The organism is Specibacter sp. NPDC057265 (assembly GCF_042668835.1).
In the GTDB taxonomy this organism is placed as follows: domain Bacteria; phylum Actinomycetota; class Actinomycetes; order Actinomycetales; family Micrococcaceae; genus Specibacter.
This window is the reverse complement of sequence record NZ_JBHUYE010000012.1, coordinates 1-57,671: the sequence shown is the minus strand read 5'-3', so window position 1 is coordinate 57,671 and position 57,671 is coordinate 1. Positions and strand designations below refer to the sequence as shown.

The 57,671-nt window shown below is 63.1% G+C and carries 42 protein-coding genes (1 of these 42 running past the window's edge); 24 read left to right on the top strand and 18 right to left on the bottom strand.

What is annotated here, in order from left to right:
* Positions 1-989 carry the 3' portion of a sulfatase gene (locus ACFUCV_RS10255; RefSeq protein WP_380815230.1) on the top strand. 598 nt of this gene lie to the left of the window's left edge, so 989 of the gene's 1,587 nt are visible here — the last part of the coding sequence; its start codon lies beyond the left edge, outside the window; its stop codon occupies positions 987-989.
* 85 nt (positions 990-1,074) lie between these two features.
* Here ACFUCV_RS10255 and ACFUCV_RS10250 read toward each other — a convergent pair whose 3' ends face one another.
* The 4 genes from ACFUCV_RS10250 to ACFUCV_RS10235 all read right to left on the bottom strand — a co-directional run bounded on the left by ACFUCV_RS10250 (position 1,075) and on the right by ACFUCV_RS10235 (position 11,457).
* Positions 1,075-4,110, bottom strand: coding sequence for a glycoside hydrolase family 2 TIM barrel-domain containing protein (locus ACFUCV_RS10250; protein ID WP_380815229.1), 3,036 nt, complete (start codon positions 4,108-4,110; stop codon positions 1,075-1,077).
* 36 nt (positions 4,111-4,146) lie between these two features.
* Positions 4,147-4,947: a hypothetical protein gene (locus ACFUCV_RS10245; protein ID WP_380815228.1), complete on the bottom strand. Its 801-nt coding sequence runs from the start codon at positions 4,945-4,947 to the stop codon at positions 4,147-4,149.
* Positions 4,947-8,855 (bottom strand): right-handed parallel beta-helix repeat-containing protein, encoded by a 3,909-nt coding sequence (locus ACFUCV_RS10240; RefSeq protein WP_380815227.1) that lies wholly within the window; start codon positions 8,853-8,855, stop codon positions 4,947-4,949. Before ACFUCV_RS10240 ends, ACFUCV_RS10245 begins: the two co-directional genes overlap by 1 nt.
* 754 nt (positions 8,856-9,609) lie before the next feature.
* Complete coding sequence (locus ACFUCV_RS10235) at positions 9,610-11,457, bottom strand: thiamine pyrophosphate-requiring protein (protein WP_380815225.1); 1,848 nt, start codon at positions 11,455-11,457, stop codon at positions 9,610-9,612.
* Positions 11,458-11,747: 290 nt separating this feature from the next.
* On the opposite strand from ACFUCV_RS10235, the gene ACFUCV_RS10230 reads away from it, so the two are divergent.
* Positions 11,748-13,526 carry an ABC transporter ATP-binding protein gene (locus tag ACFUCV_RS10230; protein WP_380815223.1) on the top strand — a complete coding sequence of 593 codons (1,779 nt, stop codon included), beginning with the start codon at positions 11,748-11,750 and terminating at the stop codon, positions 13,524-13,526.
* A 207-nt stretch (positions 13,527-13,733) separates the two neighbouring features.
* Here the strand turns inward: ACFUCV_RS10230 and ACFUCV_RS10225 are convergent, their stop codons facing one another.
* The 3 genes from ACFUCV_RS10225 to ACFUCV_RS10215 form a co-directional block, all read right to left on the bottom strand.
* Complete coding sequence (locus tag ACFUCV_RS10225; RefSeq protein ID WP_380815222.1) at positions 13,734-14,543, bottom strand: IclR family transcriptional regulator; 810 nt, start codon at positions 14,541-14,543, stop codon at positions 13,734-13,736.
* Between the two features lie 70 nt (positions 14,544-14,613).
* On the bottom strand, positions 14,614-15,870 hold the full coding sequence (locus ACFUCV_RS10220) for an aminopeptidase P family protein (RefSeq protein ID WP_380815220.1): 1,257 nt from the start codon (positions 15,868-15,870) through the stop codon (positions 14,614-14,616).
* Positions 15,871-15,936: 66 nt separating this feature from the next.
* Positions 15,937-17,271: an MFS transporter gene (locus ACFUCV_RS10215; protein WP_380815277.1), complete on the bottom strand. Its 1,335-nt coding sequence runs from the start codon at positions 17,269-17,271 to the stop codon at positions 15,937-15,939.
* A 271-nt stretch (positions 17,272-17,542) separates the two neighbouring features.
* Here ACFUCV_RS10215 and glyA point away from each other — a divergent pair, with 271 nt between their 5' ends.
* Genes glyA through purU form a run of 7 tightly spaced genes read left to right on the top strand, consistent with a single transcriptional unit; the run spans position 17,543 to position 26,339 of the window.
* The gene (gene glyA, locus ACFUCV_RS10210) at positions 17,543-18,868 is read left to right on the top strand and encodes a serine hydroxymethyltransferase (protein WP_380815219.1); all 1,326 of its coding nucleotides are present in this window, start codon (positions 17,543-17,545) and stop codon (positions 18,866-18,868) included.
* Positions 18,865-20,085 (top strand): sarcosine oxidase subunit beta family protein, encoded by a 1,221-nt coding sequence (locus tag ACFUCV_RS10205; RefSeq protein ID WP_380815217.1) that lies wholly within the window; start codon positions 18,865-18,867, stop codon positions 20,083-20,085. The genes glyA and ACFUCV_RS10205 overlap by 4 nt, the downstream gene beginning before the upstream one ends.
* Positions 20,086-20,117: 32 nt before the next feature.
* Positions 20,118-20,477: a sarcosine oxidase subunit delta gene (locus ACFUCV_RS10200; RefSeq protein ID WP_380815216.1), complete on the top strand. Its 360-nt coding sequence runs from the start codon at positions 20,118-20,120 to the stop codon at positions 20,475-20,477.
* A gap of 2 nt (positions 20,478-20,479) precedes the next feature.
* The gene (locus ACFUCV_RS10195; RefSeq protein WP_380815214.1) at positions 20,480-23,422 is read left to right on the top strand and encodes a 2Fe-2S iron-sulfur cluster-binding protein; all 2,943 of its coding nucleotides are present in this window, start codon (positions 20,480-20,482) and stop codon (positions 23,420-23,422) included.
* 4 nt (positions 23,423-23,426) lie between these two features.
* The gene (locus ACFUCV_RS10190; protein ID WP_380815212.1) at positions 23,427-24,062 is read left to right on the top strand and encodes a sarcosine oxidase subunit gamma; all 636 of its coding nucleotides are present in this window, start codon (positions 23,427-23,429) and stop codon (positions 24,060-24,062) included.
* Positions 24,053-25,426, top strand: a complete 1,374-nt coding sequence (locus tag ACFUCV_RS10185) for an L-serine ammonia-lyase (RefSeq protein WP_380815210.1) — start codon at positions 24,053-24,055, stop codon at positions 25,424-25,426. Before ACFUCV_RS10190 ends, ACFUCV_RS10185 begins: the two co-directional genes overlap by 10 nt.
* Before the next feature lies 1 nt (position 25,427).
* Entirely contained in the window at positions 25,428-26,339 is a 912-nt protein-coding gene (purU, locus tag ACFUCV_RS10180; protein WP_380815209.1) for a formyltetrahydrofolate deformylase, read from the top strand.
* 109 nt (positions 26,340-26,448) lie between these two features.
* Here the strand turns inward: purU and ACFUCV_RS10175 are convergent, their stop codons facing one another.
* Both ACFUCV_RS10175 and ACFUCV_RS10170 read right to left on the bottom strand, forming a co-directional pair.
* Entirely contained in the window at positions 26,449-27,168 is a 720-nt protein-coding gene (locus ACFUCV_RS10175) for an ankyrin repeat domain-containing protein (protein ID WP_380815207.1), read from the bottom strand.
* Positions 27,169-27,175: 7 nt separating this feature from the next.
* Positions 27,176-27,742 carry a heme-binding protein gene (locus ACFUCV_RS10170; RefSeq protein WP_380815205.1) on the bottom strand — a complete coding sequence of 189 codons (567 nt, stop codon included), beginning with the start codon at positions 27,740-27,742 and terminating at the stop codon, positions 27,176-27,178.
* Positions 27,743-27,958: 216 nt separating this feature from the next.
* Here ACFUCV_RS10170 and ACFUCV_RS10165 point away from each other — a divergent pair, with 216 nt between their 5' ends.
* The 3 genes from ACFUCV_RS10165 to ACFUCV_RS10155 all read left to right on the top strand — a co-directional run bounded on the left by ACFUCV_RS10165 (position 27,959) and on the right by ACFUCV_RS10155 (position 30,512).
* Complete coding sequence (locus ACFUCV_RS10165; RefSeq protein WP_380815275.1) at positions 27,959-29,167, top strand: sensor histidine kinase; 1,209 nt, start codon at positions 27,959-27,961, stop codon at positions 29,165-29,167.
* Positions 29,164-29,790 carry a response regulator gene (locus tag ACFUCV_RS10160; RefSeq protein ID WP_380815204.1) on the top strand — a complete coding sequence of 209 codons (627 nt, stop codon included), beginning with the start codon at positions 29,164-29,166 and terminating at the stop codon, positions 29,788-29,790. The genes ACFUCV_RS10165 and ACFUCV_RS10160 overlap by 4 nt, the downstream gene beginning before the upstream one ends.
* Positions 29,791-30,005: 215 nt before the next feature.
* Positions 30,006-30,512, top strand: a complete 507-nt coding sequence (locus ACFUCV_RS10155; protein ID WP_380815202.1) for an alpha-galactosidase — start codon at positions 30,006-30,008, stop codon at positions 30,510-30,512.
* On the opposite strand, the gene ACFUCV_RS10150 is transcribed toward ACFUCV_RS10155, so the two are convergent.
* Entirely contained in the window at positions 30,457-31,479 is a 1,023-nt protein-coding gene (locus ACFUCV_RS10150) for a LacI family DNA-binding transcriptional regulator (protein WP_380815200.1), read from the bottom strand. The two genes, ACFUCV_RS10155 and ACFUCV_RS10150, sit on opposite strands and share 56 nt — an antisense overlap.
* Positions 31,480-31,671: 192 nt before the next feature.
* Here ACFUCV_RS10150 and ACFUCV_RS10145 point away from each other — a divergent pair, with 192 nt between their 5' ends.
* From ACFUCV_RS10145 to ACFUCV_RS10130, 4 genes are read left to right on the top strand one after another with little or no spacing between them, the layout of a single operon-like run.
* Complete coding sequence (locus ACFUCV_RS10145) at positions 31,672-33,699, top strand: beta-galactosidase (RefSeq protein ID WP_380815198.1); 2,028 nt, start codon at positions 31,672-31,674, stop codon at positions 33,697-33,699.
* Positions 33,700-33,710: 11 nt separating this feature from the next.
* Positions 33,711-34,613: a carbohydrate ABC transporter permease gene (locus tag ACFUCV_RS10140; RefSeq protein ID WP_380815273.1), complete on the top strand. Its 903-nt coding sequence runs from the start codon at positions 33,711-33,713 to the stop codon at positions 34,611-34,613.
* A 2-nt stretch (positions 34,614-34,615) separates the two neighbouring features.
* Complete coding sequence (locus ACFUCV_RS10135) at positions 34,616-35,536, top strand: carbohydrate ABC transporter permease (RefSeq protein WP_380815196.1); 921 nt, start codon at positions 34,616-34,618, stop codon at positions 35,534-35,536.
* 52 nt (positions 35,537-35,588) lie between these two features.
* Positions 35,589-36,923 carry an ABC transporter substrate-binding protein gene (locus ACFUCV_RS10130; protein WP_380815194.1) on the top strand — a complete coding sequence of 445 codons (1,335 nt, stop codon included), beginning with the start codon at positions 35,589-35,591 and terminating at the stop codon, positions 36,921-36,923.
* Positions 36,924-37,046: 123 nt separating this feature from the next.
* Here the strand turns inward: ACFUCV_RS10130 and ACFUCV_RS10125 are convergent, their stop codons facing one another.
* The 5 genes from ACFUCV_RS10125 to ACFUCV_RS10105 form a co-directional block, all read right to left on the bottom strand.
* On the bottom strand, positions 37,047-37,385 hold the full coding sequence (locus tag ACFUCV_RS10125) for a transcriptional regulator (RefSeq protein ID WP_380815193.1): 339 nt from the start codon (positions 37,383-37,385) through the stop codon (positions 37,047-37,049).
* Positions 37,378-37,821 (bottom strand): hypothetical protein, encoded by a 444-nt coding sequence (locus ACFUCV_RS10120; RefSeq protein ID WP_380815192.1) that lies wholly within the window; start codon positions 37,819-37,821, stop codon positions 37,378-37,380. Before ACFUCV_RS10120 ends, ACFUCV_RS10125 begins: the two co-directional genes overlap by 8 nt.
* A 304-nt stretch (positions 37,822-38,125) precedes the next feature.
* Complete coding sequence (nhaA, locus tag ACFUCV_RS10115) at positions 38,126-39,403, bottom strand: Na+/H+ antiporter NhaA (RefSeq protein ID WP_380815191.1); 1,278 nt, start codon at positions 39,401-39,403, stop codon at positions 38,126-38,128.
* Positions 39,404-39,969: 566 nt separating this feature from the next.
* On the bottom strand, positions 39,970-40,947 hold the full coding sequence (locus tag ACFUCV_RS10110) for an NAD(P)/FAD-dependent oxidoreductase (protein ID WP_380815189.1): 978 nt from the start codon (positions 40,945-40,947) through the stop codon (positions 39,970-39,972).
* A 120-nt stretch (positions 40,948-41,067) separates the two neighbouring features.
* Entirely contained in the window at positions 41,068-41,931 is an 864-nt protein-coding gene (locus ACFUCV_RS10105) for a class I SAM-dependent methyltransferase (protein ID WP_380815187.1), read from the bottom strand.
* A 47-nt stretch (positions 41,932-41,978) separates the two neighbouring features.
* Here ACFUCV_RS10105 and ACFUCV_RS10100 point away from each other — a divergent pair, with 47 nt between their 5' ends.
* Positions 41,979-42,563 carry a helix-turn-helix domain-containing protein gene (locus ACFUCV_RS10100; protein WP_380815185.1) on the top strand — a complete coding sequence of 195 codons (585 nt, stop codon included), beginning with the start codon at positions 41,979-41,981 and terminating at the stop codon, positions 42,561-42,563.
* Between the two features lie 105 nt (positions 42,564-42,668).
* Here the strand turns inward: ACFUCV_RS10100 and ACFUCV_RS10095 are convergent, their stop codons facing one another.
* Positions 42,669-43,763 (bottom strand): nitronate monooxygenase, encoded by a 1,095-nt coding sequence (locus tag ACFUCV_RS10095; protein ID WP_380815183.1) that lies wholly within the window; start codon positions 43,761-43,763, stop codon positions 42,669-42,671.
* Positions 43,764-43,958: 195 nt separating this feature from the next.
* Here ACFUCV_RS10095 and ACFUCV_RS10090 point away from each other — a divergent pair, with 195 nt between their 5' ends.
* Positions 43,959-45,209, top strand: a complete 1,251-nt coding sequence (locus ACFUCV_RS10090; protein WP_380815180.1) for a D-arabinono-1,4-lactone oxidase — start codon at positions 43,959-43,961, stop codon at positions 45,207-45,209.
* Positions 45,210-45,321: 112 nt separating this feature from the next.
* Here the strand turns inward: ACFUCV_RS10090 and ACFUCV_RS10085 are convergent, their stop codons facing one another.
* Both ACFUCV_RS10085 and ACFUCV_RS10080 read right to left on the bottom strand, forming a co-directional pair.
* A complete protein-coding gene (locus ACFUCV_RS10085; RefSeq protein WP_380815177.1) occupies positions 45,322-46,347 on the bottom strand; it encodes a LacI family DNA-binding transcriptional regulator in 1,026 nt (341 codons plus the stop codon).
* A gap of 182 nt (positions 46,348-46,529) precedes the next feature.
* Positions 46,530-49,940 carry a glycoside hydrolase family 9 protein gene (locus ACFUCV_RS10080; protein ID WP_380815175.1) on the bottom strand — a complete coding sequence of 1,137 codons (3,411 nt, stop codon included), beginning with the start codon at positions 49,938-49,940 and terminating at the stop codon, positions 46,530-46,532.
* A 428-nt stretch (positions 49,941-50,368) separates the two neighbouring features.
* On the opposite strand from ACFUCV_RS10080, the gene ACFUCV_RS10075 reads away from it, so the two are divergent.
* From ACFUCV_RS10075 to ACFUCV_RS10050, 6 genes are all read left to right on the top strand, one after another.
* Positions 50,369-51,325 (top strand): glycoside hydrolase family 6 protein, encoded by a 957-nt coding sequence (locus ACFUCV_RS10075; protein WP_380815173.1) that lies wholly within the window; start codon positions 50,369-50,371, stop codon positions 51,323-51,325.
* A gap of 313 nt (positions 51,326-51,638) precedes the next feature.
* Positions 51,639-52,943: an extracellular solute-binding protein gene (locus tag ACFUCV_RS10070; protein ID WP_380815171.1), complete on the top strand. Its 1,305-nt coding sequence runs from the start codon at positions 51,639-51,641 to the stop codon at positions 52,941-52,943.
* A gap of 116 nt (positions 52,944-53,059) precedes the next feature.
* On the top strand, positions 53,060-54,082 hold the full coding sequence (locus tag ACFUCV_RS10065; RefSeq protein ID WP_380815271.1) for a carbohydrate ABC transporter permease: 1,023 nt from the start codon (positions 53,060-53,062) through the stop codon (positions 54,080-54,082).
* Entirely contained in the window at positions 54,079-54,990 is a 912-nt protein-coding gene (locus ACFUCV_RS10060; RefSeq protein ID WP_380815169.1) for a carbohydrate ABC transporter permease, read from the top strand. The genes ACFUCV_RS10065 and ACFUCV_RS10060 overlap by 4 nt, the downstream gene beginning before the upstream one ends.
* Complete coding sequence (locus tag ACFUCV_RS10055) at positions 54,987-56,489, top strand: GH1 family beta-glucosidase (RefSeq protein ID WP_380815167.1); 1,503 nt, start codon at positions 54,987-54,989, stop codon at positions 56,487-56,489. Before ACFUCV_RS10060 ends, ACFUCV_RS10055 begins: the two co-directional genes overlap by 4 nt.
* A 52-nt stretch (positions 56,490-56,541) precedes the next feature.
* Positions 56,542-57,627, top strand: a complete 1,086-nt coding sequence (locus ACFUCV_RS10050; protein WP_380815165.1) for a LacI family DNA-binding transcriptional regulator — start codon at positions 56,542-56,544, stop codon at positions 57,625-57,627.
* Positions 57,628-57,671: the final 44 nt, after the last annotated feature.

Here is a 57,671-nt window from a genome sequence, read left to right as displayed (position 1 = left end):
AAATCTATGGACCCCGCTCGGCCCTTGACTTCATGTACTCCGACGGCTTGTTCGAACGCCGCGTGCCGTACAACTTCCCGCAGGAAATCCGCACCCGCGCCGACTACGAACAACTCATTAACGGCTATGACGGCGCCATCCATTTCTGGGACAGTGAATTTGGGCGGCTGCTGGACGGGCTCAAGGCCCTTGGCATTGCCGACGACGTGGCCATTGTGGTCAGCGCCGACCACGGCGAGGCGTTCGGGGAACAGGGCTCTTACGCCGAGCATGGCCTGGCGAGCGAACCGACGCACCACCTGCCCATGCTGGTGAAATGGCCGGGGCTGACCGAAGGCGCGGGCGCCCGGCCCGGCTGTGATGCCCTGCTGTACAACATTGATTACGCACCCACCCTCTGTGACTTGCTGGGCCTGCCCATCCCGGAAAAGTGGCAGGGCGAATCCTTCGCCGATGCGCTCCGCGGCCTTCCCCTGGAATCCCGCGATCATCTGGTATTGGGCCACGGGGCGCACACCTATCAACGCGCCGTGCGCACCCGCGACCACCTCTATATACGCACCTATCATCCGGGGGCTTTTCGCGCAGAGTGGGAATCCTTGTTCAATGTCACCCAAGATCCGTATTTGACCCGGAACCTGCTGGCGGAAGAACCGGCGCTGGTGGACCAGATGCGTTCCAAGCTCATGGTGTGGTGGAACACGTATGCCGGCATGCCCGGGTCATTGCCGGACCCCATGCAAACCACGCTACAAAACGGGCCGGCGCTGTACAACGACCCCCAGTTGTACATGGAGCATCTACGGCGTACGGGCCGCGCCCACCTGGCCGAGGATCTGTACCAGCGACTAAATCCCCGCACCGGCGCGGTCGCCGTGTCGTGGCAGGCGCCCGTGGCACCTGACAATTCCGGAAGGACCAATGGACCCGACATTGGCGCCGTTTACCCCGGGACCAGGACGGAGCTTTTCACCGGCACTCACGGTTGACTGCGCCGCGCGCCCCTGCAGCCGTTTCCGGCGGCAGGGGCGGGTTGTTTTCGCGGTCTAGGACACGCGGTCTAGGACACGCGGTCTATGACATGAGCACGGTAAATTCCAACTCCTGAGGAGTGAGCTGGTACTGCGGCAGCACTCCGGGTCCGCACGACGCCGTCCCCAGACCATGCACCGCTGCATCCAAGGTCAGGTGGATCATGCCGTCGGCCACCAAATCCGGCACGTGCGTGGCTGCCGCCAAAGCATGTTGGGACCACGGCCGTGCGGTGAAGCTGAACCCGCCTCCCGAGGCGCCGTCAACTGCACCCACCTCAGCTGCGGCGTCAAAGGTGATGCTGTGCCTGTTTTCTGGGGAAGCTGTCAACGTCAAGGAGGCAACGGCTGCCCGGGCACCGTTTTCCTGTGGCCGCACGTACGGCACCTGCAGTTCCTCCACCGTTGCGTTGAACCAGCCCCACCGCTGTGCCATCCCCGTGTCGGGATATTTTTGCCCGGGTCCCAATCCGGCCCAGGCCACGTTGTGCAACCCACCTGGCAGTTTGAAGTCAAAGCCCACCCGCGGCCAGGTCAGGCCCCAACCCGGCCCAGGCACCACACGCGCTGAGAGTTCCAGCCGGTCACCGTCGGACTTCCAGCGATAACTTACATCCACGTGTTGCCTGTCGATCGGGACACCATAATGCACCTGCACCGTCAAGGCGCCGGGCTCCTCTGTCATGGACACCAGCCGACCCTCCAGCAGGGGAAGACCTTCGGTCGCCCAGCGCTCGGCGTGGCGCGGGGTGCCGGGCAGCGCCCGGTCCTTGCCCCCGTCATTGTCCGTGGGCGCGCGCCACAGGTTCAGCCGCGGCCCATTGACCGGCAAACCCTTGAACGTCGTCAGCTCCCCCGTTGCCAAGCTAAAGGCCGCTGGCCCGAACGCCACGGATTTTTCCTTCAACACCGGCTTGATCATGGCTGCCACAGGGGCATGGGCGGCCACAACCGAACCGTGCTGCGCCCAGGCGAGCTCGTGCCCCGCCGGCGCCCACGGTTGTGGATGGGCCAGGGCAGCCGTCACAGTCAAAACGCGCTGGGTTCCCCGTTCGGCGCTCGCCTCCGCGGGAAGTTCGACGCCGGTTCGTGCACCCGCCGTCGTAATTGGCACCTCCAGCGCACCCGCCGCCGTCTCACCACCGGGTCCCTCGACCCGCCAACTGAAGGCCAAATGGGATACGTCGATGAAGTCATGTTTGTTGTGGATCTCCACCGCTGTCCAGGCATCATTGATGGACAGGCTCACGGGCTCAATGACCTTCTTGTAATCCAGCAGGGCCGGGCGTGGTTCCAAGTCGGCGGAGACCATGCCGTCAATGACAAAATTGCCGTCGTGGACGCGTTCCTGGAAGTCCCCGCCGTAGGCAAAATACGCCTCGCCGTCCGGGGTGCGCTGGCGGATGCCGTGCTCCATCCACTCCCAAACAAAGCCGCCCTGCAGCCGCGGATAAGTGTCGAACAAATCCTGGTACTCCTGCATTCCGCCGGGGCCGTTGCCCATGGCGTGCACGTACTCGCACAAGATGAACGGCAGGCTGCGGCGGCGGGCGTCCAATACCGGGTCCTCCAGCGGGGCTTCCCCGCCGCGGCCAATCGCCTCCAGTTCGCGCAGGCTCAGGTACATGCGCGAGTAGACATCCACATAGGGGCACTTGTCGTCCCCTTCATAGTGGACCAGCCGTTCCGGGTCGCGGGTCTTCGTCCAGGCAGCCATGGCGGCCAGGTTTTCACCCGTTCCGGATTCATTGCCCAAGGACCACATAATGACGCAGGGATGGTTCTTGTCGCGCTCCACCAGCCGCTGCATGCGGTCCAGGAGCGCGGCGCGGTACTGCGGTTCGGCGCTGGGGTTCCCTGCCCAGTCGGCAATCTCAAAACCATGGGTTTCATAGTCGCACTCGTTGATCAAATAAAAGCCCAGCTCATCGGCCAGATGCAACAGATCGGGATGCGGGGCGTAGTGCGCGGTACGGATGGCGTTGATGTTGTGGGCTTTCATTAGATGCAGCTCGCGCACCAACCGCTCCCGAGGCACCACCCGGCCCAGGTCCGGGTGGTGTTCGTGCCGGTTGACCCCGCGGAAAAGCACCGGCACGCCATTGACGTGGATCTGTGCATCCTCCACGGTGATGGTACGGAAACCGGTACGCAGACTCAACGTTTGGGCCGGCGTCGTAATGCCCACCTCATAGAGGGTGGGCGACTCGGCATTCCACCCATCCACCGCCCCGACGGTGGTGGGCGGAAGGGTCCCGTCGCTAAGTTCGGCGGTGAAGTTCAAGGCTGGGATGTGGACGTGGGCGCCGGGCTGAGGGGGGGCAAGTTCAATCCGCAGAACACCCTGGCCGTCGGCGGTGTAACCGGCATGAATGAAGACGTCGCGAACCGTGCCGGCGGGGCTTGCTTCCAGGCGCACGTCACGGAAGATGCCCGGCAACCACCACGCGTCCTGGTCCTCCAAGTAACTTGCCGCGGAAAACTGTGAAACCCGGACCACTAAAACGTTGCCGGTGGCGCGCAGGCCTGCCGTCACGTCAAACTCGTGGGGCAGTTTGGCTCCCCGAGTGGTCCCCAGCAGTGTGCCATTGAGCCAAATGGTGCCGGCGCTGTCGATCCCATTGAAACGAAGGATGGCCCCGTTCAGGAACTCCTCCGGGACGTCGAAGGTCAGGCGGTGGTCACCCACGGGATTGGCATCGGGAGTGAATGGCGGATCCAGCGGAAACGGAAACTGCACATTTGTGTAGGCAGGGCGGCCGTATCCGTGAAAGTTCCAGCTTGACGGGACCGCAATGGTGTCCCAGCCGGAATCGTCAAAGTCCTCCGCCTCGATGCCGAGGGGTGCCGCGGCCAGCGTGCCGGCGTAATGGAAGCGCCACATGCCGTTGAGCGTAAGCGTCGGCTGCCCGGCGTCCACGTGGGCCCGTGGGGGAAGGCCGCCCCTGCCCGGACCCGGGTTGTTCAGGTCCATGACCGATTCATAGGGGTGGGCAGCGAGGTTCGCGCCCGGGCGCGGGGTGCCCCCGAAGGTGGTCCTTGGTGCGGCGCGGTTCCTGGGCGGATGCGGGGTGTCCATGCGGTGCGTGTCCTCGTTTGGAAGTCTTTGTTGTGGTCATGGGAGGGCGGCGACGCGGCGCAGCACCTCAGCTTCAAAACGCTCAGTGGCGAGCTGGCTCGCTGCGGCCTGGGCAACGGCGTCGAAATTTTCCACTCCGCCGTCTTTGCGTGCAAGGCACTCAAGGACAACGAAACGGCCGTCGGGTCGCTGGACCGTGGTCTGCTGCCCCGGTGTGAGGGTGAGCGCTGCGGAGATGACCGCATCGTCTCCCTCCTGAAGCATGCGGACGTTGCTAGCATCGATCAGCACTTCCGAAGCTGCCAAAGCGCGCCCGTTTTCCCACTCGGCGGCTCTGACAGTGATCTCATCTTGCCGTGTGAAGTCACCTTGGTGGCGTTCGAAGTGGGCGCGGACCTCATCAAGTGGCAGTTCCTGCTGAATGTGGTCCCGGAGCTGTTGCTCGCGGCGTTCCACGTCTTCACGATAAAGGTCCCACAGCGACATGACGCGGGCACCATGGGAACTGCCGGCCGTCGACGCACCCGGCGCTGCTGGCGCTGTGGAGTTCGCGTAGGCGGTTTCCAACGCCCGGGCTGAGAAGGGTTCGTCGGGATTTAGTTCGGCGGACCAGCTTAAGACAGCAATGTCGCGGGCTTGATGCCGCACTTGATCCTCGGGACGGATACCCTCGGCGTACGCATAGAGTGACTGGACGGATCCCGCGATTTCCGCCGATGGGGAGGTCCCGACGGTTGCAGGGGAACAAGCTGCCAACACCGCCGCGAGGACACAGCCGACGACGGCAATGACCGGGCGCAGCACCCACCCGTCCGCCTGCAACCACCCGGCACGCATCAGGCCCGCTTCCCGGGGCGACGCAGCACTCCCCCCACGAGCAACAGCAGCACGGCAAACCCTGCAACTGCCAAGCCGAAGGTGCCGTTGACGCCGGTGAAGGCCAAGTTGCCAGTGTCAGAGGTGCCGGCCAGGACGGCAGTGCTCGCTTCTTCGGTGGCGCCACCACCATCCACGCCAGGAGTGATGACGCCATCCGTTGCCGCACCTGCACTGGGCGTGGCACCATTGGCTGCGTCCTCACCTGCCTCATCCGTGACTGTGGGCTCCGGCGTCGCCGTCGGCTCGGGCTCCGGCGTTGCCGTCGGCTCGGGATCGGGCGTCGCCGCCACGTACTGAATGGCACCGACAGTGAGGCCCTCCGCTGCGTCGCGGTTGACCGGCGCTCCGGCACCGGCGCTGGGAATCGGGTTGCCCAGAAAGTCCACACCGTAGCGGACGCCGTTTAGCGATGGCATGTTGTGGCCCGCGACGAAGTCAATGCTGTCTCCCTGCAAAGCGAGGCTGTGGACCTGTGTGGGGCTCAAATCACTGCGGTCGGTCACAGTGCCGCCGTAGTGGGCTACAACCGCCTCCGCGTTCAGGCCGGCATTGCGCAAAACAGAGGCTTCTGCCGGGACGTACCCGGCGAAGTGGTGGGCTGCATTGGCTCCGGTGAGCGGCGCCGTCGAATCTGTATTGTCCTCCGGAGCGCTTCCAACACCGGGAAGGCCCAGCTCGCCGATGATGGCGCGCTCCTCCTCGGCCGGGGCAGTGATCCCGCCGGCGTAAGCGTTGTTGAACAACTTGGCTTTGGTCTTCATCGTGGCGGCTTCACCCACGTAGAAGGCCTGACCGGCCGGGTAGTGGAAGACGTTGTTGAAGATGAACACCTCACGATTGCCCGTTCCGGCGGCCGAGTTGGCCAAATCCAGCACCCCGCCACGCGGTCCCTGCAGGGTTGTGGCGGAGTAGATGGTGTTGTTGTGGATCATGGTTCCGGCGGCCGTGCCGCGGGCAAACTCAAAGGTCTTGTCCGCATCGTTCTGGCTGATGTTGTACCGCACCGTTGGGGCCGTCTGCGGGAAGCCGTTCATGATCAACATGAAGCCGCCCTCGTTGTTGTGCGAGTAGTTGTACTGCATCACGGAATACGCCGACACGTGGTCAAGGTCCAATCCCTGGCCGTCCTGCACACCGTGGGTGTTGGAGACCTCGTTGTATTGGATCACCGAATTGGTGGTTTGGAACGGCCAAATCCCGGCGTTGTATCCGGTGTTTTGGTAGCGGGCGTGGCGCACCAGGTTGTACTCGATGAGGGCTCCGTCAGTGTCGCGGACCGTGATGGCGTCGCCGCCCACATGACGGAACTGATTGTCCCGAACCACCACACTGGTGGAGGGATACCAATTTAGCGGCGTATTGGGTGAATTGGTGAGCGATTGGTTGGACCAGACGGAGTCAACGAGCTTAATGCCGGAACGGTCCACGCGTTCAAACTTGTTGCCTTCAATGAGCACGTCGTCAAACTTGGTGGGAACACCCAAAATCTCGCCATTGACAATACTTCCGGCGACATTGAAGAAGATGCCGCCGTTCCACTTGGAGTTGAGGTTTCCGTTGACGTCGTGGATAAACAGATCGGTGAGGGAAATGCCGCGCAGCACCGCGAAGTCACGGGCCGAGACATTGACGGCACGCAGGATCTTTTCGCGGTTGTTGCTGGTGTTCAACCCAAACCGGGTGTCGAATTGCGCAGCCAGGTTGGTGATCTCCAGGCCGGAAATCTTAATGTGCTCTTGGTTATGCAGTGAGACGACGTTTTCCACCTCACCGGCACCATTGAGGCGTGGCCGAGCGCCATCACCAAAGGCGCCCACCATAATGGGCTCTTGTGCAGTGCCGGATCCGGTGAACTGCAGCACCGCGGCCTCGCCGTCAAAGACGCTGCCGCGCTTGAGCAGGATCTTGTCGCCGGGATGGAAATTGCGGTTGGCCTTCGCCAGGCTCCTCCAGGGCAGTTCGGGCGAGGTCCCGACGTTGGTGTCGCTGCCCGCTGCGGAGTCAATGTAGTACGTGGTTGCCGTTGTGCTTTGCGGCTCAAAGGTGGCCACGAGCGTAATGTCACCGGTGGTGCCCTCGGGGACCACGAACTGGCCGTCCGTCAGGGGCTTGCCGTTGAAGCTCATGCCCGTGAAGGCGAAGCCGCCCTTCGGGTAACTTTTCCAGGTCAGGACCGCGCCGGCGGAGGTCTTGTACTCATTGAGTACGACGGCGCCGCTGCTGCGGTCCGCGTCTGGCGCGCCGGCGTTGTTCACCTCGACGTGGGCTTTCACGTACACGGGGGTACGGGACACGACGACGTTGTCAAATGCCACCGGGGCGCCCGGGGTCATGTTGATGAGGGCCAGTGCCGGTGGAAGGCCAGACCAGTCCGCGGTGTCACGGCCAGCGTCGTCGCGGTTGGTGTAGGAGATCAGCGGGGTCCCGTTGGAGGAAACCGAGACGGTGTCTCCGGAGACATCGATCAGAATGCGGCGGGCGTTTTGGTCAAAGGCGTAGGCCGTGCTGGCCAGTTCCACGTTTCCGCCGGAGCTGTCGAGGCGGCGCAGCATGGCCTTGGAGCCATTGAGGGCCAGGACATAGCGATCGTTAAAGCCGCTGGCGCGGAAGGCGATCTGGGTGGTGCCGGCCGTCCCGTTGGCCTTGCGGACATCGAAGTCGATGCGGTAATTGGGCGGATCGGTCCAGTCGGCGCCGTCGGCCACTGCATAAGCGGCGCCCTGGGTGGGGGCGATGACCAACTGTCCGTCGGTGACGCTCAGCGTGTCCAAATCCGGGATGAGGTACTTGCCGTGGTCGTTGAGCGCGCCGTCGAAACGGTCCTTGAAGACGACGTTCGGGTCAACGGGTTCGGTGACGAACTTGGCAATGATGATAACGCTGCCGGTCTTGTCATTGAAAACAAAACGATTGTCGCTGATGGTCAGCAGACCATCCGTGCTGGTGTTGGTATCCGCCCGCTTTGACTCGTATCCGGCGAAGATGAAGCCGGGCTTGACGGTGTAGGAGAGAGTGACCGTATCACCTGGGTTGCCGGAGCTGCGGTTGGCGGTGAGCGTGCCGCCGGCGGTGGCGGGACCGCTGTCTGGAATCTGGTTGGTCTCGGTCGCGAGGTCAACGGTGTACGTCCCCACCGCTTCGGCTTCCTTGGTGGTGACACGGACATTGTCCACGCTGAAATCCTGGTTGGGGAACTGGCTGGCGAAAAGGAGCCGGCCCTGCGCCGCGGATGAGGTCCCGGTGTCGGCCGCGGTCAGCAGGAGCGCACCGTTGACCGATGCCCGCACCTGATCTCCGGTGACTTCGATGCTGACCTGGTGTGGTTCGCCGCCGGCATTTATGGCGAGGTCGGCGTTGACGGGGGCGCCGAGGATGGTGGTTCCGGCGCTGTCGACGCGTTCCAGGCGCATGACCTTTTTGGGCCCGTCAAGGGTCAGTTGATAACGCGATGCAGCAGACTCGGAGGCGAAGAAGGCAATTTTGACGGCGCTGTTGGTATTGCCAGGGTTAAGGAATAAATCCACGTCCAGCGTGAAGTTGTTTGAGAGGATCTCAGCCCTGGACAGGATCCGGTTTTCCGGGCCGCCGCCCTTGATAGTCGCCATGCCGCCGGTGAAGCTGATTTCCGCTGCAGCGTTGGCTTTGCCCGCCAGCCATTTCTCGCCATCGTTGGCTTCGAAATCGTCACTGAAAAGGACACGGGGTTCTGCATTCAGCACCTTTTCCGGCACCACTGAAGCGTCCGGTTCCATTATTGCCGGGGACGGGGGCGGGACTGCCATGGCGGTGCTGCTGAGCGGCAGCACACCAAGGCACATTGCCAATAGTCCCGAACTTGCCACCGAGACGAGGAGTTTACGATTCATTCTTGATAACCACCCATGCTTGCAGAATGCGGACACCCCACCTCTCCTCTGGAGATCTGGGGACAACAGCTACACGCCGTTCCTTTTGCGTATTCACTGCCTGAATGAATCACAGTGTTGGACAAGTCACATAGCTATGTATAAATAGACACAATGCCCGCTTGAGGATTACCTGTCAATAATGACGTCTTTATAGTACTTTGCACATAGTCAATGGCTGCCTTTACGGACAATGTGACGAGTTCCCGGGGGGGGCGCCGTTCATGGCACGCAAACTGCTGTAGGGAACCAGGACCCCCGCTTCCAGCAGTGCCGCTTGCTTAAGCGTGGCTGTGCCCTTTCCGAACCAATGGCAAACTGCAACGAGCGGCGCGTTCACTGCGAGCGGCATTCGTGCAACGAACCGCGATCCCCACCACTGCGCTGTTGACCGTCATGTTGCTGGTGCACGTTTCCCTGCTCGCAAGGACCTGCGCAGCACAGCGCCACGGGATTGCCCGGGCATGCCGGGCAGGCTGCCGGTCCTTTTGGCCATGCTCAAAACGGTCTGTGTAATGACTGCTGCGGGCCCCACGACCGGAAGATGCCACTCACGCCAAGCCTATTCAGCGCGGCTTGCGACCTGGGGGCGGTTTCATCCCGGTCACCAGCGGGCAATGGGCAGCACCCTTGCAGCAGTGGTGCTGCCCATTGCTTTGCTATTCGTGGTGGCATGGCCGGGGAGGCAGTGGCGGGTCCCCCGAGGGTTCCGAATCTAGGCCGGAAAATGCCCTTGTTCGAGCTGGACGTACTGCTCAAGCAGCTCCAGGGCGTGCGCACCGGCGCCGCCCTCCTGGTGCAGGGCGCGGCGGATGGCGTCAAGCTTCTGCGCACCCTCGGGAAATGGGGGCAGCAGGGGAACGTCGGGGTCGCTGTGCACATCGATGACCACGGGCCGGTCGGCGCTGAAAGCTTGCCGCCATGCATCCGCCAGGGCATCAGGGTCATCAACTTGGATCCCGCGCAGCCCCAGCAGCTCCGCGTAGCCGGCGAAGGGGAAATGTGGCAGCTGTTGGCTCGGTGCAAAGCGTGGATCACCTTCGGTTTCCCGTTGCTCCCAACTCACTTCAGCCAGGTCCCCGTTGTTGAAGACACAAACCACAAAACGCGGGTCCTTCCAGTCCCGCCAGCGGGCAGAAAGTGTGATGAGTTCAGCAACACCGCTCATCTGCATTCCGCCGTCGCCCGCCAACACCACCACCACCGGACGCCCTGGATGCAAAAGCTTCGCCGCCAGGCCGTAGGGCAGGCCACCGCCCATGCTGGCCAAAGTGCTGCAAAGGTGGGCGGGCACCCCGGGCGGCAAGACGAGCTGCCTGGCATACCAATACACGCAACTGCCCACGTCCAATGCCACTTGCGCATCGGAGGGCAGTTGCAGACCCAGTTCATGCACCACACGTTCGGGGTTGACGGGATCCGCCGAGACAAATGCCCGCTCCACACGCAACTCATCCCATGACGCCACAGCCTCGGACACTTCCTTGCGCCACGGCCCGCGGCGCCCGTTCGCGGCGGGCAGGAGCTCCAACAGCTCACGGAGGGTCGCGGCCGAGTCCCCCACCAACGCCACCTCCACGGGGTACCGGTTGCCGTGGCGCTGCGCTGAAATGTCAATCTGCACGGCCCGTGCCGCACCGGGCTTTGGATAAAACTCGGTCCAGGGATCGTTTGAGCCCACAATCAGCAGCCCGTCACAGCGATTGAGGACCGCAGCGCTCGCCGAGGTCCCCAAGTGCCCCATGACCCCGGCAACATAGGGCAAAGATTCATCAACATACGGTTTCCCCAGCAAACTGGTCACCACGGCCGCCCCCAGGCGCTCGGCGACCTGCTCGACCTCCTTTGCGGCCTGCCGCGCCCCCTGCCCCACCAGCAGCACAATGCGTTCACAGCCATTGAGCAGTTCAACTGCTGCATCGAGTTGGGCCTTCTTTGGCGTGACGTCAGCTGTCCCCCAAACGGCGGCCGTGGAAATCTGCGCATGTTCCCCGCTGGGCAACACCTCTGCCTGCTGCTGCACATCGTGCGGAAGGATCACCACGGTGGGCGAGGACGTGGCCAGCGCCGTCCGGAACGCCCTGTCAATGACGGCCGTAGCCTGATCCGGGGAGGATATTTGTTCACAGAACGCCGCTGCCACATCCTTGAACATGGCCAGGAGGTCAATTTCCTGCTGGTACTGGGAGCCCAGGGCACTCAAGTTCTGCTGCCCCACAATGGCGACCACGGGCATGCTGTCCAGCTTGGCGTCGTACAAACCGTTGAGCAGGTGCACGGCACCGGGCCCCTGGGTGGACACCATCACACCAATGTCCACTCCGCCGGCGGAGCCATCGTCCTCTTCTGCGCCCAGCTGCCCCAAAGCAAACTTTGAATGTGCCACAGCCATGAAGGCTGCAGCCTCCTCACGGCGGGCCTGCACAAATTCCGGCCCCTCGGGATGCCGCTGCAAGGCGCCCAACAAGGTGTTGATGCCGTCACCGCTGTACCCATAAAGCCGTTTAACGCCCCAGTCCACAAGACGGTCCACAATTGTATCCGCCACAAGCCGTTCCGCCACCGGTGTTCCTCCTTGTTTGTCGCTTCCCCGAACCAGCTGCCGCACCGCAGCTTGCCAGCGGCTGCCGTCACGGCCAATCTACGCACCGGCGGGCCGCGGTGGAAGGGAGGCCGGTGAATATTTTGCCTTTGCCCAAGGTGCCAGGCACCACACCCGCCCTGCCCGGCCCCCGGCCGGAGCGGCAGCGGAAACGGGGCAGGCAACTGCATCCGGGGCAAATTGTGGCGGCTTGGCCGACGCGGGATGCTGGAAGTCCGCCGGACATCCTGAGCCTTGCTACAGTATTCAGCATGCCAAAGAAAGCGCTTTCCCATACCGCCGCCAGTGTAAATGGGTCCCAGCCGGTTCGATCCGTGCTCCGGCTTTTACTTCGACGCCCCGGGCGGATGACCGTGGCTGTCCTCGCCTTCGCCATGAAGGAGATTCCCATGTGGTTCCTCCCGGTGATCACGGCGGCGGTCATCGACATTGTGACGGTGGGCGGGGAGGTGGAATCGGTGCTGTGGTGGAGCGTGGTTGCTGCGGCCCTGCTGTTGCAGAACTACCCGAACCACATCATCTACACCCGCAATTTCATGACGGTGGTCCGTGACACCGGTTCTGAACTGCGCAACGTGCTGGCCGCCCGGCTGCAAAGTTTGTCGATTGGCTACCATACGCGCGTCAACTCCTCGATCGTGCAGACCAAGGTGGTGCGTGATGTGGAGAACGTCGAGCTGATGCTGCAGCAGGTCACCCACCCGCTGCTGTCCTCGATCATGGTGATGGCAGGTGCCCTGACCATGACGGCCGTGGCCGTGCCCCAGTTCCTGCCCGTGTATGCCCTCACGGTGCCGATTGCCATCGGCATCCGTTTTGGCATGCGAAACCGCTCGCGCTCCCGCAATGAGACCTTCCGCCTTGAGGTGGAGGGCTTTGCGGCACGGGTGGGTGAAATGGCATCACTGATCCCCGTGACGAGGGCCCACGGGCTGGAAAAGACGGCTGTGAACCGGGTCGCCAGCAGTGCCGCCGGGGTGCGGCATGCAGGACTGCACCTGGACATGCTCAACGGCCATGTGGCGTCCATTTCCTGGGTCACCATGCAGCTGCTCGGTGTTGGCTGCCTGGTCCTGGCTGCCGTGTTCTCCCTGACAGGTTTCCTTCCCATCTCTGCCGGCGAGGTGGTGTTGCTGTCAACATATTTCGCACTCCTGACGCAGGGTCTGACCCAATTACTGATGCTGATTCCCGTGGGTGCGCGCGGGCTCGAATCCGTGCGTTCCATTGCCGAGGTGCTGGAGGAACCGGATCTGGAGCAGAATGAGGGCAAACGGCCGGTTGAGCAGCTGTCAGGGAATCTGCGGCTTGAAGCTGTGAGCCAGCGGTACCCGGACTCCGAGGTTGACGCCATCCACGGCCTCGACCTGGATATCCGGGCCGGGGAGACCGTGGCCTTTGTCGGCTCATCCGGATCCGGCAAGTCAACGCTGCTGAATCTGGTGCTCGGTTTTGTGCGCCCCACCAGCGGACGGATCCTGCTGGACGGGATGGACATGCAGCTTCTGGACATGCGCACCGCCCGCCGCTTTGTCTCGGTGGTGCCCCAGGAGTCCGTGTTGTTTGAAGGCAGCATCCGCGACAACATTGCCTACGGCCTCCCGCAGCTGGAGGACGAGCGGATCCGTGCCGCCCTCCAGGACGCCAACGTCCTGGATTTTGTGCAGGGACAAGCGGAGGGCTGGGACACCATTGTCGGCGAGCGCGGTGCGCGACTGTCGGGAGGGCAGCGTCAGCGGCTGGCCATTGCCCGGGCCCTGGTGCGCGACCCCCGCATCCTGCTGCTGGATGAGGCCACCAGCGCATTGGACCCGGAATCCGAACAGCTCGTCAAGGACGCACTGGTGCGCCTGATGGAGGGACGCACCACCTTGGTGGTGGCCCACCGCCTTTCCACGATCCGGCAGGCCGATCGCATTGTGGTTTTGGAACATGGCGAAATTGTTGAAATTGGCACCCATGAAGAGTTGCTGGCCCGTTCCGGACGCTACGCCCAACTGCATGAAACCCAGGTGGGCTCCAACAGCTGAGCGCCATCTGCGCAGCAGTCTGCCCTCCAGGCTGTCCACAACCACCATCGGACGCCTGGCGCAATGGCACGGCGTCCCTGGCCTGCTTCTTGAGCTTTACCGGGTGGGAAGCGACGCCCCAACTGATCGAGGCGAAGGTTTCAAGACCATCGTGGACCACTTCCGGAACCGGCCGTGCCGCAACACATCAAGGTGAATGGGTGGATATCAACTGCCACCCATGCGCTTGGTGATCAAACGCGCAGTCCGTGCACAGGCTTCCCCCAGGTCGTGCAGGCGGTCCGGGGACACCCGGAACCGCGGTGCGGGGATAAGCACGGCAGCGACCGGATGGCCGCGATGGTCGTAGACGGGGGCGGCCACGCCCACCTCATCCAGGGATGATTCGCCGTAGTTGGTGGCATACCCAAGTTTTGCCCAGCCGGCGAGCCTCAGCAGGTACGCTTCAATTCCCACGTCGTCCACGCCGGCAAAGGTGATTGCGCCACTTCGGATGAGCTCCCGAACCCGCGCTTCGGGCTCCAATCCCAAAAAGATCTGAACTGAAGCGCTCATGGCATCCTGGTACAGGGCCCCCAAGGGGGTGGTGTGCTTGATTTGTTGTGGACTGGCGATTTGCTCAACACACATGGCTGCGTTGCCGTTCCAAACCATCAGGGCACTGGTCTCGGCGGTCAGTTCCGTCAGTTGACGCAGCAAGGGATACGCCACCTTGCGTTCCTCCAGTTCGGCCAGCAGTGGCCCCGCCACGGCGATCAGGCCCAACCCCAGTTTGTAACGGCGCGAGCTGGGATCACGTTCAACCAATTCTTCCTGTTCCAAGGTGGCAAGAATCCGCGAGATCGTGCTCTTGTGCATGCCCACCCGCAGTGCTATCTCGGTGACGCCCAATAAAGGCTCTTCAGCCGAGAAACAACGCAGAACCGCAATGGCATTGACGATCACAGAGGCGCCGCGGGTATCGGCGCCGGGGCTGTTGGTCCCGGTTGTCTTCGCTGAAGTCGTCATGACCACCATCTTTCCCTATTGCCATCCGGATGCTCACATCCCGGCTGCGGCAGCGCTTGCCGCCGCAGCCGGAGCCCCCTTATGCGTTGATGATGTTGTGTTCCGGGCCGAAGGGGAACTTTGTAATGTTCTCGGCACCATCCTCGCCTACCACCAGGATGTCGTGCTCACGGTAACCGCCCGCGCCGGGCTGGCCGTCCTGGACGGTAATCATCGGTTCCATGGACACCACCATGCCCGGCTCCAGGACCGTGTCAATGTCTTCGCGGAGTTCCAGACCGGCCTCGCGTCCGTAATAGTGTGACAAAACGCCAAAGGAATGTCCGTAACCGAAGGTGCGGCTGGCCAGCAGTCCATGGTCCACATAGATCTCGTTCAGCTCTGCGGCTATGTCCTTGCATACGGCTCCGGGCTTGATCAGTTCCAGACCGCGGCGGTGGACTTCGACGTTGACGTTCCACAACTCCAGCGAGCGGGCGTCGGGTTCGCCCAGGAACAAGGTCCGCTCCAACGCTGTGTAGTAGCCACTGGTCATCGGGAAGCAGTTCAGTGACAGGATGTCGTGTTCCTGGAGCTTGCGCGTCGTAGCCCAGTTGTGGGCGCCGTCGGTGTTGATTCCGGATTGGAACCATACCCAGGTGTCGCGGATTTCGGAGTTGGGGAAGGTTCGGGCAATCTCATGCACCATCGCTTCGGTTCCGATCAGAGCCACCTCGTATTCGCTGATTCCGGCCTTGATGGCCCTGCGGATGGCTTCACCCCCAAGGTCTCCAATCCTGGCCCCGTGCTTAATGACGGCTATTTCCTCCGCCGACTTGATCATGCGCTGGCGCATGGCCTCCTGTGCCACATCCACGAGCACAGCCCCGTCGAAGGCGGCCTGAATCTTATTGCGGTTGTCCAGCGGCAGGGAGTCGTCCTCAACGCCAAGGCGGCGAACCGTGATGCCGCGGGTGCGCAGCGATTCCTGGATTGCAAAGATGTAATTGTCGCGGCGCCAATCCGTGTAGACAATGTTCTCGCCATATCCCCGCCGCCACGGCATGCCGGCGTCAATGTTTGCCGTGACGGTGACTGTGTCATTCTGGGTGACGACCATGGCGTAGGAACGGCCAAATGAAGTGAAGAGGAAGTCCGAGTAGTACTTGATGCCGTGATAGCTCGTCAGGACCACCGCGTCGAGCTCCTTCGCGGCCATGATGCTGCGCAGCCCGTGAAGGCGTCGTTCCATTTCGGTGTCCGAAAAGGTGAGTTCCGTTTTCCGTCCATTGTGCAGGACCTTCAGACGCTCCAGCTCGGCAACGGTGCTGGCTGTTTCGGGCGTGGTGATGCTCATGGTGGCTCCTTGTTGATCGTGCAGGTGATTGTCTTTATCAGGAAAAATGGCGTGCGGTTGCGTTGCCTACTGCTTCAGCGCAGTCTTGGAACTTTCCTTCGCCAGCGAGACCGCTAGGAGGGATACGACGGCGGCAGCCATCAAGTACCAGCCGGGGGCGATATCGGAACCGCTGACATTGATCAGCAGTGTCGAGACGAACAATGCAGTGCCGCCAAAGAGGGCGTTGGTGAGATTGAAACTGACGGCAAATCCGCTGTAGCGGACTTTGGTGGGGAACAATTCGGCGAGGAAGCTGGGCAGCGTTCCATCATTGAGCGTCAACATTGCGCCAAGGAGGATTTGGACCAGAAGGATCGCCAGGAAGTTGCCCGTGCCCAGAAGCATGAAGGCTGGCACTGTCAGCAGCACAAAGGAAATCGATGCCGTCATCAGAACACGCTTGCGACCGTATTTGTCCGATGCCATGCCGGTGAGGAAGATGAAACCAATGTAGGTTGCGAGGGCCACAGTGGTGGCTAAGAATGAAAGGGAGGCATCCAGGCCCACCACTTCGCTGAGATAGGTGGGCATGTAACTGAGCACCACGTAGAAACCCACGGCATTGAGGACCACGGCACCGACCGCGATCAGCAGTGGCCGCCACTGTTCCTTGAACAAGGAAAGCACAGGGGCTTTGATTGCTTCATCCTCTTTTTCCAGGGCGAGAAATGCCGGGGTGTCCTCCAATTTCACGCGGATGTAACGGCCAATGAGCCCCATGGGCGCAGCGAGCAGGAACGGCAGCCGCCAGCCCCAGGAATTCAGCTGCTCCGGGGTCATGACCACCGTGAGCAGCAGGGCTATGAGGGAACCGAGCAGCAAGCCGGTGGCGGTGCTGGCCGGAACCACGGCTGCGTAGAGGCCGCGGCGGTTCGCCGGTGCGTACTCGACGAGGAAGGCCGAGGCGCCGGCATATTCACCGGCAGCTGAGAACCCTTGGACAACACGGATGATCAGCAGCAGTATGGGCGCCCAAATGCCGATGATGTTGTAGTCAGGGATTAAGGCGATGGCGAACGTTGCTGCTGACATGATCAGAATCGACAGGGACAAGGCGTTCTTGCGTCCCACCCGGTCGCCAATGTGTCCCCAGATAAAGCCGCCGACGGGACGGACAAAGAAGGAGATGGCAAACAATCCAAAGGTGAGCAGGAGCGCTGTTTGCTTGTCCGCTTCGGGAAAGAAGACGTGCGAGATGGTGACGGCCAGGTAGCCGTACACGGCGTAGTCAAACCACTCCACGAAGTTGCCAATGAAGCTGGCGCTCACCACCCGGCGCAGGGTGCTCTTGGACACCCCGTGGTCGTAATGGGGGTTGGGTTGGCCGCTGAGACTGGTAGCTGTCGAAGGCGATGGCATCGTCGCTGCGCTTCCGAAGCCGGGGGGTTGCTGATTTGTCATGTGATCCACCAAAGGTTTGGGGTTGCATCCAACGCAACGCTGTTGCACCAGATTATGTGTGGTCCAGATCACCGTCAAGGGTTTAGTTAGAAAGTTCCCAAAGAATATTGGTCGATAAGAAAAACCAATCTGGATTGCCTGGGGCTATTGACGCACGTCACATTTGGCGCCTAACGTTGCATTCAACGCAACGTTGTTGCACTGATAGCGACATTACAAAGGAATGATGATGACGTTCACCCTTAGTGACTCCTTGGCAGGCACCGACGCGGAAGTTGATGCGGCCATCACGGCCGAGCTCCATCGCCAGCAATCCACGCTGGAGATGATCGCCTCTGAAAACTTTGCCCCCGCCTCCGTCATGGAAGCCCAGGGATCGGTATTGACCAATAAATACGCCGAAGGGTACCCGGGCAAGAGGTACTACGGGGGCTGTGAACACGTCGACGTGATTGAACAGTTGGCCATCGACAGGATCAAGGCGCTCTTTGGCGCCGAGGCTGCCAATGTCCAGCCGCACTCCGGGGCGCAGGCCAATGCCGCGGCCATGTCGGCGCTGCTTGAGCCAGGCGACACCATCCTTGGACTGGATCTGGCCCACGGCGGACACCTCACCCACGGCATGCGGCTGAACTTCTCCGGCAAGCTGTACAAGGTAATTCCCTACCATGTGCGCGAATCCGACATGCGCGTGGACATGGCCGAGGTGGAGGCCTTGACCTTGGAACACCGGCCCAAGCTGATGGTGGCCGGTTGGTCCGCCTACACCCGCCAGTTGGACTTCGCCGAGTTCCGCCGCATTGCGGATCTGGTGGGCGCGTACTTGATGGTGGACATGGCCCACTTCGCCGGGCTCGTGGCTGCCGGCCTGCACCCAAATCCTGTGCCCCATGCCCATATTGTCACCACCACCACGCACAAGACCCTCGGCGGTCCCCGTGGCGGCGTCATCCTCAGCAAGCAATCCCTGGCCCGCAAAATCAACTCTGCCGTGTTCCCCGGACAGCAGGGCGGGCCGCTGGAGCACGTCATTGCCGCCAAGGCCGTGGCGTTTAAAATTGCCGCCTCCCCCAGCTTCAAGGAGCGCCAGGAACGGACCCTGGAGGGCGCCCGCATCCTCGCGGAGCGCCTGCTCGCCCCCGACGTCGCCGAGCACGGCATTTCAGTGGTGGGTGGCGGCACCGACGTTCACCTGGTCCTGGTGGACCTGCGCAACTCCGCACTGGACGGCCAGCAGGGCGAGGACAGATTGCACCGGATCGGCATCACCGTCAACCGCAACGCCGTCCCCTTTGACCCCCGCCCGCCCATGGTGTCCTCCGGGCTGCGCATTGGCACCCCGGCGCTGGCCACCCGCGGCTTCGGCGCGGCCGAGTTCACGGAGGTCGCGGACATCATTGCCGAGGCCATCAAGGGCGAGCTCAGTGAGGAATCCGCCGTGCTGCTCCGTGACCGGGTGGCCATCCTGGCCGAAAAGTTTCCGCTTTACCCCCACCTTAACGGCGCTGCCCCATCCACCACCGCCGCAACCACCCCGAACGGAGCCGCACTGTGAGCGCAGACCACCTTCCGGAGCACCCAGAGTTCCTGTGGCGCAACCCAAATCCCAAAAAATCCTACGACGCCGTGATAGTTGGCGGCGGCGGCCACGGCCTGGCGACGGCGTATTTCCTGGCAAAAAACCACGGCATGACCAACATTGCCATCCTGGAGAAGGGGTGGCTGGCCGGTGGAAACATGGCCCGCAACACCACCATCATCCGCTCCAACTACCTGTGGGATGAAAGTGCCGCCATTTATGAGCACTCCCTGAAGCTGTGGGAAATCCTGCCCGAGGAACTTGACTATGACTTCCTGTTCAGCCAGCGCGGGGTCATGAACCTGGCCCACACCCTGGGCGACGTGCGCGAAAGCATGCGCCGGGTGGGGGCAAACCAGCTCAATGGCGTTGACGCCGAATGGCTGGATCCACAGCAGGTCAAGGAACTCTGCCCCATCCTGAACATCAACGACAACATCCGCTACCCCGTCATGGGTGCCACCTATCAACCACGTGCCGGCATTGCCAAGCACGACCACGTGGCCTGGGCGTTTGCCCGCAAGTGCGACGAGCTCGGCGTGGACATCATCCAAAACTGCGAGGTCACGGGCTTTATCAAGGACGGTGACAGGGTCACGGGCGTGCAAACCAGCCGCGGGACCATCAACACGGAAAAGGTGGGGTTGTGCGCGGCCGGGCACAGCTCGGTGCTGGCGGAAATGGCGGGCTTCAAGCTCCCCATCCAGTCACACCCGCTGCAGGCCCTGGTGTCGGAACTGCACGAACCCGTGCACCCCACAGTGGTCATGTCCAACCACGTGCATGTCTACGTGTCCCAGGCCCACAAGGGCGAACTCGTCATGGGCGCCGGCGTGGACTCCTACAACGGCTACGGCCAGCGCGGATCCTTCCACGTGATCGAAGAGCAGATGGCGGCCGCCGTCGAACTGTTCCCCATTTTCGCCAGGGCACACGTACTGCGCACCTGGGGCGGGATTGTGGACACCACCATGGACGCCTCCCCCATTGTGGGGGCCACGCCCGTGGAGAACATGTTCGTGAACTGCGGCTGGGGAACGGGCGGCTTCAAGGGCACCCCCGCGGCCGGGCTGACGTTTGCGCACACCATCGCCACCGGCTCCCCGCACGAGCTCAACAAGCCCTTCTCGCTGGAGCGCTTTGAAACCGGCGCCCTCATCGACGAACACGGCGCCGCAGCCGTGGCCCACTAACCGGCCCCCACACGAAAGACCAGGCACCCACCATGTTGTTGTTCACCTGCCCCAACTGCGGGCCACGCAACGAAACTGAATTCCACTACGGCGGACAAGCCCACGTGGCCTACCCGCCGCAACCGGAGAAGCTCTCCGACCGGGAATGGGCAGAATACCTCTTTTACCGCCACAACACCAAGGGCCTGTTCGCCGAGCGGTGGGTGCACAGCACCGGCTGCCGCAAATGGTTCAACATGGTCCGCGACACCGTCAGTTATGAAATCCAGGCCGTCTACGGAGTGGGCGAAGCAGCACCGGAAGGCCTGAGCGCCCCACCGGCCGCACAGGCCAAGTCCCAGCCCCTGGCACCGGCCGAGGCCGGCCCCACCACAGCATCGGAAGGCGCGTAAAGATGACCGGGCACAACAACCAGCCAAACAGGCTCAGCGGCGGCGGCCGGATCGACCGCAGCAGCACCCTGAACTTCACCGTCGACGGCGTCCCGTACGTGGGCCATCCCGGCGACACCGTCGCCTCGGCACTGATCGCCAATGGCCGCCTAACGGCCGGCAACTCCCTCTACGAGGACCGCCCCCGCGGCATCCTCTCCGCCGGCGTGGAGGAATCCAATGCCTTGATCAAGGTCTCCGGACGCTTCCCCGGCCACGCCGCCGAATCCATGCTGCCCGCCACAGCCGTGTCCCTCGTCGAGGGCCTCGAGGTGGAACTCCTCTCCGGACTCGGCAAGCTGGACCCCACCGAGGACCTGGCCATCTACGACAAAAAGTACGTCCACACCGACGTGCTCATTGTGGGCGGCGGCCCCGCCGGACTGGCAGCAGCCCGGGAGGCGGTCCGCACCGGCGCCCGCGTCATCTTCATGGACGACCAGCCCGAACCGGGAGGCACCCTGCTCTCGGGCCGGGGCGAACAGGTGGACGGCACCCCCGCCCTGGACTGGGTCGCCGGGATTGCCGCCGAACTCGCTGCCGCGCCGGAGTGCACTGTTTTGCCCCGCACCACCGTGTTTGGTTCCTACGACAGCAACTTCCTGCTGGCCGTGGAGAACCGCACCGACCACCTGGCCCAGGAACCGGCCGACGGCGTGTCCCGCCAACGCGTATGGCACATCCGTGCCCGGCAGGTGGTGCTGGCGACAGGAGCCCACGAACGCCCCCTCGTCTTTGAAAACAACGACCGCCCCGGCATCATGCTCGCCTCGGCCGTGCGCAGCTACCTGAACCGCTATGGTGTGGCCGCCGGCTCCCGCGTGGTCATTGCCACCACCAACGACAGCGCCTACCAGCTCGCCGCGGACCTGCCCGCGGCCGGCGTCGAGGTGGCCGCCGTGGTGGACGCCCGCCCGGAGCTGACAGCCGTCGCTGCAGCCGCGGCCAAGAACGTACGCGTCATCCTGGACAGCGCCGTGGTCAACACCAGCGGGGATGCGCGGTTGGAATCGGTCCTGGTGGCGCGCATTGACGCCGACGGCGCACCGGTGGGCGGGGTGGAGGAAATTGCCGCCGAGCTGCTGGCCGTCTCCGGCGGCTGGAGCCCGGTGGTGCACCTGCACAGCCAGGGCCAGGGCAAGGTGCGCTGGGATGCTGCGCTGGTGGGTTTTGTCCCCTCCAACGTGGTGAAGAATCAGCAGCTTGTCGGGGCCGCCCGGGGCAGCTATGCATTGACCGACTGTGTGGCCGAGGGGGCCTCCGCCGGGGCGGTTGCCGCCGTCAATGCCGGCTTTGCCACGGCCTCCGCCGTTGCCGCCGCCACCGCCGCGGTGGCACGCCCGGCCCGCCCGGCCCGGCCCACGGCCCCCACCCGCGCCTTGTGGCTGGTCGGCGGCACGGAAGGCACGGCGTCGGACTGGCACCACCACTTTGTGGACTTCCAACGGGACCAGAGCGTTGCCGATGTGTGGCGTTCCACCGGGGCCGGGCTGCGCAGCGTGGAGCACATCAAGCGCTACACCTCCATCAGCACCGCCAATGACCAGGGCAAGACCTCCGGAGTCAACGCCATTGGCGTCATTGCCGCCGCGTTCCGCCAGCAGGGCACGGTGGTTGACCCGGACATTGGCGCCATTGGCACCACCACCTACCGCGCCCCGTTCACTCCCGTGGCCTTTGTGGCCCTGGCCGGACGGCAGCGCGGGAATCTTTTTGACGCTGCCCGGCGCACCTCCATCCACCCGTGGCACGAGGCCCGAGGCGCCCTTTTTGAGGATGTGGGGCAATGGAAGCGCCCCTGGTTCTACCCCCTGCCGGGTGAGGACATGGATGCGGCGGTGCTGCGCGAGTGCGCGGCAACCCGGGACTCCGTGGGCTACATGGATGCCAGCACGCTGGGCAAAATTGAAATCCGGGGCAAGGATGCCGGGGAATTCCTCAACCGGATCTACACCAACGCGTTCAAGAAGCTCGCTCCCGGTCTGGCCCGCTACGGTGTCATGTGCACCCCGGACGGGATGATCTTCGACGACGGCGTGACCCTGCGCCTGGATGAGGACCGCTACTTCATGACCACCACCACCGGCGGCGCCGCCAAGGTGCTGGATTGGCTGGAGGAATGGCTGCAGACGGAATGGTCCGAACTGGACGTCAGCTGCACCTCGGTGACGGAGCAGTGGAGCACCATTGCCGTCGTCGGCCCCAAGTCACGGGCCGTGCTGGCCAAGCTGGCACCGGAGCTGGACCTGTCCGCGGAGGCGTTCCCCTTCATGGCGTTCCGTGAAACCACCCTCACCTCGGGGGTGCCCGCGCGGGTGTGCCGGATCTCCTTCTCCGGTGAGCTCGCCTATGAGATCAATGTCCCGTCCTGGTACGGGCTGGCCACGTGGGAGGACGTGACGGCGGCCGGGGAGGAATTCAACATCACCCCGTACGGCACTGAAACCATGCACGTGCTCCGCGCCGAAAAGGGCTACCCAATTGTGGGCCAGGACACCGACGGCACGGTCACCCCGCAGGACGCCGGGATGGAATGGGTGGTTTCCAAGGTCAAGGACTTCATTGGCAAACGCTCCTACCTGCGTGCCTCCGCATCGGAGGCCAACCGCAAGCAGATGGTGTCAATTCTGCCCGTGGACGGCTCCATCCGCGTGCCCGAAGGCACCCAGCTGGTGGAAGCGGGCATTACCATCAACCCGGCCTACGGGCCCGTGCCAATGCAGGGCTTTGTCAGCTCCAGCTACCACAGCGCCGCACTGGGCCGGTCCTTCGGCCTGGCGTTGATCAAGAACGGCCGCGAACGGATCGGCGAGCGCCTTGTGGCGGTGGTCGGCTCCCAGCTGGTGGACGTCGTTGTAGGGGAAACAGTACTTTTTGATGCCGAAGGGAAGCGCCGGGATGGGTAACACAATGAACACCGCAAATGTACAGGCACGCCGGCACAGTCCGGCCGAACACCTCTGGACTGATTTCCAGGTGGGCACCGTGGGCGGGGAATACGGGGTGTCCCTGCGCGAGGTCCCGTTCCAGGCAATGGTGGGCATCCGGGTGGATCCGCTGTCCCACGGCGGCCAGCGGATTGCCGCCCTCATCGGCGCGCTGCCGGCCACCTCCGGCCAGGTCACGCACGGGGGCGCCGATTCACTGGCGCCGGAAGCATCCACGCTGTGGCTTGCCCCGGATGAGTTCCTGGTGGTGGCCCCGGACGAACCCACTCCCGGCACCCTGGCCGCGGCCCTCGTGGCCGCCCTGGGGGACACGGCCGGGCAGGTCATTGACCTCTCCAGCAACCGCACCACCTTTGAACTGTCAGGTCCCAGCGCCCGGGCCGTGTTGGAAAAGAGCTGTGCGGCGGATCTGCACCCGCGCACCCTCACCGCCGGCACCGCCATCACCACGGAAATCAACAAGATCCCCACCGTGCTGTGGAAGACCGGGGACGAAACGTTCCAGATCTTCCCCAGGGCGTCCTTTGCCGATTACCTGGGCCGCTGGCTCCTGGACGGGATGCGGGAATTCGCCTCAGGGGGCGCACCATGGCACTAAGTGTCCTGGACTTGTTTTCCGTGGGCATCGGGCCCTCCTCCTCCCACACGGTGGGCCCGATGCGTGCGGCCAAACGTTTTGTCGACGGTTTGGCGCGTGACGGCGAGCTGTCCGGCGTCGTGCGTGTTGCGACGGAATTGTTTGGTTCCCTCGGTGCCACGGGCCGCGGCCACGGTTCGGACAAGGCGGTGGTGCTGGGCCTGCAGGGACAGGACCCGGAAACGGTGGACACGGCCACAGCCGATGACCAGGTGGCCGCGGCGGCACTGGATGCCGAACTGATGCTCGCCGGGGTGCACCGTGTCGACTTCAACTTCGACCGCGACGTGGTGCTGCACCGGCGCAAGTCGCTGCCGGTGCATTCCAACGGGATGACGTTCCGGGCCCTGGACCATGCCGGAACGGTGCTGCGGGAGCGCACGTACTACTCCGTCGGTGGCGGCTTTGTGGTCGACGAGCAGGCAGCCGGGGCGGACAAGGTGGTGCCCGATGACACCGTTCTGCCCCACCCCTTCAGCACCGCCAATGAGCTGCTGGCCATCTGTGCACGGGAGGGCCTGAGCATTTCCGAGGTCATGCTCGCCAACGAGCTGGTGTGGCACACGGAGGAACAACTGCGGGCCAAGCTGCTGCACATTTGGTCGGTCATGCAGACGTGCGTGGACAACGGCTGCGCGGGCGAAGGCATCCTGCCCGGCGGGCTGCGTGTCACCCGCCGCGCGCCGGGGCTCTTTCGCACCCTGCAGGCGCCGGAGGATGCAGCTGATCCGCTGCGGGCGATGGAATGGGTGAACTTGTTTGCGCTGGCCGTCAATGAGGAAAATGCCGCGGGCGGGCGCATAGTCACAGCTCCCACCAATGGGGCGGCCGGCATCATCCCGGCGGTGCTGCACTATTACCTGAAGTTTGTGCCCGGGGCCAATGACGACGGCGTCGTGCGGTTCCTGTTGACTGCCGCGGCCATCGGCATGCTCTTTAAGCTCAATGCCTCCATCTCCGGGGCGGAAGTGGGTTGCCAGGGCGAGGTGGGATCGGCGTGTTCCATGGCCGCCGGGGCACTGTGCGAGGTCCTGGGCGGCACGCCTGTCCAGGCCGAAAACGCCGCCGAGATCGGCATTGAACACAACCTCGGCCTGACCTGCGACCCGGTGGGCGGCCTGGTGCAGATCCCCTGCATTGAACGCAACGCCATTGCCAGCGTCAAAGCCATTAATGCTGCGCGGCTGGCCCTGCACGGGGACGGCAGCCAAAAGGTGTCACTGGACAAAGCCATCAAGACCATGAGGGAAACAGGTGCCGACATGATGAGCAAGTATAAGGAAACCTCCCGCGGGGGTCTGGCCGTGAACGTGATCGAGTGCTGAGATGAGCACTCTTTCAGAACCGGTCCGGACCGCGCAGTATGTGCTGACACTGGACTGCCCCGACAGTCCGGGACTGGTGCACCAGATCTCCGGAGCCCTGCTCGAGCACGGCGCCGACATCATCGACAACCGCCAGTTCAGCGACCGCCTCCACCTGCAGGCGCTCGCCGGAGGGCCCGAACCGGACGGGCGCTTCTTCATGCGCCTGCACTTTTCCGCCCCGGCCGGGGCGGAAACCCTGGCCCGGCTGCGTGCCGACTTTGCACCGCTGGCTGCCCGCCATGACATGCGGTGGGAGCTGCGCCCACACGGCGCCAAACGCCGCGTGTTGATCATGGTCTCAAAGTTTGAGCACTGCCTGAACGACCTGCTGTTTCGCACCGGCACCGGAGAGCTGCCCGTGGAGGTGGTGGCCGTGGTATCCAACCATCCGGACCATCAGCGCCTGGCACAATGGCACGGCATCCCCTTCTTCCATGTCCCCGTCACCGCCGCCACGAAACCCGCCGCGGAGGCCAAGCTGTTGGAGCTCGTGGCGGAGTTCGACGTGGAACTGGTGGTGCTGGCACGGTACATGCAGATACTCAGCGACGAACTTACCCGCGAGCTGAGCGGGCGGGCCATCAACATCCACCACTCCTTCCTGCCCAGTTTTAAGGGTGCCAAACCCTACCACCAGGCGTATGCGCGCGGGGTGAAGACCGTGGGAGCCACGGCGCACTACGTCAACAGTGAACTCGATGAAGGGCCCATCATCTCCCAGCAGGTCGTGGAGGTGGACCACACTTTTGGCCCCGACGACCTCGTGGCCGCGGGCCGGGACACCGAATGCAAGGCGTTGAGCAACGCTGTCCGCTGGCACTGCGAGGGCCGGGTGATCCTGCAGGGCAACCGCACCATCGTGCTGCGCTAAGCCAAACGCAGCTGCCGGCCCGCCCGGCCGCGGTTTCCGGTGTTGGATCCGCGCCTGCACGCCCAGGCAGCGGTTGCGCGCTGCAACAGCCGGGAGCCGCACCCCCGGTTCAGCGGCGCTGCCCAATGAGCTCCACAATCTCGCCAAAGCCAAGCATGCTGGCGTTTTCAAGCACTGTGCGCCCCTGCGGATCCCGAATGTCAGGGTCCGCGCCGGCGTCCAAAAGCAGGCGGACCACCTCCTGCTGCCTGGGCCCGCCATTGTTGAGCAGGACCGCCTCCTGCATGGCTGTCCAGCCCGGGTTGTTGACATGGTTGACGGGAACCCCGGCGGCCAGCAGTATCCGCACCGTCTCCACGTGCCCATGCTCGCTGGCCGGGATCAGGGCCGTCCCCCCGTAGCGGTTGGTGCTGGCGACGTCGGCACCGTGGGCGAGCGTGAGCTCCAGGATCTCATTGAAGCCCTCGGCCCCGGCGTAGAGGAACGCTGAGTCCTGCAGTGAATCCTTGGCGTTGACATTGCCGCCGGCACTGATGAGCTTCGCGGTCCGGGGCAGGTCATTGGCCTTGGCCGCGGACACCAGTTGCCCGTCGAGCGCGGCCTGGTCCTGCGGTGCCGGCGGGGTCGGCGCGGCCGGCGCGCTGGTGGGTTCCGGCGGCGCAGGAGCCGGTGCCCGGCTGGCGGCGGCGGACGACGGCGGCACTCCGGGCGCCGCCGTCGTCGCACCCGTGCCGGGACCGGCGCCCGAGCAGGACACCAGAATGAGCAGGGATGCCACAGCCAGCAGGCCGGTGTGGATCCGGCGGGTGCGGGACGTTCGGAGGTCCATGGCGAAGCTAGTTGGCCAGGGCCGCGGCGCCGGCTGCGGCACAGGCCTCATCGAGCTTGCCGTCGGGGGCACCACCGACGCCAATGCCGGCCACTGAGACACCGGCGACCTTCAAGGGCACGCCGCCGGGCAGAAAGAGTGTTCCCGGCAGATCGGCAATGGTGGGGCCGTTGCCGTTGATGCGCTGGGCCAGTTCGCTGGTGGGGGCGCCGAATGCGGCAGCCGTATAGGCCTTTGCCTTGGCGGATTCAATGGTGTGTTCGGCGGCGTTGTCACCACGCAGGATCGCCTGGACGGTGCCGAAACGGTCCACCACGGCCACAGTGACGAAAGGAAGCTTGTCCGCCTGGCACTGCGCCAGGGCGGCAGCCACGGCCTTGGCGGACGCGCCGACGGAGACCCGGTTTTGGGCCACCGCGTTTGCTGCCGCCACGGGGACTTCCGCCACCGGTTTCACGGCCGGGGCAACGGCTTGGGCACCTGCCGGGGCACCGGCGTTGGCCATGACGGTGCTGCCGCCGGTGAGCAGCAGTGCTGCGGTGGCAATGGTGATGATTTTGACGTGCTGGCGCATGGGGGCTCCTGGTGCGTGGGGGTTCAAAGCCGGCCGGTGGCGGATTGCCGCGGCCTTGATTCCATGGTGGCGCAGCTGGCCGGGGCACGGCATCGGGCATTCGTCTGGATCATGCCCATCCCTTCAGCTGGCGGCATCAGCCAAAAGGCTGACAGACGCGCCACGGCGCAGGCTCTAGCATGGAAGGAACACACCCCGCCGCACCGGAACAGGACCATGACACCGCCCGCAACTGCCCCGCCCGTGATTTCCGGCGGCCCTGAAACAGTCCTTGACGGCGCCGCCGCACCGTCCATGGCCCGGATTGACGCCGTGGTGCACCTGGGATTCGCGGTGCTCATGGTGGCCTCCGCCGTCAGGTACGTGATGCGGCACCGGCCGGCGGAGAATCTTTGGGTTTTGGCCCTGGCTGCGGCCGCGTGCCTCATTTATGGGTTCATTGCAGTGTTGAAACGGCGGCGCCGCCTGCGTCCGGGGTGGATCTTTGTGCTGGTGGCGCCGTGGTGTGCGCTGGTGCTGGTGGCTCCCAGTTTTGCATGGGGTTCCTTTGCCTTGTTTTTCCTGTGCCGCACCGCATTGGCCGGTGCTGTGGCCCATCTTGCCACCGGCACCCTGGCCGTGGCCACCGCACTGGGCCTGTTCCGGCTCAGCGGTGGCAGCGACATTGCCATGCTCTTGGGTCCTTTGGCCACCGGTGCCATGTTGGCGTTGATCCTGGACCGCATGGAACATGACGTGCGGGTGCAGCGCCGGCTGCATGCGGAAGTCTCGGCGGCCCAGGGGCAGCTGGCGGTCAGCGAGCGCCGGGCCGGCACCATCGCCGAGCGTGAGCGGGTGGCCCGGGAAATCCATGACACCGTGACCCAGGGCCTGGCCAGCGGCGTGTTGTTGTTGGAGGCGGCCAGCCGGAGCTGGCCCGGTCCCAGGGCCCGGGACGATGTCATCAAGGCCGGTGCGCTTTTGCGCCAGAACCTTGCAGACACCCGGAGCCTGGTGCATGATCTGGCCACCCCTGGGCTCGACGGCGTGCCGCTGCCCAAGGCGCTGTGGCAGGCGGCGGCACTGCACCTGCCACAGGTCCGGGTGCAGGAAACAGGGCAGGAACGGCCCCTCCCGGCCGATGTCAGGCACGCTGTGCTCAGGGTGGTCCAGAGCGCCTGCGCCAACATCAAGCGCCACGCCGGTCCCGCGCAGGCAACCATCACCCTGGGCTACCTGCCAGGCGCGGTGACCCTGGATGTGTACGACGACGGCGTGGGGTTCGATCTTGCGCGCATCGACCCGCCCTCGGAGTCCGGCGGCTACGGCATCCGCGCCATGCGGGCACGGGTGGAGCAGCTCGGCGGGGCCTTCTCGGTGGAAAGCACCCCCGGCGAGGGGACCATTGTTGCCGTGCAGCTGCCCACGGACGGGACGCTGGCATGAAAAACATCACGGTTCTTTTGGTCGATGACCACATGGTGGTCCGCAGCGGACTCAAGGCACTGCTGGGCACCCAGCCTGAGCTGCTGGTGGTGGCCGAGGCGGCCTCCGGGGAGGAGGCGCTGCTGGCTGTGCGCGAACACCAACCGGATGTGGTCATGATGGATTTGGCCATGGGCTCCGGCATGGACGGCATTGAGACCATCAAGCAGCTGCGGCGCCTGAACAGCCAACAACTCATCCTGGTGTTCACCACCTATGATTCCGACGCCGACATTGTCAGGTCGGTGGACGCCGGCGCCATGGGGTACCTGCTGAAGGATGCGGCGCCGGAGGAGATTTTTGCCGCCCTGCGCGGCGCGGCCCAGGGCAAGAGCGTCATGAGCCCGCCGGTGGCTTCGCGGCTGTTCCAGCAACTGCGCAATCCCGGGGAGGTGCTGACCTCCCGTGAGGCGGAGCTGTTGAGCCTGCTGATTGAGGGCCTCAGCAACAAGGCATTGAGCCAGCGCCTGTTCATTTCAGAGGCCACCGTCAAGACGCACCTGGCCCACATTTACGCCAAGCTGGGGGTGGACACCCGGGCGGCGGCCATTGCCACGGCCATTAGGCGTGAGGGCATGCGTTGACGCCGGGACGGGAGCGTGGATTTTGACAAGGCAAGGGCATTTCCAGATGGAACCAGTCAATGAGCGCAGCCACTTCCCCCTTCCAGCCCACCCCCAAATGCACCGCGGCGGCACCCCGGTCATCATTGATCTGACCACCACCGGCCTGCCCACCATCCTGCACTGGGGATCCGCCACGGGCACCCTTGGTGCAGCCGAGCTGGAATCCCTGGCCATTGCTGCCCGTCCCCAGCGGGTCTCCAGCGGCATTGGCGGAGGACTTTGCCCTGACCATCACGGCGCAGGACCCGGCCGGTGGACTGCGCCTGGTGACCGAGCTGGAGTTGACCGGGCCCGGCGTGCTGCGCCAGCGCCACACCCTGAGCAACACCGGCAGCACCGGTTGCCCGCGCACCGGTGCCGCCTCCGTCCGCGGGTCCACCCTGGCGCTGTACCGGCTGCTGGCGGAACTGAAAACCCGCCACCTGGAGCTGGAAACTCAAAGCTGCGCCTCCGGCGGGGCCCGCCTGGATATGGGCATCCTGGAGCACACCGACAGGATCTGGACCAGCGACTGCATTGACCCCCTTGAACGCCTGGACAACCAAGCCAACACGGGGCTGCTGGTCCCCTATGAACTACCGGACCGGGTGCGGCTGCGGGCGCGGCTGCCAGCTGCGTACCGGATCAGACGGAGCTGCGCCACACAATCTCTGTTTCCAGGTACACGCCGTCGCGGTTGATTTTTTCCCCACGCAGCTGGGCCAGCACCAGTTCCGCGGCCTCGGCGCCCAGTTCGGAGGCAGGCTGGTGCACCGTGGACAGGGGCGGGTTGGTGCGCTGGGCCCAGACGCTGTCATCGAAGCCCACCAGGGCAATGTCCTCAGGAACCCGCCGGCCCGCCTGCTGCAGCACCGTCATGGCGCCGGCCGCGACGGCGTCGGAGGCGGCAAACACCGCCTCAATGCCGGGGCACTTTTCCAGCAGCTGGCGCATGCCGGCAATCCCGGCGTCGAAGGAGAAGCTCGCCACCTCGGTGACCAGCTCCGGCAGATAGTCCGCCCCCATGGCTTCCTTGAACCCGGCCAGCCGGTCCGAGCCGGCCGCCCGGTCCAGGGCCGAAGCGATCATGCCAATGCGTGTGCGGCCCGAGTCCTTGAGCCGGGCGGTGATCTCCGCGGCAGCCTTTTTATTGTGGATGGAGACAAAGGGAAGCCGGCGGCGGTTGGGCGGATGCCCCACAAAGGCCGAGGCCATGGCCAGCTGCTCGATGATCTCTGAGATGGGGTCGTTCTCGCGGGCGGAGATGACAATGGCCCCGTCAATGGCCCCGCCGTTGAGGTACCCGCCCACCCGGTGCAGGTCCCGCTCGGAATCAATGATCAAGCACACCATTTGATAGCCCGCCCGCGACAGCACCGTGTTGGCCCCGAGCATGATGGAGCCAATGTTGGGGTCCTCAAGGAAGAGGGAGTGGGGCTCATGGATTAAAAGCCCCACGGCCTGGGACCTTTGCCGCACCAGGTTGCGCGCGGCCGAGTTGGGCACATAACCCACTGCCTGGATGGCCTTGGTGACAGCCTCCCGCGCCGTTTCGGAAACATAGGGTTCGCCGTTGAGGACCCGGCTCACGGTTCCCCGCGAAATCCCCGCAACAGTGGCAACATCCAGGATGGTTGCGCGCTTTTTTCTGGCCGGTGGTGGAGTCATGCCACCACCTTACCGGCCCCCAATGGCCCCACGGGCGCACCGGGAACTTGACATCATTGTGACGTCGAACATAATCTGTGTACGTTCACAGAATCTCCTGCCGCAGACTGTGCGGCCGTCTCTGTGAACGTTCACAGGCAGCTGTCCCGCAGCTGCCGTTTCATTGTTTCGCACCACCAGCTAAGGATTTCCATGCACAGCTCCCCCGGCGGACCTCCCCGTTCCGTCATCGATTTGGAATCCGGGATGGCCTTCGGCTGCGATTACAACCCGGAACAGTGGGATCAGCGCGTCTGGCTGGAAGACGTGGCCGCCATGAAGCAGGCCGGCGTGAACTTTGTGGCCATTAACATTTTTGGCTGGTCGCACCTGGAACCGCGCCAGGGCGAGTACAACTTCACCAACCTCGATGCCATCATTGAACTCCTGCACGCCAACGGCATCAGCATCAACCTGGGCACTGCCACCGCCTCTCCCCCGCCGTGGTTGACCACCACCTTCCCGGAGGTCCTGCCCACGGTGGAGGACGGCACCCGGCGTTACCCGGGCGGGCGGCAGGCCTTCTGCCCCAGCTCGCCCATCTACCGCCACCATGCGGCGCTGCTGGTGGAGCAGGTGGCACAGCGCTACGGAAGCCACCCCGCCGTCGCCCTGTGGCATGTGTCCAATGAAATTGGCTGCCACAACGCCCACTGCCACTGCGAAGGCTCCGCGGCGGCATTCCGGGGCTGGCTGAAGCGCCGCTACGGCACCCTCGAGGCACTCAACACTGCGTGGGGCACCGACTTTTGGAGCCAGCGGGTCTCCGACTGGAAGGAAATCTTCACGCCCCGGTTGACACTTTCCAGCCGCAACCCCGGCCAAAGCATGGACTTCCGCCGCTTCAGCAGCGATGAACTGCGCAGCAACTACCGGCTGGAGGCGGAGATCATCCGCCGCCACAGCACCATCCCCGTCACCACCAACTTCATGGTGACCACCCACATCCGCAACATGGACTACTTCACGTGGACCGCGGACATGGACATCATTGCCAATGACCACTACCTGGACCACCGCCTGGGGGACCCCACCACCGAGCTTTCCTTTGCCGCGGACCTCACCCGCGGGTTGGCCAACAACGCGCCGTGGATCCTCATGGAGCACTCCACCGGGGCCGTGAACTGGCAGCCGCACAATGTGGCCAAGGCCCCGGGTGAAATGATGCGCAACTCCCTGGCCCATGTGGCCCGCGGCGCCGACGGCGTCTGCTTCTTCCAGTGGCGCGCCTCCCTGCAGGGATCGGAAAAGTTCCATTCAGCGCTCATGCCCCATGCCGGCCAGGACAGCGCGCTCTGGCGCGAGGTGGTGGAACTCGGTGCCACCGTCGCCAGCCTGGCCGAGGTGGCCGGCAGCCGGGTCGAATCCAGCGTGGCCTTCGTCTTCAGCTGGGAGTCCTGGTGGGCGGCCGACGCCGAAACCCGGCCCTCCGCCGCCATCAACTACCTGGAGCAGGCCCACGCCATCTACGCCGCCGTGCAGGCCACGGGCACCACCGTGACCATGGTGGCCCCAGGCGCCGAGTTGAGCGGATTCAAGCTGGTCATAGTCCCCACCCTGTATATGGTCTCCGATGACCACGCAGCGCAGATCAACAACTACGTCCACAACGGCGGGCACGCCATTGTCACCTTCTACAGCGGCATTGTGGACGAGGACGACCGGGTGCGCACCGGCGGCTACCCGGGCGCCTTCCGCGAGATGCTGGGCATCCGCACCGAAGAGTTCTGCCCCCTGCTGCCCGGCCAGCAGCTGGAACTCTCCGACGGGCGCACCTCCTCCCTGTGGAGCGAAAGGACCACCCTGCAGGGGGCGGACGCCGTCGTCTCCTACGTGGATGGGCCCAATCCGGGCGGCCCCGCCGTCACCGTGAACGGATTTGGCCAGGGACAGGCCTGGTATGTGGGCACCGTCCTGGACTCCGACGCCCTGCTGCACCTTGTCAGCGGTGCACTGGAGGGCGCAGCGGTGGCGCCGGTGGCCCCGGAGGCCACCGCCGAACTGGAAATGGTGCGCCGCAGCCATCCTGGCGGTTCCTACCTGTTCGTCATCAACCACGGACGGCAGGAGCAGCAGCTCGTTGCCGCCGGCCACGAAATCCTGACCCAAACCGACATTTCCCAGACGCTCACGGTTCCTGCCGGTGCCGTGCGCGTGATCCGAGAGGAAGTACGACCATGAGCCGCACGGACATGCTCACTGTTGAGCCACCAGTGCTGGAAAACCGGAAGCCGAAGAACAAGTTCAGCAAGGCGATCGTGCTCTTCGTGGCACCCTTCGGTCTGCTCTTCATCCTGTTCTACCTGGCCCCCATCTGCTACGCCCTCTACCAGTCATTTTTGAAGGTCGACAGGCAGGGAACCTTCGGCAAGGCCACGGAGGTCTTTGGCGGATTCACCCAGTACATTGCCGTGTTCCAAAACGGCCCGTTCTGGGAATCCATCGGCAGGGTCTTTTTGTTCGGCGCCGTGCAGGTCCCGGTGATGCTGGGGCTGGCGCTGCTGTTCGCGTTGCTGTTGGATTCCCCGCTGGTCCGGGGCAAGAAGTTCTTCCGTCTGGCCTTCTTTGTCCCCTACGCCGTACCCGGCGTCATTGCCGCGATCATGTGGGGTTTCCTGTACTCCCCCAACCTGTCCCCGTTCACCCAGGTGACCAGCAACATCAACTTCCTCTCCGCGGATTTGGTGCTGTGGGCCATGGCCAATGTGGTGACCTGGGTCTTTGTGGGCTACAACATGCTCATCATCTATTCATCCCTGCTCTCCATCCCGGCGGAAATTTATGAAGCGGCCCGCCTCGACGGCGCCGGGCAGCTGCGCATTGCGCTGTCCATCAAGATTCCGCTGGTGATCCCGGCCATTGTCATGACGGCCATCTTCTCCATCATCGGCACGCTGCAGCTATTGGCCGAACCCCAGGTGTTCCGCACCTTCAGTTCCGCCGTGAACAGCACCTTCACCCCCAACCTGGCGGTCCTGACCACCTCCTCCATCCCCAACATCCACCTGGCTGCAGCGATGTCGGTGGTCCTGGCACTGACAACCTTCATCCTTTCCTTCGCCTTCCTCAAGTTCACCCACCCGAAGGGCAATTGATAATGAGCAAGACAACCAGCAGCCCTGCAAAGCCGCGCAAGGACCACCGCGAGCTTGCACTGGTCCACGGCCAGGCGCGCGGCCCGCGCGAACAGATGCTCCCCCGCATGGGCGCCATGCTCATCATGGTCATCTTCGCCTTCTACTTCCTCACCCCGATCTGGTGGCTCTTTGTTTCCGCCACGAAGTCCAAGGGCGAACTGACCAGCACCAACCCGCTGTGGTTCTCCGACTTCAACTTGATTGAGAACATCTCCAATGTGCTCAGCTACCGGGACGGTGTTTTCCTGCGCTGGATCGGCAACAGCGTGGCCTACGCCGGCGGCGGCGCCCTGCTGGCCACCATCCTGGCCGGAATGTGCGGCTACGCGCTGGCGAAGTACTCCTTCAAGGGCCGGGAACTGGTGTTCAACATCATCCTGGGCGGGGTGCTGGTTCCGGCCACCGCCCTGGCGCTGCCGCTGTTTTTGATGTTCAGCCAGGTCAACGCCACCAACACCTTCTGGGCCGTGTTCCTGCCCAGCATTGTGAGCCCCTTCGGCGTCTACCTCACCCGCATCTACGCCGGCTCCAGCGTCCCCGACGAGCTCATGGAAGCGGCCCGGCTGGACGGCGCCAGCGAGGTGCGCACCTTCTTCAGCGTCTCCGTGAAGTTGATGTTCCCGGCCCTGGTCACGGTGTTCCTGTTCCAGTTCGTGGCGATTTGGAACAACTTCTTTTTGCCGCTGATCATGCTGCGCGATGAGGCCAACTTCCCGGTGACCCTGGGCCTGTACACCTGGAACTCGCAAATCAACCAGATCCCGGAGCTGCGGATGTATGTGCTGGTGGGCGCCCTGCTGTCCATCATTCCGCTGATCGTGGCCTTCTTGTTCCTGCAGCGCTTCTGGCGCAGCGGACTCGGCGCAGGCTCCGTCAAATAACTTTTCCCCCAGCGTGACCCCTCCCATTGAAAACAATCACTTCAAGGAAGAAATGAAACCCCTAAAAAGCGCCATCGCAGTCGCAGTCCTTTCCGCCATTGCCCTCACCGGGTGCTCCAGCACGGACTCCGGCGACACCGCCGCCGCCGGCGCCGGCGCCATTGAGTGCACACCCTCCGAAGGCCCCGTCACCCTCTCCTTCACCTCCTGGATCCCCGGAATTGAAAGCGTGGTGGAGGTGTGGAACGAGGCGAACCCGGACATCCAGGTCAAGGTGCAGACCGGCCCCAACGGCAACAGCGGCACCTACCAGAACTTTTTTAACCAGCTCAAGGCCGGCAACGCCCCGGATCTGGGCCAGGTGGAATACGACGCCCTGCCGAACTTCCGCGTCCAGGACGGTTTGACCAACATTGCCGGCTGCCAGGACGTGGCCGACGCCCAAAGCGACTTCATTCCCTGGGCCTGGAACCAGGTCAGCTTCGGCGAAGAGGGCTCCGCCTACGGCATCCCGCAGGACACCGGCCCCATGGGCCTGTTTTACCGCAGCGATTTGTTCAAGGAAAACAACATTGCTGTGCCCACCACCTGGGAAGAGTTTGCCGACGCCGCCGTTGAAGTCCGCAAGACCGGCAACTACATCACCAACTTCTCGCAAAATGACGTCAACCAGTTCGCTGGCCTGGTCTGGCAGACCGGTGACACCTGGTTCAAGAACGACGGCGAGCAGTGGGAAGTTTCGCTGGCCGGGGACGGCAGCACCACGGTTGCCGAGTACTGGCAGGACCTGATTGACCGCGACCTGGTCTCCAGCTACCCGGGTTGGACGTCCGAGTGGGACAACGCCTACAACACCGGCAAGGTCTGGAGCTGGAACTCCGCCGTGTGGGGCGCCAACTCCATCGCCTCCGGCGCTCCGGACACCGCAGGTTCATGGAGCGTTGCCCCCATGCCCCAGTGGGAGAAGGATGATGACACCAGCGGCAACTGGGGAGGTTCCTCCACAGTGGTCTTCACCGGATCCGAGCACCCCTACGAAGCGGCCAAGTTTGCGCTCTGGCTCAACACCTCCAGCGAATCCCTGACCATGCTCAATGAGTCCGCGAACCTCTACCCGGCCACCACCGCCGGCCTGGAACTTCCGGTGCTCAAGGAGGGCGTTGAATTCTACGGCGACCAGAAGATTTACGATGTCTTTGCCGAATCCGCCACGCAGGTTTCCAGCACCTTTGTTTGGGGCCCGACCATGACGCAGACGTACAACAGCATTTCAGATGGCTTCAAGGCCGCAGTGACCAAAAAGGGCACCCTGGTGGATTCCCTCAAGGCCGCCCAGGACGCCACCATCAAGGAACTGGGCACGCAGTCCATTCCGGTGGCTCAGTAACCGCAGCTGCTTTTATAAGAGCCGCTCCACAGCGGACCCACTCAGGAAGTCAGGGGCAGTCCATCTGGACCGCCCCTGACTTTCTTATTGCCTTTTGTAGTGTCCGGGCCAGCGTGGACATGCCTAGTCCCCGCCGCGTCCCCTGACGCTGCGCACCATGTTCTCCAGGGTATTCAAATAGGCATTGAAGTCGGCACGGCCCTGGTCCGTCACCACAATGCGCCGGCCGCGTTTATCGGACACGATCTGGTGGACGGCCACCACGCCCTTTTCCTGGAGCACTGCAATGTGCTTGGACAGGGCTGATTTGCTCAGGCCCGTCAGGCGCAGCAGCGTGGAGAAATCAACATATTCGGCAGGGGCCAGGGCCGAGAGAATGGCCAGCCGTGCCGGTTCATGAAAGAGCGGAAGCAGCGCGGATGCAAAGAATCCCGCCCCCGCGGGGCTGCGCTCCTCAGGCATGGCCGGCAAGTCCCTTCGCGCCCAACAGGGCCTGGGGCGTGGCCAGGCGCACCAGTGCCGGCAGGCAGGCCAGGAAAATCATCCCGGCCGCGGCAAGGGCTGAAACGGTGTTCGGGGTTGGCCACGTGGCTGAACGCGCCAGGGCCTGAACCAGAAGATAAACCGCCACTGCCGCCAGCGCACTGGCCACGAACAGCACGGCACCCGTGCGGTCGGACCAGTTCAAGCGCAATTTCAGGGGCCGGGCCACGGAAAGGCCCACATAGCCCAGCACCACCAGAGCCAGCAACCACAGCATCTCCAGGTCCACCACGACGCCAATGGCAATGATCAGGGACGCGGCAATGACGGCTGTTGCAAAAGCACCCCTGCGGGCAGAGCGGCGCGCTGCGGCGCGCGCTGAATTCAGGCTGTCCAAGGCATCGTGGTTGTTCATGGGTCATCCACCTCCGTTAGTTTCCTAACAAGAAACTACCACGTTGTTGCGCGAGGGGAAACTATATTCCTCCATGACCGGTCCGGGAACAGGAATGTCCCAGGCCTCGATCAGGGCCCGCCAATACATCCCAAGCCGCCCGGCTTGCCGGACCCAAGAGGAGACGGGCAGCTATTTTGCACAGCCACCCTTTTAGGTCCCCCCGGAGAAGCCTGCAGCTGTTGAAACGGTTGTGGCTTCTTCCCCACTTAAGCTCGACGCCGTCGTCCTCCTCTTGACGTGCGGCGCAGCGGCAGCCCTGTTGCTACTGCGCCGGCGCCTGCGCCCGGTATTTTTTATTGCGCACGCTCAGCAGCAAGGCACCGATCAGTGCCGCGGTAAGGGAGCCGGCCAAAACGCCCACCTTCACATACTCGTGGGAGGGACTGCCGGGGTCAAAGGCAAGTTCACCTACCAGCAGTGAGACGGTGAAGCCAATCCCGGCCACGAATGACATGCCCAGGATGTCGGGCCAGCGCAGGGAAGGATCAATGCTGATTTTGGGCAGGCGGGTCAAAAGGAAGGTGGTGCCGGTGATGCCCAGGGGCTTGCCCAGCACCAAGCCCACAATGATGCCCAGGGCCACAGGGCTGCTCAGGGCCGAACCCAGTCCGGAAAGCCCGCCAACAGAGACGCCTGCTGCGAAGAACGCGAAGATGGGGACCGCCACCACGGAGGAAGGGATGCTCCAGCGGTCCGCAAAGTGCGCCGCCATCCCGTCGTACAGCTGGACGCCGTCGGCATCCTTGCCGGCAGGCACGCGGGCCTTGGCCGTGGCAACCACGGGCACCACAAAGCCCAGCAGCACCCCGGCCACGGTGGCATGGATGCCGGAGGAATGCACCAGCGCCCACACCACCACGCCCAGGGGCACCAGGATCCACCAGGCCCGCACTCCGCGGCGGACGGCGAGCGCGAACAGGACCAAGGGGATCAGTGCCAGAAGCAGGGGAAGCACCGCAACGCCTTCGGTGTAGAAGATGGCAATGATGGAGATGGCCAGCAGGTCATCCACCACTGCCAGCGTCAAGAGGAATGTCCGCAGCGCCGGCGGCAGGAAACGGCCCACCACGGCGATGACGGCAATGGCGAAGGCAATGTCCGTGGCGGCGGGAATGGCCCACCCCCGCATTGCGTCCCCGCCGGCATTGAGGGCCACCAGGGTAAAGAACAGTGCCGGGACGGCCACCCCGCCCATGGCCGCGACGACGGGCACCACCGCCGTGCGTGGATTGCGGAGTTTGCCGACGACGAATTCCTCCTTCAGTTCCAACCCGACCACAAAGAAGAATATGGCCAACAATCCGTCGGCCGCCCAAGTGCCAAGGGACAGGTTCAGGTGCAGGGCTTCGGGTCCGAACGTGAAATTGCGAAGCTTCTCATAGAGGGGTGCGGCGGCCGAGTTGGCCACAATCAAGGCCAGGACGGTGGCTGCCAGCAGCAGCATGCCGCCAACGGCGTCCTGCTTAAGTGTTTGCCGGAGGCCGCGCCAAAGCTTGTGCGGGGCTTGGCGGGGTGTGCCGGCGGACGGGGAGGTGTTCACGGTGAAAGGTTGCTTTCTGCTTAGAGGGATGGGCCGCGTGCGGGCGCAGTCCGGTTTCCGGTGGGGAAAGGACCACGCAGCCGGCGGCGTGGCGGTGGGCAACCGGCAATCTCACCGTGGGCATTGGTTCCCCAGGAACTCATCCATCCATTGGTCCCGCTGGCACGCTTGGTCAGCAGCTTTGCTTTGGGAAAGGTCCCGTCAGCGCAACGCTGGGCGCGGGAGATGCGGGCAGGCAGGAACACCTTTGCAGTCTACCTTCCATGGGAAGGGAGCGTTGGTGGCGTGTTGCCGGGGTGGGCAAGGCCATGGTGCCGGCGTCGGGGCCGCACCCAGCGCCGCATGGGAGAGCTGCAGGGCCGCGGGCTGCCGCCTGCGCAGTTTTCCTGGCTCCTCTGGTGTCCGCAGCGGAGCAGCGCGTCGGGCCGCACCGCGACGCGCGCCCTGAGGGCCCGCACCCAAAATGGGGCGGCCTGAAGGCGGTTCAAGGCGGCAACCCAATGGGGTTGCCGCCTTGGTTACCGCCCGGCCGCCGCTCCGTGTGATCGGTGCCAGCCGGCGTGTTTTTAAGCGTGCACGTTGTGGACTGCCGCTTTTTCCTGGCGCAATTGCTCCACTTTGTGGGCAAACTCCTCCTGCATGAGGTCGGCATTGACCTTGGCGCCCACGCCGAGCCCGTCGGCGGCGGCCATGATCACCTGCGCCATCGGGTTGGCCACATTGCCGGCGAGCCAGAGCCCGGGCACTGTGCTTTGGCCCAGCTCGTCCGCGGACACGTGCCGGCCAATGCCCGAAACATGCTCCTGTGTCACCAGGCCCAGGGATTTCACGCAGGAGACATCCACGTCGAAGTTCGGCATGACAACCAGGGCGTCGAGTCCGCGCTGCGTGCCGTCGCTGAGCTCCACTCCGTGCAGGGAACCGGGCTCGCCCAGCACGGCCGTCACCGATGCCTCCACCACTTCCACGCCCAGGGCTTCGAGCTGTTCGGATTCCTCGGCGGTGAGCACCTTGCGGGGGTCCTTGAACAGGGTGACCTGCTTGGACCACTGGGTGAACATGGGCGCCTGGTGCATGGCCATGGCACTGTCGACGACGCCCAGGCGCTGATCTTTGACCTCCCAGCCGTGGCAGTACGGGCAGTGCAGCACGTCCCTGCCCCAGTGTTGGGCCAAGCCGGCAATGTTGGGCAGCTGGTCCCGCAGCCCGCTGGCAAGAATGAGGCGGCGCGCCGAGACGTCCATGCCGTTGTCCAGGGTGACGGTGAACCCCAGGTCGCTGCGGCGGCTGTCCAGTGCCCGGGCCTTGACCACCTCGACGCCGTACTTGACCAGTTCCGCTCGCCCTGCCTTGAGCAGTTCCAAAGGGTTCATGCCGTCACGGGAGAGGAAGTTGTGCACCCCCTGTGCCGGTGCGTTGCGGGGTTCGCCTGCGTCAATGACCACCACCGAGCGCCTGGCCCTTCCCAGTGCCTGGGCGGCGCTGAGGCCGGCGGCCCCGCCACCAATGATTGCCACGTCGAAGTGTTGTGTCTGCGTTTCCATGGTGTTGTGCTCCCAATCGGCTTGTTCGCCGCGCCTTGTGCCGGCGCTGCTGTGATGTGTTTTGAACCCTTGAGGTCCGCGGGCTGCTTGTACGTTTATTGGGGAAGGTCCCGGCCGGGTTCAGCGCCCCGGGCGTGCCGCCCAAACGGTGCGGCTTCCCCGCATGGACAGGTCGGTGCGTTTGGTCAGTGCCCGCGGGCTGCGGGGATCAAGCAATTGCTCCATGGTGGCCAGGTCCTCGGGCGAGAGGGTGCCTTCCAGGCTGCTGCGCATCCGGGAGAGGAAGGTCTGGGCGTTGCGCGCAATCAGTTCCGGGTTTTCGCTGGTGTTGTAGGCAAAGGTGCGTTGTTCGGCGATCTCCATCCCAGACTCGAGGATGGCCGGGGTCCAATCCGGGTGGGCGTTCCAGCCGGCAAGCGCCGCGGCGTCGTGAAGGCGCTGCTCAAGGCCCGGAACGCCGAACCCCAGATCACGGGGCAGGTGGTGTGGGAGGGCATCCATTTCCACCACCACCAACACGCCTTCCGGTGCCAGCGTTGCAGCGATCCGGTTCAAAATGGCTGCCGGGTCACTCATGTGGTGCATGGAGGAGGCCGCCCACATCAAGTCAACATCCGCCAGCTCCGGCCATGCGGCGTCGAGGTCCACCTGCAGGGTGTCCACCCGGTGGGACTGTTGCTGTTCGGCAACCGCCAAAGCCAAGCGTGCCAGCATGAACTCGGACTGGTCGACCGCCGCGACCCTGGCTTGGGGAAAAGTGCGCAGCAGGCCCAGGGTTCCGGTGCCCGTTCCCGCGCCCAGGTCCATAATGGTGGCCGGGGCCGGTTGGTGCCGGGCGGTCCAGTCGAAGATCTCCTGCAGATGCCCACGCAACAGCAATGCGTCCAGGTCCAACGTTTCCGCCATGGCCGGTTCATGTGACTGTTGGTGATCGTTGTGACGGCCCTGCTGGTGGTGGTGTCCGTGTGGATGCTGGATTGTCATAAATCCAGCGTACCCACTCAATGCTTCTGTGGCATACACTTTTGCGTATGACGCAAGAACTTTCCATGGACACCGTGATCCGCCAACGCATCAAGGGCCTGCGGCTGGCCAAGGGCTGGTCCCTGGACGCCTTGGCCGCACGCTGCTTCCTCAGCCCCTCCACCCTGAGCCGCATTGAAACGGGGCACCGCAGAATAGCCCTGGACCAGCTGGTGCCCTTGGCCAAGGCGCTGGGCACCACCCTAGATCAGCTGGTGGAACCCGCCTCGGACGAGGACGTGGTGATCCGCCCCGAACCCGAACACCACGAAGGGTTGACCAGCTGGGTGCTCTCACGCGAGCACTCCGCGAACGGCACCACCGTGGCGAAAATGCGCATCACGGCCGAACGCACCAAAAGCAACGTCGAGGGCAGCGTGCATCCGGGCCGGGAGTGGTTCACGGTTCTGTCCGGAACCGTCAGCCTCACCCTCGGGGACCGCACCATCCTGGTCCACCCGGGGCAGGCCGCGGAGTTCTCCACCATGGTCCCCCACCGCATTAGCGCCCACGCCGGGCCCGTGGAAATCCTCAGCATCTTTGACCACGGCGGAGAACGCGCGCACCTGGGGCCGGTGGAAAAGTCGCCCTAGGCACAGTTGCCGCGGCACCCAGCAGTGGCCTCCGCAGCGAAGCGTCGCGCGGACCGCACCACCCAGCAGCACCGCAGTGGATCCCCGCAGAAGGCCTGATCTGCGTCAGTGCACGCCCGCAAGGCGGCGCAGAATGGTGGCAGCCGGTTCTTCGCTGGCGTTGCGGTATCCGGCACCGGCCCACAGGCTGATGTTCCCTGGATCATCCGCTGCCGCAGCTGCCTTGCGGATGGGGCTGGTCAGATGGTGGATGGCGGGGTATCCCAGAGGCGCGGAATCGTGGAACCGATCCACGAAGGCGTTGCGCAGCGCCCTCGCTGGACGGCCCGAGAACGCCGTGGTCACCACACTTTCCCTGCATCCCGCATCGGCCAAAGCCGTCTTGTAGCTTTTTGAGGCACCGCTTTCGGGGCTGCGCAGCAAGACGCTGCCCACCACGGCAGCTTCGGCGCCGTGGGCCAGCGCCTCTCCCACTCCCCCTGGGGTGGAAATGCCCCCAGCCGCCCAGATGGGCAACTGCACCTTTGACCGGACACGGTCAAGCAGCCCGGTCAAGGGTATTTGTTCAACTGCCGCCGCCGGGGTGAACGTTCCCGAGTGGCCACCAGCCCAGTGCGACTGGACCACCAATCCATCAACGCCGCGGGCCCGGGCTTGTTCCGCCTCATGCGCATTGGTCACTGTCTGAATCAGCAGCGAACCGGCCCGGTGCAGCCTGCGGACAACCTCGGCGGACGGCAGGCCGAAGGTGAAACTGACCACCGGCACGGGATCCTGGACCAGCAGCTCCACCTTGGCCGCCCACCCGTCGTCGTCCTCCAGCAGGCCACCGAGGGTCAGCCGGTAGGCCGCGGCCAGGTCACCGAGGGAGGCGGCATACGCGGCGAAGGCGTCCTGGCCAATGGGCACCGGATTGGGCACGAAGAGGTTCACACCGAACGGCCGGGACCCATGACCGCACATCCCGGCCCGCACCTCGGTTATTTGTTGGGCGAGCTGATCGGGCGTTTTGTAGCCGCCGGCCAGCAGGCCCAGCCCGCCCGCTTGTGCGGCCGCCAAAACCAGGGCCGGGGTGCTGGGGCCTCCTGCCATGGGCGCGGCAAGCAGCGGAATGGCAGCACCCAGTTCGGCCAGCAGGCCAGATGCTGCGAGCGGGCCGGCCCCGCCCATGTGCTTGGAGGGTGTGCTGTGGTCAGTCATATTGGTTCCGCCTTTTGCCATGGTTTTGCCTCCCAAAAGGTGCCGTCCATGGGCGCAGCTGACGCGCCGGGGGCACCCCCGCAGGGAATTACCCCCATCCTAGGCAGCGGTGGGGGCACGGGAAAATGTTCCACCCGGCTGTTAGCGCTAACATGAAGTGTCTGATCACATTGCGCGCCGCCTCCAAAGGAGACCATGAAGAACTGGGCAGGGAATCTGGAATACCGCTCCGCCGGTCTGCAGCGTCCGGCATCCGTGGAGGCGCTGCAGGAGCTGGTTTCCGGCGCTTCAGCGGTCAAGGCCCTGGGCTCGCGCCACTGTTTCAACACCATTGCAGACACGTACGGCCTCCATGTGTCCCTTGCAGACCTGGCCGGAGTGCCGGAGATTGACACTGCACAGCGGACGGTTCGTGTTGCCGGCAGCGTGAGCTACGGGGTGCTTGGCGCGCACTTGCAAAAGCATGGTTTTGCCCTCCCCAACCTCGCCTCCCTGCCCCACATCTCGGTGGCCGGGGCCATGCAGACAGGCACCCACGGTTCCGGAACCACCAACGGATCCCTGGCCACCACCGTCACCGCCCTCGAGCTGGTCCGCGCCTCGGGGGATCTGGTGCGCCTGACAGCGGACGACGGCGATGACTTCCGCGCCGCCGTCGTGGGCCTGGGCGCTTTGGGGATCATCACACACCTTGAACTGGCGATCACACCCACATTTTCAATCCGCCAACAGGTCTTCCAGGAGTTGCCGTGGTCCCGGGTCCTGGCCGACTACGACGCCATTGCCTGTGACGGATACAGCGTCAGCCTGTTCACTGACTATGCAGGGCCCGGCATTGCCCAAGTCTGGCGAAAGGTCCTGGATGACCAGTCCCCGCCACAGACGCCGGCGGAATTCCATGGCGCCCTCCCGGCAACCGTGCCCCTGCACCCGCTGCCGGAGATGTCCGCGGTGAACTGCACACCCCAGTTGAACGTGCCCGGCCCGTGGCTGGACCGGCTGCCGCACTTCCAGTTGCAGTTCACTCCCAGCAACGGCGAAGAGTTGCAAAGCGAGTACCTGCTGCCGCGTCATCATGCCGCAGCCGCCCTGCAGGAACTCCGTGGACTCTCCGGGCTGCTTGCACCATTGCTGTTCGTCTCCGAGATCCGTACGGTGGCCGCCGACGGTTTTTGGCTCAGCCCCAGCTTCCGCCAGGACAGCGTGGCCCTGCACATGACCTGGAAACCGCTCCAGGACCAGGTGGAATCGGTTCTTCCGATCATTGAGGAAAGACTGGCCCCCTTTGCTGCCAGACCCCACTGGGGCAAACTCTTCGCCTCCGATTCCCGCACCCTGGCCGGCCTGTACCCGCACTTTCATGACTTCCGCGCCTTGGCGGAGCGCTATGACCCCACCGGAAAGTTCCGCAATGAATACCTGGACAAGGTGCTTTTCAACCACTAAAGCCGTTGCCGTCTGGTTCGGCGCCGGTCCGCGACGGGGCCGTCAGGATCATGGCGGGCACCACCCCGGTGGTTTTAGTCCGGTGCCTGGCGTCAAATTCTGCGAGCTTTGACTACAAAGCTGCTCCGGAAACCATGCGCGGCATGGGCGCGGACTCGCGCACCACCAAGCGTGTGGGCAGAATGATGGGGCTTGGATTCTCGCCTTCGATCAGGCGCATCAGCATCATTGCCATTTCCAGGCCGAGAGCTCTAATTGGTTGGCTGACGGTGGTCAGGGTCGGTTCTGTCTGTTGGGCAATGGCCAGGTCATCGAATCCCACAACCATGACATCTTCCGGGACGGAACGTCCGTGGGCCTTCAAAACCCGAACCGCCGCAGCGGCCATGTTGTCCGATCCAACGAAAACCGCGTCGAGGTCAGGATGCTCGTTCAAGAGCTTGGTCATGGCTTGAACACCGCCTTCGTGCGTGAAGTCGGCCTCTGCAATCCAATCGGAGGAAAGTCCCACAACAGCCATAGCCTCCGCAAATCCCTTATACCTGGCGACAGAGGCTTCCAAATCCATGGGACCGATGATGGTGGCAATACGTCTGCGCCCGGCGTCGAGTAGATGCTCCGTGGCAAGCCGCGCGCCGCCGCGGTTGTCCGCATCGACGTACCAACGTGACTCCCTGCCCAATGTACGTCCACAGAACACAATGGGAAGGTCAGTGGCCGCGAGTATCTGGTTCAGCGGATCATCTTTGCGCATGGCCAAAACCATTACCCCATCCGCACGACGAGACCGCAGGAGCCGTTCCAAACGGGTTCGGCCGTCATCTGGAGAGGCGAGCATCAACGTCAAATCAAGCTCGGTTTTCTCCAAGGCTGTGGCGATCCCCACAATGATTTGGGAAAAGAACGGGTCTGCGAAAAACGCGGGGTCCTCATTTGAGACCACCAGAACCACGGAGCCAACCTTGCTCGTGGCAAGTGCGCGGGCTGTCGCGTTGGGAAAGTAGCCAAGTTCCTGGGCAGCCTTCATGACAGCACCACGCTTGGCCGGACTGACATGCGGCGCGTTGTTCATGGCCCGCGAAGCTGCGGAACGTGACACCCCGGCGCGGCGTGCCACCTCGTCAAGAGTCGCCCTCATGTGTGGTTCAAGGACCGGCCGTTGAGGTGCGGCACTGGGGGCATGCTCTAACGGCCCGCTCATGGAATCTCGCATGGCTTGAAGTCTACTGCCCCACTTCTGCCCCCGTGCGAAAAACCTCGCCCCGAGACCTGCAAGGTCCCGGGGCGAGGTTCAGTTCAGATCAGTCCAGGCAATGGCTGTCACTGTTTAATGTCGCTTCTGACCCGCCTTCCCACAAGGATGGCGCCCGTGCCTAGGCTGAGCAAAAGCAGGGTTGCCAACAGCGCCCACTGTGCACTAAAGCCTGTCACCGCCAATTCTGACTCCTCCCCGCCCCCCGCCACGGCCGTCTCCGTCGGCGCTTCAGCCACTCCCGACGTTGGTCCAGACGTGGGACCGCTGCTGGGCTCCGGCATCGGACCGGGCACAGTGGCGGCTGGGCGTTTCTCTACGGCAAGGGTGGCGGCATTGGAGTAGGAGCCGCCGAATTCATTGAAGAAGTAGGCCCGGTAGGAGCGGCCGTCATCGGTCATGGTGGCTGACAGAGTCAATGTCGCAGTGTCGGCGCCTGCGATGTCCTCCCAGCCACCGCCTTGGAACTGTTGCCATTTCACGGTCGGCGCCGGGTTTCCTGTCGCTGATGCCGTAAAGGTTGCCGACTCACCGTCCAGGACTGAGAGGTCCGTAGGGTGCTGGTCCACGCGCACAATATTGCCAGCCCCCGACTCATCGCCAGCTGCTTGGTCTGCAACAAAGGATGCGACCCAAGACAGCGCAGAGTTCCAGTTCACTGTGATTTCGTTTGTGGCCCACGATTGGATGTCATCCACGTAGCACAACTGAGCTGCACAGCTGTTGTCTTCGTTGTAAAGCATCTTGATGACGGGGTCCCACGTTTCCGTCATTGAGTTCGGGCCGCCAGATACCGACCCGCGGGGCGGGTTGGGCAGGCGGGGTTCGAGCGAATGGGAGAACCAACGGCTGTGCTGGTTTTTGGAGTATTGATGGCCATAGCCGGTGATGTACGAATTGTTGAGTGCGTTGCGGCCCAGTAGATAGTCCATGGCCTCCACCACGGCGTCAGCGAACCGCTGGTCGCCGGTGAGGTCAAATGCAGTGCCCATGACTACTTGATTGTTAAGAATCGAGCTGTTTGAACCCCAATCGTATTGTCCGTCGACGCCTGGATAGGCCGTACCGAACGGTTGCCCCTGTTGCCAGCCGAGGTATTTCTCAGCCGCTGTGACCACCGACTGGCGGATTTCCACCCGACCAGGAATGTCCGACTCAACCGTTGCAAGATTCATGCGTCCCAGGGCTGCGGTTTCAAACCAGTTGAATCCCCCGGCAGTCCAAATGTCTGCGGTGTTGTACTCGCTCGCGAGCACGAATTCCTTGAACTCAGACTCACCCGTGGTGAGAAACAGCTCTGCCGCGGCCCAATAAAACTCGTCAAGGACGTTGTCGTCGTCGTACGGTCCACTGCCAGGGCTGGGATCTGCATTTGGAGCGGGTGCGTACAGCTCCGGGGAAGCGACTGCTGCTGCCCAGGCAACCCTTCCAGCCGCAAGGAGCTCCCCCGCAAACTCAGGATCGTACTGTTGCCACAAACGTGCGCCCTGTGCCGCCACGGCGGCAAAGTTCAATGTGGCGGCTGTGGATGGACGGTGCACATAACGCTCCTGCGGGCTGTCTGAGGGCAGGAGCGGCAGCCCGGTCCAATCGACGTCGGCAACTTTATGGTGGACCATGCCGGCGTACATGTCCGCATTGCTGGGAACCTGCATTTTCATCATCCACTCAAGTTCCCACCGGGCCTCGTCCAGCGGGTCGGGGACGGCGTTGCTGCTTTCCACCAGCGGAATGTTCAGGGATCCATCGCCAAGATCGGCACCAGCACCGGTGGGGCTGTAGAGCGTGCGCTCATAGGTGCTGAGGATCTGCGCCACGGCGATACCACCGTTGACCACATACTTTCCGTGGTCACCGGCGTCGTACCAACCGCCCACAACGTCGGAAGTGTAGTTGCAGGACCAGTCACCATACATCCAGTAGTCACCCTCAGTGGCGGGGGTGAGGCAGGCCACGTCGTGATCTCCCTGGTTGGCGCTGCCTGCCTCCAGCGAACTGTCAGGGTTTTCCACGTGCCCGGCGGGTCGGGTGTATTTGTCGGCGTCAGGCTGGCCCACCATCACTGACCCATCGATCGCGATCCCGCTGCGCACGGGATAAAAGTAGTTCAGGGCATCGTGCCGGAGTTGCTGGTAAATGTCCGCATCAATGACGAACTTGTAGCTTTCCACCCCGTCTGCGGCCAAGGTGTATGTTCCGGTCTCGGTGAAATCACTGAAATCCAGTTCATGGACATTCAGGCCAGCGGTTTCATCGATTCCTGCCGGAGCAGTCTTTCCGCCACTGGCCACGGCACCATTGGTGTCCAGAAGCTGCCATTCGACCGGCCCTGTTGCGTCAGTGACCAGGGTGGCCCGCTTCGGACCATCCGGAAGGTACCCCACCTGGTTCACACGGACACGGGGCCCGGTGTTGGGGGTGAATTTCGGCGCCACAGTCCCACTGAGCAAAGAAACGTTGTCCAATTTGAAGTTCCATGCCTCTGGCGCTCCGCCCAGCTGGAAGGAAACTTCTCCCCGGCCAGGACCCTCCCCTGCCGAGCTTGGAAAGCCTGCCGAAGCGGTAAAGGTGTACTCGTAATGGGACATCTCGGTCGTGAGTGTGGGCGTTTGTTCAAACAGGACATCGTGTGGCGGCGCGTCATCGCCCAGAACAACCCGGACGGGACGGCCGGTGGAGGAGCTTGCGTCAAAGGACAGCGTGTAGGTGACGCCTGGTTCAAGGATCACGCCATTGAACCCAACAATCTGGTCCCACTTGTCGGTTGTGCCCGCTGGAAGTTCGAGCTGCAGGACCCCATCGATGACGCTGCTGCCAATGCCAGTTCCGGAGGCATAGAACGGGGACAGTTCCCCGTCTTCAAAGTTGCCGCCAATGATCTGTTCCGCAGATTTGTTCATGAGTGAAAAGTTGTCAAAGCATACCGTGTACGGCTGTTCCTGGTTGCCCAGCTGGAAGGAGATGTTTCCCTGGGCTGTGGTCCAGGCCTCGTCCACCGGTGATTCGGAATTGTCCGGGGTGGTGGGCCAGTCCCCGGGTGAGAAAGTGAACCCAAAGTGCTGGGGTGTCTCCGTCCCGTCCAGAGCCACGGAGTGGGCAAAGGCGGCCGGGTAGCCGGCACCTCCCTGCATCGGGATGTTCAGGGCAGCGGAGGCATGTGCATCAAATGAAACTTCGTAGGTGGATCCCCGCTCGAAAGTAATTCCATCGAGCTGGGCTGCAATGTCCCAAGGATTTTGGCCCCCTTCCACCACAGCGCAAAATTCGCCGGTATCAACGGATGAGGAGACCGTGCCGGCATTGGCATAGGCATGCCATCCCGAAGTTTCACCATCGGTGAAGTCATGTACGGCCACGCCAGAGTCGCCGGGCCCGGCACTCGCCAAAGGCGCAGCCACCAGGCCCAGCATGACGGCGGTTGTTGTTAAAATGGATATTCGAGCTGTACGCGCACGGGGCGTGCGGTCACGAGGAACCACTGATTCTCCCAACTGTTTAGGAGCGCTCCCACACGTGATGTGTGCTGCGCGTCACTTTACTGGATGGCTAGAAGCTACCATCAAAAGCAATCTCGAACCAAGCCGGGACCGCTTCCAGATAGTTTTGGTCTAAACGCAATTTTTCACTTGTCTACTTCCAAATAATCCTTGACACAGGCAGGATTGGCGGGCAATGCTCGGTGAACGGTGATTGGAATATTCAGGAATCGCTTCCAGTTCATGGGCATATTTTTGCCTCCGCGCCTTAGGTCAGCCACGGCCCTGCCTTGGAATCACGCCTCCCGCTACCTCCTGCAGTTGCAACGGTCGGGCAAATGCCACCACAGCAACCCACCACGGGCTGCGGGCTTTCTTCACTCAAACCCAACAGATCGGACCAACACATGTCCTTGTCATTAAGACCACGCATGGGAATCGCAGCAACGATCCTGGCCTTGGCGCTGGCCTCGCTCGGCAGCTCACCAGCCGCCCTTGGGGCAACCTCCCCTGAACCCGCGAACGGGTTCTACGTCGACCCGGATTCCACTGCCCTCCAGTGGGCCAATGCCAATCCCCAAGACGGCAGATCCAACGCCATTCGCACGGCAATCGGGCAGCAGCCAATGGCACGATGGTTCGGCAGTTGGAGCGGAACCATCGGAACCGCCACAGGGGCCTACTCGGGTGCGGCCGATCATCACGGCAAGCTTCCCATCATGGTTGCTTACAACATTGCCGGCCGTGACGCGTGCGGAGGGCACTCCGGTGGCGGGGCGGGTTCGGCCCAGGCATACAACGCCTGGATAGCCGGATTTGCCGGTGGCATTGCCGACAGGCCCGCAATAGTCATTTTGGAACCAGATGCCCTCGGTGACTTCGACTGCATGAGCTCGACCCAGGTGGCCGAGCGGCAGAACATGCTGGTCAATGCGCTCGCCCAATTCAACGCCCAGGCGCCCAACACTTGGACCTACCTGGATGCCGGAAATCCCGGATGGATTGACGCTTCAACAATGGCACAGCGCCTTCATGCCGCAGGGCTGCAGAGCGCCCATGGCTTCTCACTGAACATTTCCAATTTCTACAACACCGCAGAAAACACCGCCTACGGCACTGCTGTCAATGCCGAGCTCAAGACGCTTTTTGGCTACACCAAGCCGTATGTCATCGACTCCAGCCGCAACGCCCATGGAAGCTCCACCACTCCTTGGTGCAATCCGGAAGGTCAAAAAATCGGCGCCACGAGTCAATTTGGAGGCGGGGCCGAGATGCTTCTTTGGATCAAGACGCCCGGCGAATCAGATGGTGATTGTGGAGTTGGAGCCGGCTCCACGGCAGGAGAGTTTTTACCCCAAGTGGCCTTCGACATGATTCACGGATACTGATCCAAGGTTCCGCGCTCCAATAAGCAACTTCCGGGCAATGCCCAAAATAACAATTCAGTAACGCAGAACCACTAAGTTCCGCAGACCCGCGAAAAGCCGGGAGCGCTTCCGGTTCTGCTCCCAACACGGCCTTGACAGCGCTTCCATGCGCATAGCACTATTGATCCAGTGCTCATGGAAGCGCTCCCGTTTCTTCAAAACCAATAGCTACATCACGCCCCGAAATACTCGACGCGATGCCAGTACTTGACTGGGGTGTGAACCGTTTTTCTCTCGATCGATAACAAGATTGGTCGCGGACAAAGGAGTCAATATGCGTTTACCCATCGGCAGGAAATGGGCGGCGATTGCTTCGCTGGCAACCCTTACCCTGTTAGCTTCAAGCTGTTCAAGCAGTACGCCCTCTTCCGACGGTGACGGCTCCGATGTCACCTTGACGGTTGCCACGTTCAACAACTTTGGGTACACCGATGAACTCCTCAAGGAGTACACCGCTGCCCACCCGAACGTCACCATCAAGCAGCAACAGGCTGCCACCGCACCCGACGCGCGCACCAACCTCACCACCCGCCTGGCCGCCGGCGGCGAGGGGCTGGCTGACATTGAAGCCATTGAAATTGACTGGATGCCGGAACTCTCGCAGCTTCCGAACGCTTTCATGGACCTGACGTCTGCCGACGTTGAAGGCCGGTGGCTCCCTTGGAAGGAAGCCCAAGGCCGCACGCCCGACGGAACCTTGATTGGATATGGAACCGACATCGGACCGCAGGCTGTCTGCTACCGGGAGGACCTGGTGAAGGCTGCCGGGCTTCCCTCCGAGCCAGCGGCATTTGCCGAATTCCTCGGTGGCGACAACGCCACGTGGAACGATTACTTTGAAGCCGGCCACAAATTTACGGCCAAATCCGACACTGCCTGGTTCGACTCGGCCAACGCCACCTTCCACAGCATGGTTGGCCAGGTCGAGGCCGCTTACGAGGATCCCGCAAGTGGTGAGCCGAGCAAACTTTCGGAAAATGCCACCGTCAAGGACATGTTCAAGCAGGTTCTCACGGAATCAGCTGACCTCTCCGCCGGGCTCACGCAGTGGGAAGGTGACTGGGATTCGGCATTCCAGAACGATGGGTTCGCCACCATGCTGTGCCCGGCTTGGATGGCTGGTCCCATTGAAGAGCGTGCAGGCGGAGTCGACGGCTGGAATATTGCTGACGTGTACCCCGGAGGCGGCGGCAACTGGGGAGGCTCCTTCCTCACGGTTCCAGCGGCAGGAAAGCACACTGAAGAAGCAAGGAAACTCGCAGCCTGGCTCACAGCACCGGAGCAGCAGATCAAGGCCTTCGAAAGTGCCGGCACCTTCCCGAGCCAGGTCGAGGCCCAGAAGGCACAGGTTCTCCTCGATTCCAAGAACGACTTCTTCAACAATGCTCCTACCGGACAAATCTTCTCCTCGCGGGCGGTGGCTCTCAACGATGCTTCTCCCGTATTCCGGGGTCCGAACTACTTCACGATTCATTCAGCGGTGCAGGACGGAATCACCCGTGTTGACGTGGACAAGTCCCAAGACATTGAGACGTCCTGGAAGGACGTGTTGACCGAATTCTCAGAGCTCGGCTTCTGAGCCGGACACCCCTGAGCACGCTTAGGTGAATTGCGTTGGCACTGTCGGTTGCCCCGGTAGCAACGGGGCAACCGACAGTGCCAACCGACGCCCCGCAACTTCCAAAGGAATTCTTCATGTCTGTCCAAACGCCTCTTAAGCCTGTGCTGGAGGAGCAGAGGGCACCCCGCCGGATCGCGTTCAGACAGACGCGAGGCAAATGGGATGTCAAACTCTCCCCGTACCTTTACATTTCACCGTTCTTTCTGCTCTTCGCCATCACCGGCCTCTTCCCGCTCGTGTATACAGCCTACGTATCAGTTTTTGAATGGCACCTCCTGCTCGGAAAGGGCAGCTTTATAGGGTTCCAGAACTACATTGACGTCTGGAACCAACCCACCTTTTGGCGTGCTTTGCGCAACACCTTCTCCATCTTCCTGCTCTCCTCAGTGCCTCAGGTGATTGTTGCCCTCTTGCTTGCAGCCGTTCTCAATGCCAACATTCGTGCTAAAACGTTCTGGCGCATGGGGGTGCTCCTGCCCTACGTTGTTGCCCCCGTGGCCGTAGGTTTGATCTTCTCCCGTCTGTTCGGTGACCAATACGGCCTGATCAATGCTTTTTTGGAAATCTTCGGGATGAACCCGGTCGCTTGGCACTCCGATGTCATCCCAAGCCACATCGCCATTGCCAGCATGGTGAACTTCCGGTGGACCGGCTACAACACCCTGATTTTTCTTGCCGCGATGCAGACCATTCCCAAAGAGCTTTATGAAGCGGCCATCATTGACGGAGCCGGACGTGCGCGGCAGTTCATCTCCATCACCATTCCGCAACTGCGCGCCACCCTCATCTTCATCATTGTCACTGCCACGATCGGCGGCCTTCAAATATTTGACGAACCCCGTGTCTTTGACGCCGCCGGAACGGGCGGCGCAAGCAAGCAATGGATCACCGTGACCATGTACCTCTACGATCTTGGCTGGGGCAACCAGAGGGACTTTGGCCGCGCCTCCGCCGTCGCCTTAATCTTGTTTTTCATCATCATCATGATCGGTGTACTGAACTACAGCATCACCCGGCGCATCTCCAACGCAGGCAGCAAAAAACCGGGCAAAATCAAGCCCACACCCAATCACTCCATCACAAGGGGGACAAAGTGACGTCTCTTCCCGTCATTGCCCAAACCTCGGGCAAGGGCGCCGCCCGCTCCGTGGCGCGCAAACGCCGCCGCAAGGCAGGTGGAGCGGACCGCAGACCAGGCTGGGTCACCTACGCCATCCTGGCCGTTGTCCTGCTCATTTCGGCCTACCCTCTGTACTACACCTTTCTGCTGGCATCTTCCGATCAACTCACCATCTCCAAAACGGCCATTCCCAGCCTGATCCCGGGCAGCGAGCTGCTTGCGAACTTCCAACGCATCCTGGCCTCGGACATCCCCTTGTTGAAGGGCCTGATCAACTCCATAATCGTTGCGGTCCTGCAATCCCTGTCGGTGGTGATTTTTTCCACCCTCGCCGGTTTCTCCTTTGCCAAACTCAAATTTCGTGGCCGCGGTCCGCTCTTGGTGTTTGTGATTGCCACGATGGCCGTCCCCACACAGCTGGGCGTGATCCCGATGTTTGTTGTCATGTCCAACATTGGCTGGTCGGGCAAACTCGTGGCTGTGATCGTACCCGGCATGGTCACCGCCTTCGGAGTGTTCTGGATGACGCAGTACCTCGAGAACGCACTCCCCTACGAACTAATCGAAGCTGCCAGGGTGGATGGCGCCTCTTTGATCAAGACCTTCTGGCACATCGCACTCCCTGCTGCACGCCCCGCGGCTGCGATGCTCGCCTTGTTCACCTTCATTGGCAGCTGGACCAATTTCTTCTGGCCATCGATTATCCTCACCAACCAAAACCCGACCCTGCCCATGGTTGTCCGTCAACTACAGGCAGGTTACTTCCAGGATTACTCGCTCATCATGGCGGGCGTCATCCTGTCGACGGTCCCCTTGATCGTCGTGTTTATTTTTGCGGGCAAGCAGCTCGTCACCGGAATCATGGCAGGAGCAGTAAAAGGATGAGCAACAACTTGAACCTCAACAGCACAGCACGGATCCAATTCCCCGACGGTTTCCTCTGGGGCGCTGCCACAGCAGCGTTTCAAGTCGAGGGCGCCAGCCAGCAGGACGGGCGCAGGGATTCCGTGTGGGACACCTTCGCACGGGTGCCCGGTGCAGTCTTGGGCGGCGACACCGGGGAGGTGGCATGCGACCAATACAACCGTTTTCAAGACGATGTCCAGTTGATGAAGTCCCTGAACCTCGACGCGTACCGATTCTCCATTTCCTGGGCCCGGGTGCGCCCCGACGCGGTCTCCGGACCTGCAGGAGTCAACCAACCCGGCGTCGACTACTACTCCCGCCTGGTGGACGAACTGCTCGCCAAGGACATTCTGCCCTGGGTGACCCTGTTCCACTGGGACCACCCGGCAGCACTGGAAGACACCGGCGGCTGGGCAAACCGTGACTCGGCCTACCGATTCACGGAGTATGCCCTGACCATGCATGAAGCCCTTGCCGACCGGGTATCCATCTGGACCACGCTGAATGAACCGTGGTGCTCATCGTTCCTCAGCTATGGGGCGGGTGTACACGCTCCCGGCAAAACCTCCTACCCGGACGCACTCGCTGCCGCCCACCACCAGATGCTCGGACACGGCCTTGTCACCCAGGAGATCCGGCGCCGACAGCCGGAAGCCAACCTCGGGATCACCTTGAACTTCACAGTTGCCGACCCGGTGGATCCCAACGATCCGCAAGACGTGGATGCGGCCCGGCGCATAGATTGTCAAATGAACCGAATCTTTACCGATCCCATCCTGCTGGGCGAGTACCCCCAGGACCTGTTCCCCGACTTGGCGGAAGCGGGACTTGGCGGCGTGCTCGAATCGCACATCAAGGACGGTGATTTGGAAATCATTTCCACACCGATCGATACCCTCGGGGTGAACTACTATCACGGCGAGGAAGTTTCCTACAACGACTACCCGGACCCAGTGGACGGCAGCGCGCCCGTCACGCGCATCACCCAATCGCCCTATCCCGCGGCGGAAGGGGTCAAGGTCCGCAACCGCGGCCTGCCCATGACCGATCAGAACTGGGAGATCCAGCCCGAAGGACTGACTCGGCTCCTTACCCGCTTGCAGAGCGACTACACCGGTCCGCGGGGAATCGCCCTGTACATCACGGAGAACGGTTGCGCGTTCGACGATGTTCCGGACGAGTCCGGCTACGTCAACGATCAAAACAGGCTCAACTTTTATGACCTCCATCTGCGGGCGATTAAGGATGCCCTTGACGCGGGCGTTGACGTTCGCGGCTATTTTGCCTGGTCCCTTTTGGATAACTACGAATGGGCCTGGGGATACAGCAAGCGCTTTGGAATTGTGGGAGTTGACTTCGAAACCCAGCAACGCACGGTCAAAGCCAGTGGCCACTGGTACGGACAAGTCGCGAAGGACAATGCCATTCCCGCTGTGCTGGAAGCAAGCCTTCAACCCGCGACAGCAATGGAAAGCTGACTTTGTGAGCATTTCGTACCGAAATCCGTTGGTACAGGTATCGCCGCCAACCTTGGAAGAGGTTGCTGCCACCGCCGGAGTCTCCCGTTCAACCGCGTCCCGCGCGATCAACGGGAGCCTCCGGGTCTCCCCGGCCGCCAAGGCAGCCGTTGACGCGGCAGCCAAACTGCTCGGGTACAGTCCCAACCGCGCGGCGCGGTCCCTGGTCACCCGTCGCACCGACTCCATCGCATTGGTGATCCCCGAGCCCGACGAGCGGGTCTTGTCGGACCCCTTTATAGGTGCCACACTGCGCGGCATCAGCGCTGCGCTTGCCCCTTCGGACAAACAGTTGGTTCTTCTGATTGTCCGGCCGGACGACTCCGCGGGAAGGATCTCCAAGTACTTGGGCGGAGGGCACGTGGACGGTGCAGTCATCGTCTCCCACCACCGCAAAGATGGACTTGAAGATGCTGTCCTTGGCTCGTACATACCCGGAGTTTTTGTGGGACGGCCCTTCCACGCTGACGATCTCCTGCACTACATCGACGTTGACAGCATTGCCGGCGGACGTTTGGCGACGCAGCACCTCATCAGCCTCGGACGCCGCCGCATAGCGCACATTGCCGGCCCGCAAGACATGACCGCGGGGATGGACCGCACCAAGGGTTGGCGGGAAGCCCTGCACGCGGCGAATCTACCGTCGGATTTATTTGCCCAAGGTGATTTCACCACCGCATCCGCATACAGCGCCATGAACAATATCCTCCAGCAGGAGCCGGGCGTTGACGCGGTGTTCGCGGCCTCGGATCTCATGGCGCTCGGTGCCTTGGCTGCCCTCCGGGACCATGGCAGGTCTGTCCCCCATGACGTTGCAGTGGTTGGTTTCGACGATCTCGGAGGAGCCGCGAGCGCCAGCGTTCCCCTGACCACAATGCGCAACCCTGTTGTGGAGATGGCTTCATCTGCTGTCGAACGCCTGCTTTATCTACTTGATAAAGGGGCGGTGCCCAATGATCATCCAAGCCCCATTGTCTTCTCCCCTGAGCTCGTCATCCGTGAAAGCACTTGCGGAGCTGGCACCATGGCGTCTTTGGCGGCGAGCCACCATTCAATGTCCAAGAGCAATGGCAAGGAATTGGAACCATGCCCAAGTTGACACCTCCGTTGACTCCCCCGTTGGGCCAGCCGCTGGCAGCAGCC

Excerpts from the sequence above, each read along its gene's own strand:
- ACFUCV_RS10245 (WP_380815228.1), bottom strand. The coding sequence starts at position 4,947 with ATGCGTGCCGGGTGGTTGCAGGCGGACGGGTGGGTGCTGCGCCCGGTC.
- ACFUCV_RS10090 (WP_380815180.1), top strand. The coding sequence starts at position 43,959 with ATGAAGAACTGGGCAGGGAATCTGGAATACCGCTCCGCCGGTCTGCAG.
- ACFUCV_RS10230 (WP_380815223.1), top strand. The coding sequence starts at position 11,748 with ATGCCAAAGAAAGCGCTTTCCCATACCGCCGCCAGTGTAAATGGGTCC.
- ACFUCV_RS10095 (WP_380815183.1), bottom strand. The coding sequence starts at position 43,763 with ATGACTGACCACAGCACACCCTCCAAGCACATGGGCGGGGCCGGCCCG.
- ACFUCV_RS10100 (WP_380815185.1), top strand. The coding sequence starts at position 41,979 with ATGACGCAAGAACTTTCCATGGACACCGTGATCCGCCAACGCATCAAG.
- ACFUCV_RS10125 (WP_380815193.1), bottom strand. The coding sequence starts at position 37,385 with ATGCCTGAGGAGCGCAGCCCCGCGGGGGCGGGATTCTTTGCATCCGCG.
- ACFUCV_RS10135 (WP_380815196.1), top strand. The coding sequence starts at position 34,616 with ATGAGCAAGACAACCAGCAGCCCTGCAAAGCCGCGCAAGGACCACCGC.
- ACFUCV_RS10185 (WP_380815210.1), top strand. The coding sequence starts at position 24,053 with ATGGCACTAAGTGTCCTGGACTTGTTTTCCGTGGGCATCGGGCCCTCC.
- ACFUCV_RS10225 (WP_380815222.1), bottom strand. The coding sequence starts at position 14,543 with ATGGTGGTCATGACGACTTCAGCGAAGACAACCGGGACCAACAGCCCC.
- ACFUCV_RS10140 (WP_380815273.1), top strand. The coding sequence starts at position 33,711 with ATGCTCACTGTTGAGCCACCAGTGCTGGAAAACCGGAAGCCGAAGAAC.
- ACFUCV_RS10065 (WP_380815271.1), top strand. The coding sequence starts at position 53,060 with ATGTCTGTCCAAACGCCTCTTAAGCCTGTGCTGGAGGAGCAGAGGGCA.
- ACFUCV_RS10175 (WP_380815207.1), bottom strand. The coding sequence starts at position 27,168 with ATGGACCTCCGAACGTCCCGCACCCGCCGGATCCACACCGGCCTGCTG.
- ACFUCV_RS10170 (WP_380815205.1), bottom strand. The coding sequence starts at position 27,742 with ATGCGCCAGCACGTCAAAATCATCACCATTGCCACCGCAGCACTGCTG.
- ACFUCV_RS10150 (WP_380815200.1), bottom strand. The coding sequence starts at position 31,479 with ATGACTCCACCACCGGCCAGAAAAAAGCGCGCAACCATCCTGGATGTT.
- ACFUCV_RS10165 (WP_380815275.1), top strand. The coding sequence starts at position 27,959 with ATGACACCGCCCGCAACTGCCCCGCCCGTGATTTCCGGCGGCCCTGAA.
- ACFUCV_RS10085 (WP_380815177.1), bottom strand. The coding sequence starts at position 46,347 with ATGAGGGCGACTCTTGACGAGGTGGCACGCCGCGCCGGGGTGTCACGT.
- glyA (WP_380815219.1), top strand. The coding sequence starts at position 17,543 with ATGACGTTCACCCTTAGTGACTCCTTGGCAGGCACCGACGCGGAAGTT.
- ACFUCV_RS10055 (WP_380815167.1), top strand. The coding sequence starts at position 54,987 with ATGAGCAACAACTTGAACCTCAACAGCACAGCACGGATCCAATTCCCC.
- ACFUCV_RS10220 (WP_380815220.1), bottom strand. The coding sequence starts at position 15,870 with ATGAGCATCACCACGCCCGAAACAGCCAGCACCGTTGCCGAGCTGGAG.
- ACFUCV_RS10110 (WP_380815189.1), bottom strand. The coding sequence starts at position 40,947 with ATGGAAACGCAGACACAACACTTCGACGTGGCAATCATTGGTGGCGGG.
- ACFUCV_RS10200 (WP_380815216.1), top strand. The coding sequence starts at position 20,118 with ATGTTGTTGTTCACCTGCCCCAACTGCGGGCCACGCAACGAAACTGAA.
- ACFUCV_RS10195 (WP_380815214.1), top strand. The coding sequence starts at position 20,480 with ATGACCGGGCACAACAACCAGCCAAACAGGCTCAGCGGCGGCGGCCGG.
- ACFUCV_RS10240 (WP_380815227.1), bottom strand. The coding sequence starts at position 8,855 with ATGAATCGTAAACTCCTCGTCTCGGTGGCAAGTTCGGGACTATTGGCA.
- ACFUCV_RS10075 (WP_380815173.1), top strand. The coding sequence starts at position 50,369 with ATGGGAATCGCAGCAACGATCCTGGCCTTGGCGCTGGCCTCGCTCGGC.
- ACFUCV_RS10215 (WP_380815277.1), bottom strand. The coding sequence starts at position 17,271 with ATGCCATCGCCTTCGACAGCTACCAGTCTCAGCGGCCAACCCAACCCC.
- ACFUCV_RS10250 (WP_380815229.1), bottom strand. The coding sequence starts at position 4,110 with ATGGACACCCCGCATCCGCCCAGGAACCGCGCCGCACCAAGGACCACC.
- purU (WP_380815209.1), top strand. The coding sequence starts at position 25,428 with ATGAGCACTCTTTCAGAACCGGTCCGGACCGCGCAGTATGTGCTGACA.
- ACFUCV_RS10070 (WP_380815171.1), top strand. The coding sequence starts at position 51,639 with ATGCGTTTACCCATCGGCAGGAAATGGGCGGCGATTGCTTCGCTGGCA.
- ACFUCV_RS10105 (WP_380815187.1), bottom strand. The coding sequence starts at position 41,931 with ATGACAATCCAGCATCCACACGGACACCACCACCAGCAGGGCCGTCAC.
- ACFUCV_RS10160 (WP_380815204.1), top strand. The coding sequence starts at position 29,164 with ATGAAAAACATCACGGTTCTTTTGGTCGATGACCACATGGTGGTCCGC.
- ACFUCV_RS10120 (WP_380815192.1), bottom strand. The coding sequence starts at position 37,821 with ATGAACAACCACGATGCCTTGGACAGCCTGAATTCAGCGCGCGCCGCA.
- ACFUCV_RS10130 (WP_380815194.1), top strand. The coding sequence starts at position 35,589 with ATGAAACCCCTAAAAAGCGCCATCGCAGTCGCAGTCCTTTCCGCCATT.
- ACFUCV_RS10190 (WP_380815212.1), top strand. The coding sequence starts at position 23,427 with ATGAACACCGCAAATGTACAGGCACGCCGGCACAGTCCGGCCGAACAC.
- ACFUCV_RS10145 (WP_380815198.1), top strand. The coding sequence starts at position 31,672 with ATGCACAGCTCCCCCGGCGGACCTCCCCGTTCCGTCATCGATTTGGAA.